Origin of the sequence: Candidatus Methanoperedens nitratireducens (genome assembly GCF_000685155.1) — an archaeon.
Classification (GTDB): domain Archaea; phylum Halobacteriota; class Methanosarcinia; order Methanosarcinales; family Methanoperedenaceae; genus Methanoperedens; species Methanoperedens nitratireducens.
Window position 1 is genome coordinate 11,131 of sequence record NZ_JMIY01000002.1, and the last position, 46,387, is coordinate 57,517.

Annotated in this window: 50 protein-coding genes; 28 read left to right on the top strand and 22 right to left on the bottom strand. The window is 42.9% G+C overall.

What is annotated here, in order from left to right:
- Window positions 1–106: 106 nt before the first annotated feature.
- Both ANME2D_RS03825 and ANME2D_RS03830 read right to left on the bottom strand, forming a co-directional pair.
- Window positions 107–1,078: a hypothetical protein gene (locus ANME2D_RS03825; protein WP_048089293.1), complete on the bottom strand. Its 972-nt coding sequence runs from the start codon at window positions 1,076–1,078 to the stop codon at window positions 107–109.
- Window positions 1,041–1,646, bottom strand: coding sequence for a C39 family peptidase (locus ANME2D_RS03830; RefSeq protein WP_048089294.1), 606 nt, complete (start codon window positions 1,644–1,646; stop codon window positions 1,041–1,043). The genes ANME2D_RS03825 and ANME2D_RS03830 overlap by 38 nt, the downstream gene beginning before the upstream one ends.
- Before the next feature lie 180 nt (window positions 1,647–1,826).
- Here ANME2D_RS03830 and hisH point away from each other — a divergent pair, with 180 nt between their 5' ends.
- From hisH to ANME2D_RS03845, 3 genes are read left to right on the top strand one after another with little or no spacing between them, the layout of a single operon-like run.
- Window positions 1,827–2,438: an imidazole glycerol phosphate synthase subunit HisH gene (hisH, locus tag ANME2D_RS03835; protein ID WP_048089295.1), complete on the top strand. Its 612-nt coding sequence runs from the start codon at window positions 1,827–1,829 to the stop codon at window positions 2,436–2,438.
- Window positions 2,428–3,750, top strand: a complete 1,323-nt coding sequence (locus ANME2D_RS03840) for an AIR synthase-related protein (protein WP_048089296.1) — start codon at window positions 2,428–2,430, stop codon at window positions 3,748–3,750. Before hisH ends, ANME2D_RS03840 begins: the two co-directional genes overlap by 11 nt.
- Window positions 3,751–3,808: 58 nt before the next feature.
- Window positions 3,809–4,567, top strand: coding sequence for a coenzyme F420-0:L-glutamate ligase (locus ANME2D_RS03845; protein ID WP_048089297.1), 759 nt, complete (start codon window positions 3,809–3,811; stop codon window positions 4,565–4,567).
- Here ANME2D_RS03845 and ANME2D_RS03850 read toward each other — a convergent pair.
- Window positions 4,548–5,735 carry an HD domain-containing protein gene (locus ANME2D_RS03850; RefSeq protein ID WP_048089298.1) on the bottom strand — a complete coding sequence of 396 codons (1,188 nt, stop codon included), beginning with the start codon at window positions 5,733–5,735 and terminating at the stop codon, window positions 4,548–4,550. The two genes, ANME2D_RS03845 and ANME2D_RS03850, sit on opposite strands and share 20 nt — an antisense overlap.
- Before the next feature lie 58 nt (window positions 5,736–5,793).
- Here ANME2D_RS03850 and ANME2D_RS03855 point away from each other — a divergent pair, with 58 nt between their 5' ends.
- The 8 genes from ANME2D_RS03855 (at window position 5,794) to ANME2D_RS03890 (ending at window position 12,433) form a co-directional block, all read left to right on the top strand.
- On the top strand, window positions 5,794–6,231 hold the full coding sequence (locus ANME2D_RS03855) for an NfeD family protein (protein ID WP_048089299.1): 438 nt from the start codon (window positions 5,794–5,796) through the stop codon (window positions 6,229–6,231).
- A 3-nt stretch (window positions 6,232–6,234) separates the two neighbouring features.
- Window positions 6,235–7,335: an SPFH domain-containing protein gene (locus ANME2D_RS03860; RefSeq protein ID WP_048089300.1), complete on the top strand. Its 1,101-nt coding sequence runs from the start codon at window positions 6,235–6,237 to the stop codon at window positions 7,333–7,335.
- 7 nt (window positions 7,336–7,342) lie between these two features.
- A complete protein-coding gene (locus ANME2D_RS03865; protein WP_048089301.1) occupies window positions 7,343–7,762 on the top strand; it encodes a GNAT family N-acetyltransferase in 420 nt (139 codons plus the stop codon).
- A 59-nt stretch (window positions 7,763–7,821) separates the two neighbouring features.
- Window positions 7,822–8,931, top strand: a complete 1,110-nt coding sequence (locus ANME2D_RS03870; protein ID WP_048089302.1) for a Glu/Leu/Phe/Val family dehydrogenase — start codon at window positions 7,822–7,824, stop codon at window positions 8,929–8,931.
- Window positions 8,922–10,319: an acetate--CoA ligase family protein gene (locus ANME2D_RS03875; protein WP_052368551.1), complete on the top strand. Its 1,398-nt coding sequence runs from the start codon at window positions 8,922–8,924 to the stop codon at window positions 10,317–10,319. Before ANME2D_RS03870 ends, ANME2D_RS03875 begins: the two co-directional genes overlap by 10 nt.
- Complete coding sequence (locus tag ANME2D_RS03880; RefSeq protein ID WP_048089304.1) at window positions 10,316–10,972, top strand: acetate--CoA ligase family protein; 657 nt, start codon at window positions 10,316–10,318, stop codon at window positions 10,970–10,972. Before ANME2D_RS03875 ends, ANME2D_RS03880 begins: the two co-directional genes overlap by 4 nt.
- 89 nt (window positions 10,973–11,061) lie before the next feature.
- The gene (gene trxA, locus ANME2D_RS03885) at window positions 11,062–11,436 is read left to right on the top strand and encodes a thioredoxin (protein ID WP_320408801.1); all 375 of its coding nucleotides are present in this window, start codon (window positions 11,062–11,064) and stop codon (window positions 11,434–11,436) included.
- Between the two features lie 10 nt (window positions 11,437–11,446).
- Entirely contained in the window at window positions 11,447–12,433 is a 987-nt protein-coding gene (locus ANME2D_RS03890; protein WP_048089306.1) for an MBL fold metallo-hydrolase, read from the top strand.
- Here ANME2D_RS03890 and ANME2D_RS03895 read toward each other — a convergent pair.
- The 5 genes from ANME2D_RS03895 to ANME2D_RS03915 form a co-directional block, all read right to left on the bottom strand.
- Entirely contained in the window at window positions 12,420–12,653 is a 234-nt protein-coding gene (locus ANME2D_RS03895; protein WP_048089307.1) for a KEOPS complex subunit Pcc1, read from the bottom strand. The two genes, ANME2D_RS03890 and ANME2D_RS03895, sit on opposite strands and share 14 nt — an antisense overlap.
- On the bottom strand, window positions 12,650–13,966 hold the full coding sequence (locus ANME2D_RS03900; protein WP_048089308.1) for a single-stranded-DNA-specific exonuclease RecJ: 1,317 nt from the start codon (window positions 13,964–13,966) through the stop codon (window positions 12,650–12,652). The genes ANME2D_RS03895 and ANME2D_RS03900 overlap by 4 nt, the downstream gene beginning before the upstream one ends.
- A 6-nt stretch (window positions 13,967–13,972) precedes the next feature.
- Window positions 13,973–14,431: a 30S ribosomal protein S15 gene (locus ANME2D_RS03905; RefSeq protein WP_048089309.1), complete on the bottom strand. Its 459-nt coding sequence runs from the start codon at window positions 14,429–14,431 to the stop codon at window positions 13,973–13,975.
- 92 nt (window positions 14,432–14,523) lie between these two features.
- Window positions 14,524–15,243, bottom strand: coding sequence for a 2,5-diamino-6-(ribosylamino)-4(3H)-pyrimidinone 5'-phosphate reductase (locus ANME2D_RS03910; RefSeq protein WP_048089310.1), 720 nt, complete (start codon window positions 15,241–15,243; stop codon window positions 14,524–14,526).
- The gene (locus ANME2D_RS03915) at window positions 15,224–15,613 is read right to left on the bottom strand and encodes a response regulator transcription factor (RefSeq protein WP_157833952.1); all 390 of its coding nucleotides are present in this window, start codon (window positions 15,611–15,613) and stop codon (window positions 15,224–15,226) included. The genes ANME2D_RS03910 and ANME2D_RS03915 overlap by 20 nt, the downstream gene beginning before the upstream one ends.
- A 166-nt stretch (window positions 15,614–15,779) precedes the next feature.
- On the opposite strand from ANME2D_RS03915, the gene ANME2D_RS03920 reads away from it, so the two are divergent.
- On the top strand, window positions 15,780–16,679 hold the full coding sequence (locus ANME2D_RS03920) for a helix-turn-helix transcriptional regulator (protein ID WP_052368553.1): 900 nt from the start codon (window positions 15,780–15,782) through the stop codon (window positions 16,677–16,679).
- Here ANME2D_RS03920 and ANME2D_RS18975 read toward each other — a convergent pair.
- The 9 genes from ANME2D_RS18975 to ANME2D_RS03965 all read right to left on the bottom strand — a co-directional run bounded on the left by ANME2D_RS18975 (window position 16,665) and on the right by ANME2D_RS03965 (window position 26,517).
- Window positions 16,665–17,525 carry a UbiA family prenyltransferase gene (locus ANME2D_RS18975; protein ID WP_394295691.1) on the bottom strand — a complete coding sequence of 287 codons (861 nt, stop codon included), beginning with the start codon at window positions 17,523–17,525 and terminating at the stop codon, window positions 16,665–16,667. The genes ANME2D_RS03920 and ANME2D_RS18975 overlap by 15 nt on opposite strands.
- A gap of 580 nt (window positions 17,526–18,105) precedes the next feature.
- Window positions 18,106–18,630 carry a hypothetical protein gene (locus ANME2D_RS03930; protein ID WP_048089311.1) on the bottom strand — a complete coding sequence of 175 codons (525 nt, stop codon included), beginning with the start codon at window positions 18,628–18,630 and terminating at the stop codon, window positions 18,106–18,108.
- Window positions 18,631–18,784: 154 nt separating this feature from the next.
- Window positions 18,785–19,708, bottom strand: coding sequence for a cobalamin biosynthesis protein (locus ANME2D_RS03935; protein ID WP_048089312.1), 924 nt, complete (start codon window positions 19,706–19,708; stop codon window positions 18,785–18,787).
- Window positions 19,705–21,081, bottom strand: a complete 1,377-nt coding sequence (gene cobD, locus ANME2D_RS03940; protein ID WP_048089313.1) for a threonine-phosphate decarboxylase CobD — start codon at window positions 21,079–21,081, stop codon at window positions 19,705–19,707. Before cobD ends, ANME2D_RS03935 begins: the two co-directional genes overlap by 4 nt.
- 56 nt (window positions 21,082–21,137) lie before the next feature.
- Entirely contained in the window at window positions 21,138–22,085 is a 948-nt protein-coding gene (locus tag ANME2D_RS03945) for an ADP-ribosylglycohydrolase family protein (RefSeq protein WP_048089314.1), read from the bottom strand.
- An 86-nt stretch (window positions 22,086–22,171) separates the two neighbouring features.
- Window positions 22,172–22,501 (bottom strand): hypothetical protein, encoded by a 330-nt coding sequence (locus ANME2D_RS17850; RefSeq protein WP_157833954.1) that lies wholly within the window; start codon window positions 22,499–22,501, stop codon window positions 22,172–22,174.
- A gap of 367 nt (window positions 22,502–22,868) precedes the next feature.
- Entirely contained in the window at window positions 22,869–23,621 is a 753-nt protein-coding gene (locus tag ANME2D_RS03955; RefSeq protein ID WP_157833955.1) for a hypothetical protein, read from the bottom strand.
- Window positions 23,622–23,988: 367 nt separating this feature from the next.
- On the bottom strand, window positions 23,989–25,038 hold the full coding sequence (locus ANME2D_RS03960; protein ID WP_157833956.1) for a coiled-coil domain-containing protein: 1,050 nt from the start codon (window positions 25,036–25,038) through the stop codon (window positions 23,989–23,991).
- 558 nt (window positions 25,039–25,596) lie between these two features.
- Window positions 25,597–26,517: a hypothetical protein gene (locus tag ANME2D_RS03965; RefSeq protein ID WP_048089318.1), complete on the bottom strand. Its 921-nt coding sequence runs from the start codon at window positions 26,515–26,517 to the stop codon at window positions 25,597–25,599.
- A 471-nt stretch (window positions 26,518–26,988) separates the two neighbouring features.
- Between ANME2D_RS03965 and ANME2D_RS03970 the strand changes: the two genes are divergently transcribed.
- From ANME2D_RS03970 to twy1, 13 genes are all read left to right on the top strand, one after another.
- Window positions 26,989–27,396: a cytochrome c maturation protein CcmE gene (locus ANME2D_RS03970; protein WP_052368556.1), complete on the top strand. Its 408-nt coding sequence runs from the start codon at window positions 26,989–26,991 to the stop codon at window positions 27,394–27,396.
- Between the two features lie 12 nt (window positions 27,397–27,408).
- A complete protein-coding gene (locus ANME2D_RS03975) occupies window positions 27,409–29,415 on the top strand; it encodes a heme lyase CcmF/NrfE family subunit (protein ID WP_052368557.1) in 2,007 nt (668 codons plus the stop codon).
- Window positions 29,405–29,821: a cytochrome c-type biogenesis protein gene (locus ANME2D_RS03980; protein ID WP_048089319.1), complete on the top strand. Its 417-nt coding sequence runs from the start codon at window positions 29,405–29,407 to the stop codon at window positions 29,819–29,821. Before ANME2D_RS03975 ends, ANME2D_RS03980 begins: the two co-directional genes overlap by 11 nt.
- Entirely contained in the window at window positions 29,821–31,470 is a 1,650-nt protein-coding gene (locus ANME2D_RS03985; RefSeq protein WP_048089320.1) for an MSCRAMM family protein, read from the top strand. Before ANME2D_RS03980 ends, ANME2D_RS03985 begins: the two co-directional genes overlap by 1 nt.
- 46 nt (window positions 31,471–31,516) lie before the next feature.
- A complete protein-coding gene (locus ANME2D_RS03990; protein WP_048089321.1) occupies window positions 31,517–31,966 on the top strand; it encodes a cytochrome c-type biogenesis protein in 450 nt (149 codons plus the stop codon).
- Window positions 31,963–32,886 (top strand): hypothetical protein, encoded by a 924-nt coding sequence (locus ANME2D_RS03995; RefSeq protein ID WP_048089322.1) that lies wholly within the window; start codon window positions 31,963–31,965, stop codon window positions 32,884–32,886. Before ANME2D_RS03990 ends, ANME2D_RS03995 begins: the two co-directional genes overlap by 4 nt.
- Before the next feature lie 87 nt (window positions 32,887–32,973).
- Window positions 32,974–33,447 (top strand): PCYCGC motif-containing (lipo)protein, encoded by a 474-nt coding sequence (locus tag ANME2D_RS04000; RefSeq protein ID WP_048089323.1) that lies wholly within the window; start codon window positions 32,974–32,976, stop codon window positions 33,445–33,447.
- A 78-nt stretch (window positions 33,448–33,525) separates the two neighbouring features.
- The gene (locus tag ANME2D_RS04005) at window positions 33,526–33,933 is read left to right on the top strand and encodes a hypothetical protein (protein WP_048089324.1); all 408 of its coding nucleotides are present in this window, start codon (window positions 33,526–33,528) and stop codon (window positions 33,931–33,933) included.
- Window positions 33,934–33,939: 6 nt separating this feature from the next.
- Window positions 33,940–34,422 carry a hypothetical protein gene (locus ANME2D_RS04010; protein WP_048089325.1) on the top strand — a complete coding sequence of 161 codons (483 nt, stop codon included), beginning with the start codon at window positions 33,940–33,942 and terminating at the stop codon, window positions 34,420–34,422.
- Window positions 34,419–35,012 carry a hypothetical protein gene (locus ANME2D_RS04015; RefSeq protein ID WP_048089326.1) on the top strand — a complete coding sequence of 198 codons (594 nt, stop codon included), beginning with the start codon at window positions 34,419–34,421 and terminating at the stop codon, window positions 35,010–35,012. Before ANME2D_RS04010 ends, ANME2D_RS04015 begins: the two co-directional genes overlap by 4 nt.
- A gap of 9 nt (window positions 35,013–35,021) precedes the next feature.
- Window positions 35,022–35,552: a hypothetical protein gene (locus ANME2D_RS04020; RefSeq protein WP_048089327.1), complete on the top strand. Its 531-nt coding sequence runs from the start codon at window positions 35,022–35,024 to the stop codon at window positions 35,550–35,552.
- A 6-nt stretch (window positions 35,553–35,558) separates the two neighbouring features.
- Window positions 35,559–35,831 carry a DUF504 domain-containing protein gene (locus ANME2D_RS04025; protein WP_048089328.1) on the top strand — a complete coding sequence of 91 codons (273 nt, stop codon included), beginning with the start codon at window positions 35,559–35,561 and terminating at the stop codon, window positions 35,829–35,831.
- Between the two features lie 223 nt (window positions 35,832–36,054).
- Complete coding sequence (gene twy1 / locus ANME2D_RS04030; RefSeq protein WP_048089329.1) at window positions 36,055–36,975, top strand: 4-demethylwyosine synthase TYW1; 921 nt, start codon at window positions 36,055–36,057, stop codon at window positions 36,973–36,975.
- Here the strand turns inward: twy1 and ANME2D_RS04035 are convergent.
- The 4 genes from ANME2D_RS04035 to ANME2D_RS04050 all read right to left on the bottom strand — a co-directional run bounded on the left by ANME2D_RS04035 (window position 36,949) and on the right by ANME2D_RS04050 (window position 39,905).
- Window positions 36,949–37,821: a DUF63 family protein gene (locus ANME2D_RS04035; protein WP_048089330.1), complete on the bottom strand. Its 873-nt coding sequence runs from the start codon at window positions 37,819–37,821 to the stop codon at window positions 36,949–36,951. The genes twy1 and ANME2D_RS04035 overlap by 27 nt on opposite strands.
- Before the next feature lie 51 nt (window positions 37,822–37,872).
- Complete coding sequence (gene artA, locus ANME2D_RS04040; RefSeq protein WP_048089331.1) at window positions 37,873–38,661, bottom strand: archaeosortase A; 789 nt, start codon at window positions 38,659–38,661, stop codon at window positions 37,873–37,875.
- A 120-nt stretch (window positions 38,662–38,781) separates the two neighbouring features.
- The gene (locus tag ANME2D_RS04045; RefSeq protein WP_241763303.1) at window positions 38,782–39,018 is read right to left on the bottom strand and encodes an SHOCT domain-containing protein; all 237 of its coding nucleotides are present in this window, start codon (window positions 39,016–39,018) and stop codon (window positions 38,782–38,784) included.
- A gap of 68 nt (window positions 39,019–39,086) precedes the next feature.
- Window positions 39,087–39,905, bottom strand: coding sequence for a sulfide-dependent adenosine diphosphate thiazole synthase (locus ANME2D_RS04050; protein WP_048089333.1), 819 nt, complete (start codon window positions 39,903–39,905; stop codon window positions 39,087–39,089).
- Between the two features lie 197 nt (window positions 39,906–40,102).
- Between ANME2D_RS04050 and ANME2D_RS04055 the strand changes: the two genes are divergently transcribed.
- The gene (locus ANME2D_RS04055; RefSeq protein WP_048089334.1) at window positions 40,103–40,441 is read left to right on the top strand and encodes a hypothetical protein; all 339 of its coding nucleotides are present in this window, start codon (window positions 40,103–40,105) and stop codon (window positions 40,439–40,441) included.
- A gap of 9 nt (window positions 40,442–40,450) precedes the next feature.
- On the opposite strand, the gene ANME2D_RS04060 is transcribed toward ANME2D_RS04055, so the two are convergent.
- Window positions 40,451–43,018, bottom strand: coding sequence for a valine--tRNA ligase (locus ANME2D_RS04060; protein WP_048089335.1), 2,568 nt, complete (start codon window positions 43,016–43,018; stop codon window positions 40,451–40,453).
- A gap of 109 nt (window positions 43,019–43,127) precedes the next feature.
- Between ANME2D_RS04060 and ANME2D_RS04065 the strand changes: the two genes are divergently transcribed.
- Window positions 43,128–44,060 (top strand): AAA family ATPase, encoded by a 933-nt coding sequence (locus ANME2D_RS04065; protein WP_048089336.1) that lies wholly within the window; start codon window positions 43,128–43,130, stop codon window positions 44,058–44,060.
- Window positions 44,057–46,294, top strand: a complete 2,238-nt coding sequence (locus ANME2D_RS04070) for an ATP-binding protein (protein ID WP_048089337.1) — start codon at window positions 44,057–44,059, stop codon at window positions 46,292–46,294. The genes ANME2D_RS04065 and ANME2D_RS04070 overlap by 4 nt, the downstream gene beginning before the upstream one ends.
- Window positions 46,295–46,387 lie beyond the last annotated feature (93 nt).

Here is a 46,387-nt window from a genome sequence, read left to right on the forward strand (position 1 = left end):
TTTCCTGCTAAAATAGTAGACTTTCTCGACAACTAAGATTTTTAAACTGTCAAATTAAGGTTTTATGATCTCTCTGAATTTATCATAATCAGAAGCCTGTATTTCTTTATCCCTCAATCAAGCCTGCAATAGGTTCAAGAACTTCCCTTTCAGAGCACATTTTGTTGAATAAATTTTCATTCGCTGACCAGGAAACTGTTCCGCCTATGGTTTTACTTTCAAGTATATTCACAGCTTCCAGTTGAACTAAGTATCTGGGAAGTTTAATCCTTTTTATCTCGGTTCTGTAGGTCTCCATAAAAACAGACTCAATCTCGGAATAATTTTGGGGTAGAACACCACCGTATTCGAAAGATCGTTCATAGCAGATGCTGGATAGTGTAAGATATGGACCAATCACTTGATAGATGCTTTCTATTTCTTCATAGCCTTTCTCAAAAAAGAATGAAAGAGCCTTTGACAATTTTTCATGATAATTTTTTCCTTTGGATTCTATTTCAATCAAATAATTCCCTGGAGTAATTATTTTTCCTTCTGCTTCAACTAATCCATACTTTATTAAAATGTCTATATTTTGTTGATACCTTTTTCGCTCTTCTTCATTTATTTGCTCAAAATCAACTGATATATCTATTTTGTCATTAACCAGAAGCCAGGATAAAACATCTAGCAGCGGTGTATGCATATGCGAAGGAAAAGGAAGTTCTGCAAAATAATTTGCTCCAACTTTCACAAGAGCCTTTTGCACGGTTTTCTGGACAAGGGTAAGATTCTCACTGATCTTATGTTGAACCTGATAGAAGGTTGGTTTATCTACAATCAGACCTTTAATAGCATCTATTTTGACTTCCCCGATATTCTTGAAACTCATGAACCTGAGCTTCTGTGGTCTTTCTGTAGCTATGTCTTTAAATATTCTCGGGTAATTGACATGAATGGGCACGCTCCATATATCATCCTTTTTAACAGGAGTTCCAACATGCGGTATATTTCCAATCGTACTTCTAATCCAGTTGTAAGCGATTTTCTCAGCGCTTCTTTCATCTACAGGTAGATCTACCAGTTGGTTTTGAATCATTTACCTCACTTCCTAATTTTAATTGAGGATTTGGCTCAAGGAGTATTGCTTGATTATACTCTAACTCCCATGCCGGCTCAAAAACTTCATGAGGTATGAAATACTCTGAGCCTAGCCAGGGATTATTGATTATAATATCATTGTATGTAGCACCTATTATAACTCCTGCATGCCCGGCACCGCGAATTCCATAAGTTAAAAATTGACAGTTGTATAAAACAATGCTTGGAATCCCCTTTTCGAGTTTGGAGCTGAGTTTATGCATATTAACACCTTCTTCTAATGAGAATATAATCCCTTCGATGTTCGAGTTCAGGCTTTTGGTGAGATGCGAATCGACGACTGTCCCTGTAAACCTTCTTGTGTTAGTGACTTTCATAATCTCGTCGATGCTCTTGTTGGGCACAATATTTCTTATAATCCGATTATCATAGGTATTTTTCATATATTCCAGACACATTTTTATCGAGTTTACTACACACATCCATTCAATGTCTTGCTGTGGATACCATGGTACTTTAAGAACCTCAATTTGGTTATTCATGGGGTCCAATATTTTTCGTCTCATCGAATCTCCTTTGAACTTAAGGATAAAACCGAGATATTTCAGATTCTGATAGCATAAGGGCACCACAATTAGATTATTGTATTATGTCAATTAGCATATATATAATGTTCTAAATATGAGCCTGTTGAATAACAGTTTATACTTGAGGGTTTAAGTATTTAAAGAGCTAATTAGTGCCAGATGAAAATCGTAATCATCGACTACGGTCTTGGAAACCTTCGCAGCATAGAAAAAGCACTTGAATACGTAGGTGCGGATGTTGAGATCTCAAAGGATATATCCGTAATCGACTGCGCTGATGCCCTGGTACTGCCTGGCGTTGGGGCTTTTCGCGATGCTATGATGCATTTTGCCACTCTTGAGCGCGTGGTTAAAGATGCAGTAGATGAGGGCAAACCACTTCTTGGGATATGCCTCGGGATGCAGATGCTGGCTTCACAGAGCGAGGAAGGAGGACTGCACAGGGGCATTGATATAATCCCCGGTAGAGTGATACGGTTCCCGGCGTCTGAATTAAAGGTTCCTCACATGGGCTGGAACTCGCTCATCATTAAAAAGAACATCCCCCTGTTAAAAGGCATAGATAACGGCTCATTCGTATATTTTGTGCACTCCTACCATATCAGTACCGATGCTGAGTATGGAGCTGCACTATGCGATTATGGGATCAGGTTCCCTGCGGTCATCACCAATGAAGCGGGGAATGTTGCAGGCACTCAGTTCCATCCTGAGAAAAGCGGAGCTGTGGGACTGAAGATGCTTTTGAATTTTGTGGAGAGTTATGGACATTGAAGGCTATGCCAGACGCGGTATTCTCAGAAACGATAGCAATCTCAAGGAGAAGTTAGCTGAAAGGATACTTGAGATAAAGAATATCTCGCAAAAGCATGCCCTTGAGATAGCCAGTGCGGTTATCGTGGAAGCAAGAGCTACCATGGATCTTAAAGGCGATGTACTGCTTCCAATAAACTCTGGTGTAACAATGGGAGCGTTCGGCGTCGGCTCGCGCGGCGTCGGCGATTTTTATACCCATGAGAAGATTGCAGAGGTAATCGGTAGAACCTCTGCTGTTGTGGATTCATCCCATCTTGATGATTCTGGTGTGGTCAGGGCAGGCGGGCAGTACCTTGTGGTCACTATCGATGGTATGCATTCACGGTTATCGGATTTCCCATTCCTTGCTGGTTTTCATGTCGCCCGCGCTGCCCTGCGCGATGTGTATGTCATGGGCGCACGTCCTGTTGCTTTGTTATCAGATATCCATGTTGCAGATGATGGGGACGTGGCAAGGATATTCGATCATATAGCAGGCATAACGACAGTATCAGATCTGACAGGCATACCTCTTGTAACTGGTAGCACGCTTCGGATCGGAGGGGATATGGTGATTGGAGAGAGGATGACAGGTGGCGTAGGAGCTGTAGGCGTGACAGATGCACTCACAGCACGCATACAGGCAGAGCCAGGGGATGTTATACTGATGACAGAAGGTGCAGGCGGGGGAACGGTCTCAACCACCGCGCTTTATTACGGCATGCACGATATCGTGGATGAGACGATAAACCTGAAATTCATTGATGCATGCGAGGCTCTGTTAGAGGCTGGTTTAATTGAGAACATCCATGCAATGACCGATGTAACAAACGGCGGGGTGCGCGGAGACGCAAAGGAGATATCAAGGACAGCAGGAGTTAAGCTGATTTTTGAGGAAGAGAAGATGCGCTCACTTGTGAATGAAAAAGTGCTTGCTATGCTAAATCGTCTTGAGATCGATTACCTTGGAGTCTCGCTGGATGCCCTTTTAGTGATCGCGCCGCCTGAATATGCAGGGGAGATCATCAGGTGTGTACGTAATAGGGGCGTGGCTGTGGATACTGTTGGAGAAGTAAAAGAGGGAAAAGGGGCTGAACTGATCATCAATGGGAAAAACCATGACTTTACGCCCAGGTTCCGTGAATCTGCTTATACGCCAATCAAGAAGCTTGTGGGCGAGAGAACTCCACAAAACTTTGATGAGATGAAAAAAGCTGTGGATAGAGCAGCTAATCTTGCAGTAGAGAAAAAGAAACGGATAATCCAGAGATTAAGATCAAGTCAACTGTGATCTAACTCCAGAAAACATTATTATCACACCCACGGTTTTAAGGGGTTGAGGAATCCTATTGAAAGCTATTGCATTTACTGTTGAGAATATCCCCCTGATCGGACCAGGTGATGATATCGGGCGCCTTATAACTGAGAGAGCAAAGCTTGAGAATCATGACATCATTGCTATCTCTTCAACTGTTGTATCAAAATCCGAAAGCAGGATTCTTTCGCTGAATGATGTGAGTGTAACCGGGAGAGCCAGAATAATCGCAAAGAAAAACGGTAATGACCCCAGATTCGTGCAGGCTGTACTGAACGAAAGCAGTGAGATATTAATTGAATCGCCTTTCCTTCTTGTGCACACAAAAAACGGCAGTATCTGTGTGAATGCAGGGATTGACCGCTCCAATGTCGATGGTATAGATAATATCCTTCTATTGCCAGAGGCCCCTGATGAGAGCGCCAAAAGAATAAAGGATTCCATATTCGAGCTTACAGGAAAAAAAGTGAGCGTTATTATCACAGACACCAACGGCAGGGCATTCAGAATAGGTCAGACAGGTGCTGCTATCGGTATTGCAGGAATAAGATCTACAAAAGACTGGCGGGGGACAAAGGATCTTTTTGGCAGGGTTCTTGAAGTGAAAAATGAGGCGATCGTGGATGAGATTGCGGGATTTGCAAACATCCTGATGGGTGAAGGGGACGGGGGAACACCGATCATAATCATCCGCGGATTAAACCTCTATAATGAGCCCTGCAGCATAAAAGAACTGTACAGGCCCGGGAAAGAGGATGTAATACGCCGGGCGCTCATATCTCGGTCAGTTTAAACTGTCTTGTATCTTTCTCCACTCCAAAGAAGTCCCTTGCAATACCGCCCACTTTTTCCCTGTGTTCTGCAGGCGTGAACACTCCCAGGCGCCAGTTATCAAGCTGGGCTTTTTCAAGGGCTGTAACAAGACTTGATGCCCTATCAACAGGTATCATCTTGCCGTTTATCAAAACACGGGCTTTCATTTCAATTATCTGGGGCTTATCAGGGATATCGACAATCACGTACTCAGGTGAAATGCCTGCACTTTCGGCGATCTCATTCTCAACTCTCCTAGTGTTGTTACTGAGCTTTAATACATCCATACTCAGGGACTCAAAACCTGTATAGAGCGCTCTTTTGAACAGCCGCCTCTCATCAAGCCGCTTTCCGATCTCGGCTGCATAACCCCGAGAATTTCTCATCTCAATCATGAAAGTGATATCATCCATCCTCTGGAATGATCGTGGATTTAGCCCTTCATTCTCTATCATGTATTCTGCTGCATGTATGCACATGGACTCGGCAATCCTGCTGACATGGTGGAAATAAACAGTGGGATGCATCAGGAACCGTGAAACAAGCAGAGACTCAGCAGCCTGCAGTCCTCCTATATTCAAGACAAGCTTATTCTCATTGAGTGTCAGTTCGTGGATCAGCCTCACATGGTCGATAAGACCGAAAGCCACTCCTGTGTAATGGGCATCGCGTACAAGGTAATCCATCCTGTCCACATCTATCTCGCTGTTGATAACCGGGCCATAGGAAGTTTCACCTCTTATATGCCTGGCAATAGATGATGGTGATAGAGAGTGCTCCCTGAGCACATCAGAGATAACCCCTTTTTTTAACAAATCCTCAACATCGTCATGGCCCTTCCTTGTATATCGTTCAATGATCTGCTCTGTTGCATGGGAGAACGGGCCGTGCCCTATATCATGGAGTAATGCAGCAGCCAGGAGTTCCTTGCGCTGGTGCTCATCTGCCTGTTTAACCATATGCCCTGCAAGGTGATAGACGCCCAGCGAATGCTCAAACCGTGTATGGTTTGCCCCGGGATAAACAAGGTTTGAGAAGCCCAGTTGCTTTATCCTCCTGAGTCTCTGGACTTGCGGTGTGTCTATCAAAGAGAGGGCAAGTCCATCAAGCTCGATATAACCGTGTATTGGATCGCGTATGACTTTCATGTTTTCACTTCATAAATACGTAAACAAATATATACTATAAAGAGTTATCTTAAGCACAATGGAAATAGATATCGGCTGGCTGATGATTATCGTGGGCCTTGTGCTTCTCATCATTGAGGCATCACAGCCCGGTTTTTTTGTGGCCGTACCCGGGACTATACTTATAGTCCTTGGTGCTATAGTCCTCCTGATCCCTGAGTATGCGCAGGAATGGGCCCCGGTGATCGTCGTTATAACGGCATTGATTTCCAGTATTATAACTATCATTTTCTACAGAAGAATCGCACCAGGACACAGACCGCTTTCTACCAGCATGGATATCCTTGCAGGCAAAGAGGGGATCGTCGTTGATACCATCAGGCCTGATGCTATCTCTGGCAAGGTTAGGGTAGGTAATCAGATATGGAGCGCCACAGGTGATAGCGTTATAGAGGCAGGAAAGAAGATAGTAGTTATACGTTCGGAAGGAGTTCACCTAAAAGTAAAGGAGTTTTAAAAAATGGTAGCTGAGCTGTTACTTGCAATATTTATCGCAGTTGCAATATTGATCCTGTTTGTTTCAGGAGTTACGATCATACAGCCCTATGAGCAGGGATTATGGATAGCTCTCGGGCAGTATAAAAAACGATTGGATCCAGGTTTTAACTGGGTATATCCTCTGATAAGCGATGTTGTTAAGCTGGATCTTAGAACACAGGTCCTGGATGTTCCGCGGCAGGAGGTTATCACCAAGGATAACTCGCCAACCAATGTTGATGCGATTGTGTATATAAGGGTCATTGACCCTGAGAAAGCGTATTTTGAGGTTGTAAACTATCACGTCGCCACGGTCTCGCTGGCACAGACAACGCTTAGAAGTGTTGTTGGTGATATGGAGCTTGATGAGATTCTCTATAACCGTGATTTCATTAATACAAAGCTTCGCGACATTCTTGATAAGGCAACCGATGCATGGGGCGTCAAGGTCGAGGCTGTGGAGATCAGGGAAGTTGAACCGGTCGGCTCTGTAAAAACGGCAATGGAGGAGCAGACCTCGGCTGAGAGGAAGAGAAGAGCAGCGATACTGATTGCAGATGGGCAGAAAAAAGCCGCCATTCTTGAGGCTGAGGGTTCCAAGCAATCAAGGATATTGAATGCAGAAGGTGTGCGCCAATCAAAGATACTGGAGGCCGAAGGTGACAGGCTCTCCCAGATACTGAGAGCCCAGGGTGAAGCGCAGGGACTTCGCATCCTGTCGGTGGGTTCTGTGCCTCTGGATAAGAAGGCTATGACCGTTCTTACAATGGATATGATGAAAAAGGTTGCAGAGGGCCAGTCCACAAAGATAATCTTCCCTATGGAGATATCAAAGATGATTGATCAGGCTGCAAAATACCTTGGAGCATCTGAGAAAATACCCGAGATCGGTGAAACAACGGATACTGAGAGGATCGTTGGTAAAGCAGAGGATGTGCTTGGAAAAATACCAAAGCCAGAGGAATTGAGAAGTGAATTGGAGACCATAGAGAAGGAGATGGTACGCGAGACTGAAGAGAGCTTAAGACTTGCTGAAAAAATAAAAAGTACTGAATCAGCAGGAAAGAAGAAGGAGGATATCTAACACACGGATGGATATTGAGATAAGAGGAGCTACACCTTACGATATAAAGGATATAAAAAAGCTCCTCTCTTTTTATTATCTGGATACCGAGAGTGTAGAAAAAAACCTGCCTGAGTTCATAGTGGCTGTCCTTGATAAAAGGATTGCTGGATGCGCCTGCCTGGATATAGGTGATGTTGTGGAGCTGCGGTCGATTGCAGTACTGCCAGGTTATCGCAATAAGGGTATAGGTTCAAGACTGGTTGATTCTATATTAAATCGTGCTGCTGATTTAACAGGTACAGTATATCTTCGAACAACATCACCTGGTTTTTTTGAGAAAAAAGGGTTCCACAGACTTGTAAATGAGGAGAAAAAAGTCACATGGAAGGATTGCTCTGAGTGCGATAAGTTCAATATATGCAAACAAATAATTATGAAGATCTAAGTCACCGCAATATTAATTTACCAACCAGACAAAACTAAGCATTCATGTGAGGAGAGATAATGGACATTACAGAGGAAGTATTCAAGAACACAGATGAGATCGGCCCTGAGAAGATCGTTTACTTGTATGAGCCAAGAACAAGAATGAAGGCTATCGTAGTTATCGATAACGTGGCAGCAGGACCTGCTATCGGCGGAGTGAGAATGGCCCAGGATGTGACCACTAACGAGGTTAGAAGACTTGCCCGTGCGATGACGTACAAGAATGCCATGGCCGGACTTCCTCACGGCGGTGGAAAATCCGGGATTATAGCCGATCCAAAAACCGTACATAAGGAACAGGTTGTAAGGACTTTTGCCAGGGGAATAAAAAACCTGCAAGAATACATCCCTGGACCTGATATGGGTACCGATGAGAGCTCCATGGCGTACATCTATGATGAGACTTCGCGTGCAGTTGGCCTTCCACTGGAGCTCGGTGGAATTCCGCTTGATGAGATCGGAGCCACAGCATACGGTGTAGCGGTATGTGCGGACGTGGCAAAGGACTATATCTCTCTTGACCTGAACGGAGCGCGCATGACCATAGAAGGGTTTGGGAACGTAGGAAAGCCTGCTGCCCGTTTTCTTGCACAGAGGGGTGTTATACTCATAGCTGCGAGTGATTCAAAAGGTACGATATATAACCCCGCAGGTCTGAACATTGAGGAGCTGATAAGGGTCAAAGATACTACCGGCTCTGTGATAAATTATAAAGATGGTGAAGTCCTGAAAACTACTGATCTGATTATAATAAGTACTGATATTTTCATTCCTGCCGCACGGCCTGATGTGATAACTGAAGCCAATGCGGATGTAGTGGATGCGAAATTAATAATTGAAGGGGCGAACATACCTATTACTGAAGATGCAGAGAAGATGCTTCACGACAGAGGAATCCTGGTTATCCCGGATTTTGTGGCTAATGCAGGTGGAGTGATTACGGCATCTGTTGAATACCATGGAGGAACTGATATGCAGGCATTTGACAGGATTAAGAGCACCATTACAAGGAGCACAAAAGAGATACTGGATAAGGTGTATACTGAAAAAAGATATCCCAGAGAAACAGCAGTAGACATTGCAAAGCAAAAAGTGCTTCGTGCCATGAAATACCGGGAATGGATGTGATGCTCTCTTCAATATTCGAGCCAGAATCCATAGCCGTAATCGGTGCATCGAGCAATGAGATGAAATGGGGAGGGCGGATACTAAAAAATATACTGAGCGGTTTTAGGGGACCTGTTTATCCTGTGAACCCAAAGGAGGCGAATATACAGGGCCTGACAACATACTCATCTATCCTCGATATCCCTTATGATGTAGAGATGGCAGTGGTAACAGTACCTGCTTCATCTGTGCTGCCTGTGGTGGAGGAGTGCGGAGAAAAAGGAGTAAAAGGTCTTGTTATGATTAGCGCAGGGTTTAGCGAGACAGGAAGTGCTGGAGCAGAGCTTGAGAAAAAGCTTGTATCTATAGTAAGAAAGTACGGAATGCGCATGATCGGGCCTAACACCCTGGGAATCATCAATAAATCAGTGGATTTAAATGCAAGCATTATAGGAAGGCTTCCAAGTCCGGGTTCAATATCCTTCATAACGCAAAGCGGTACTCTTGGCCTTGCTCTTGCAGACTGGACTATAGACATGGGACTCGGGCTGTGTAAGGTGATCAGCATAGGCAACAAGGCTGATATCGATGATACGGATCTAATAGAGTACCTGAATAACGACCCATCAACCGGTGTAATAGCAATGTATGTAGAGGGGTTAAAACGGGGAAGGGATTTTATTCAAGCTGCCCGCCGCATAAAAAAACCTGTAATCGTCCTCAAGACAGGCAGATCAAAAAAAGGGGCAAGAGCTGTTTTTTCTCATACGGGCTCAATAGCAGGCTCTGATGAGATCTATTCAGCAGCATTCAGGCAGGCCGGGGTACTGCGTGTTGATACTATCGAGGAGGTGTTCGATGCTGCACTTGCGTTCTCATGCCAGCCCCTCCCGAGAAGAAACAATGTTGCTATCCTCTCAAATGGCGGCGGAGCATCTATTGTGGCATCAGATGAATGTGAGAGGCAGGGTATCAATATCGTTGATTTTACCGAAGAAACAAGAAAAAAGATAAAAGATATACTACCTGAATATGCATCAAGTTCAAATCCAATAGATACAGCAGGAACTGTTTCCTATAAGCTCTACAGGGAAATGATAAATGCACTCCTTATTGATCAGAATGTGGATGCGCTCATCGTTATTTATGTGCACTCCCCAATGACGAACGCCAGGCCTCCTGCTGATGCCGTACTTGAGATGAAACAGAGAAACCACAAACCAATTATTGCATGCTGGATGGGGGGAGCGGGTACAGAGGAAGGTATAAATATACTAAAAAGCGGCTGCCTGCCCAACTATTCGGTTCCTGAGAGGGCAGTGAGGGCACTCGCAGCGCTTATCAAACACAGGGAATTCCTTGAAAGAGTAAAGATAGGAGATGATGTACCTGCACAGAGGTGCGCATGAATACTATACTCACCGAATATGAGACAAAAAAACTACTTGCAAGATACGGGATACCTGTGACAAAAGAGAGCATTGCAAAAAGTGCTGATGAGGCTCTTGATATTGCCTTACATATAGGAACTCCTGTAGCAATGAAGATCTCCTCACCCGATATCCCGCACAAGAGCGATGTGGGCGGCGTGATTCTGAACGTAGAAAGAGAGGAAGTTAGAACAACCTACAATAAGATCATATCGCATATCAATAGAGCAGCTCCGGATGCAAGCATCGAGGGTATCCTTGTGCAGCAGATGGCACCGCCAGGCCATGAGGTTATTGTCGGGCTTAAGAAGGATGCTCAGTTCGGTCATGCCCTGATGTTCGGGCTTGGTGGTATATTCGTTGAAGTTTACAGGGATGTTTCGTTCAGGGTTACTCCTATTGATAGAAAAGACGCGCTTGATATGATATCAGAGATTAAAGGTTATCCCGTACTCAGAGGCATTCGCGGAAGAAAACCTGCTAATATAGATTCAATCGTTGATGTGTTGGTCTCGGTCTCGGATATGGCTGAGAAAGAGAATATAATTGAGCTTGATATAAATCCGTTGATCGTAAATGAGAGTGCCGTGGCTGTAGATGCAAGGGCGATGGTGGAGATGTTATCCTCATAATATTCCCAATCGCCCTGGGCATAAAGGTAACTATTTTAAACTAAGGCAACTATTTTAAACTATAACATTCTACTTAGGTGAGATAGCAGGTGAGTACATGCCAGAGGGAAGATGCAATAAAAATGAGACAGAAAAGCGCGTTAAAGAGAAATGCAAATCATGCGGAATCTGCTATCCGAGGAGGAAAAGAGATGAGTAAGGTTGTTCTAATGGATTTTTTTGCAGAATGGTGCGGGCCCTGCAAGATGCAGGACCCTATCATCGATGAAATGAAGAAGAAATTCGGGGATAAGGTAGAGTTCAGGAAAGTGGATGTTGATACGAATTATGATCTTGCAGCTAAATATACTATTCATGCTGTACCTACATTGATCCTTGAAAAGGATGGAGCCGTGTTCAAGCGGTACGTAGGCGTAACCAATGCAAAGACACTGGAAGCAGATCTAAACGCAGCTTTAAAATAAAGGGATCTAATTGAAACCTTTATTTGATCTTGGTGTACTGCCTATCAGGCACAGGACAGGTAGGGGGTTCAAACCTCATGTATCGCTGATCTTTAAAGCAGGCAGAAGGCTTGCTTTTGCTGTAGATACTACTAATTCACGCTCACAGCAGCCTGATGCCTATCTGATAACCCATGCACACTCGGATCATCACGGCAGATCTGCCATGCTCTCGGAAAAAGCTGTATGCTCAGAAGAGACAGCACGTGCCCTTGAGATTCTCTATGGCAAGAAGTATGCAGGCAGGACTTTTAAGGTCGGGGACACAATTGACATCTGCGGTGTTGATGTAAAGACGTACCCGACCCATCATACGATTGGATCTACGGCTTTTTGCTGGCAAAACGAGGTGGGGACAAGAATTCTGGTCACAGGAGATGTAAAAGATGCAAAAGACCTGCCCGGGTGCGATATCCTGATTACAGAGGCAAACTACGGGGACCCGGCTGATCCTAACTGCCATTTTAAGGACGATATCGATGCCTTCAGGGAAGCAGTCGAGGGATCATTAGAGAAAAATACTATTTTTGGGGCTTACTCGTTCGGGAAAGCCCAGCGTGCAGTGAGCCTCCTTCGGGAATCGGGTTATTCCGGAGAGATAGGGATGGATCCTGTATCGCTTGCATTGACCTCAGGATTAATGGAGAATGCAGGTTCCCTTGCTGGTCTGGAGAGCGATTGCGGTATTCGAATCGCGACACCTGCACAAATTCCAGGGCTCAAGGCTGCAAGGAGATTCATATTAACAGGCAGGCGGGATTACAGGTTCCCCATAATCAATATCAGCGACCATATGGATGTGGGGGGCCTTATTGATATGGCGCATCAGTGCTCACCCGAAGCTGTCATTACCTATCATCCAGGTGGCAACCGGCCTCTTAAACTCGCGGAGTACTTAAATAAGACAGGAATGTATGCGCTGGCGCTTGAGCAGATAAATAATGTCATCGAGATTTAAGTTTTAACATATCGCTTGCTATCTTTGCATTCATAAGGTAATCATCAACCGAGGAGAGTACCGTACCGATCTTATCTGCTGTAAATGTGACTGTGGCAGAGTTCTTATCAGTGATGGTCTTGATCTCGGATAGATTATCAGGCGCCAGTGATAGGGCAATAATATCGATCATCTCATTGGCTTTTTCACCTTTAAAAACCAATCTTCCTCTTATCTTCATGTTCCTTTTAACTGTTTTCCAATTATGGAATCCACAATATCTATAAATTCAACTGCCTTTCCCTTCGGAATCGTCGCGCCTGAGGCGACATTATGGCCACCGCCCATACCCCCTACCTGTGCTGATGCCTCACGCATCGCATCTGCAAGGTCAAGCCCGGCCGTTACTAATTTTCTTGTACCCCTGGCTGAAACTTTAATCTTATCCTCTACCACGTTCAGTGTAATGAACGGTTTGTCGGGATAGAGGTAGCGGATCATGGTTCCTGCAACTATACCAGCCCCCCTTGAATCATCCATAATGATATACCTGATATTCTGTTTTGATTTAACCTGCGTTTGTGCACTCTTTAATATCTCAATTAAAGTACGCTGATACTCCCGGGCAGTTAATAGTGCCTCATCAACAACTGAATCATCCCGCATACAAACAGCAAGACCAAGACCTGCTTTTTCAACCTTTCCGCAGGCGTTCAGTACACTTACAAAATCATAGATATCAGGTACAACCTCACTATTCAGGGTGTAAATATCGCCAATTAAAGGGTCGATTGCTGGTAAGCTTCCCTGCTTTGCCAGTTTCAGGGCAATTACAGATATAAATCTTATCAGATCTTCTTCACTCAGGTCTCTTAATCTGCCTTTTATTCCCATTGAATCGACGAGCGCTTTGATCTTATCTCTATCACCCGTGATATCAAGGTAAGGATCAGTGTTGTATTCAAGCAGTTCCTCAACAGTGTAATCCCCTACCCTGAGCCCTTTTCTGATAGATACTACCTTATTTTCCAGAGCCTCATCAAGAATGAATCTATTTCCGCCCTTCATAGGCTGTTTATCACCTATCGCCCCGACAAGCGCCAGTCCGGCAAGATCTGTATTATCACCCATCTGTCTGGCCACCATATAAGTGCAGCATGAAGCGCACAGTTCAGATGAACCATCGATCCCCACAAGATGTGGATTAAAATGAGCGTGTTCTAATTTCCCTGTCGGTTTATGATGGTCTATGACTATGGCATCCTTTAGCTTTGAAGTCAGTTCTGATTGACCGCTGCCCATATCGCAAAGAATGACCGTGTCCTGAGATGTCCTCTCAATCAATTCAATAGTTGACTGGTCGAACTGGCCTACAATTGTGGCATGGAAGAGTATCTGCCGTCTGTACAGAGCATTGCACATGATCCCGGCAGCAGATAATCCATCCGCATCATTATGAGATATGAGTCGAACTGCATCGTGCTCTATTATGGCACCAGCTACCTGCTTACTCAAAGCCTCAAGTTCAACAAGGCTATTATCCCTATCAGTCATCGTGACTTATCTTGAGATAAGCATCTCTGCTCTCTGTATAGAGTATTTCCAATCTGCAGGAAGTACGCCCTCACGTCTATAATATTTTCCAAGCCGCCTTATCTTTGATTCCATGTTATTAAAAGATCGCTTGTTATGTACGTCCTTCGGGTTCCTGTCAAGATGTTTCTTTAGCTCAAGGGCTTTTGACATCAGGTTGCGGATGTCCTCAGGTATCTTTGGAGCCGCATTCTTCTCCTTCAGTGTTGTTAGTATCTTCTTACCGGTCACAAGGGTGACATCGGGAACACCATGGCGGTCTCTTAAGATCATACCAATCTCGCTTGTTGATTTTTCCTGGTTTGCGAGCTGGAGTATTAATGTCTCAATCTCTTCTTTATTTGTATTTGACCAGCCGGGCGGCTCTGCCCGATAAGGCTTCTTTGAGCCTGACTGTCCTTTTCTGCGTGTGTGCATTCTTGCCAATTAAATTTCCTCCAATAATCATTATTTTATTTATATTTAAATTTGATTCTTATTCTATAAAAGCGAAGGCAAATCTTAATGGAGCATGTATATTAAATAGCTTGTGATGATGGAGAGACTCTCCATTTGATAATGATCCCATCCTCTAATTTTTCACATGAAATGAGCCTGAGCCTGCAGAATTCGCTGATACACCCATTCCCATCCACCAGTGTCGGCGCACTCCTGCCTCCTATTATGATATTCCCGATAAAGGTATAGATCTCATCCACAAGCCCTTCTGATATAAGTCCCCAGTTCAATGTTGCCCCACCCTCTACCATCAGGCGATTGATTCCGCGGTTCTTTAATTCGATAAGGAGTTCTTCAAGATCCACGCTTTCTTCACCCGTGGTGATGATCTCAGCATACTTCGCAAGATGCGCTGCCTTTTCCTGCGGCGCGCTCTCAGAGACTGCTACTATTCTCCTGCCTTCGCCTTTTTTGAAGATATCTGCATCAACGGGGGTTCTTGCCAGGCTGTCAACCACGATCCTGACAGGGTTCGGAGGAAGTCCGCTTGCCAGTCGCTTTTCCCTGCGCTCTTTTGATTTTACAGTAAGGCTCGGGTTGTCTGAGAGCATGGTGCCTATGCCTACCATGATCGCATCAGAGGTCGCCCTGAGTTCATCCATGCGGTCAAAATCAAGACTGCCTGAGATCCTTGTCTGCTTTCGCTCTATTGTTGCTATTTTCCCGTCCGCGCTCATGGCAGCGTTGATGAATACGAAGGGTCTTGCTGGTTTGTTAGTGTTATTTTGGGTGTCTGGCATGGCTTTCTTTTTGCAATAATATTTTAACCATGTCTAATAGCTCTTTCGTATCGAAGGGCTTTTTTATATGTGCGTCTGCGTGCGCATATTCCAGACTTCTTTTAATATCCTCTTCGCCATTTCGTGCCGATAACATTAATACCGCAGGAATCGCTGACTTCCTTTCCTTTATCTGCCTGCATACCTCCCAGCCGTTAATACCAGCCATGGTTATATCGAGAAGTATTAAATCCGGTCGCACAGTATTAAACTTCTCAAGACACTCCTCTCCACTTCCTGCCTCAACAACACTGTATCCTTCCATTTCCAATATCATCCTTACAATGAACCTGATATTCTCATCATCGTCCACTAGCATTATTTTAGTCAATTGTCAAACCCCTTCATTTCTATTATATCCAAATATATTCTACGCCTCAATCTTAATAAAGCTATTCATTTTCAGCAATATTGCCTAAATTGAGCAATAATTTAGTGATTTAACTATATATACAAGATATAAGTAAGTCGATAATCATAAATAAGTGGGAGAGACTATGAAAATGCACAATAAAATAAGGAAGGATGAGGATATGCTTGCCACCCTTCGCATTGCTATCTGCTCTGATCTGAGAAGAAATATCCTTGTCAGCCTGTATGATGGGGGAAAATCGCTAAGCAATTTGCGAAGTGAATTACAGATAAGCTCATCAACAGCTATACACGCATTGAGAGAGCTCCAAAAGAACACTCTTGTTTTTCAAGATAAGAATAGAAATTATTTGCTCACAAGTATCGGCAGAATTATAGCCCTGAAACTGCTGGATTTTAGCGATGCAGCTGAGGTTTTGAAAGAGCATAGGAGATTCTGGATTGAGCATGATCTTACAGGCATTCCAGACTATCTGCTTGAGAAGATAGGATGGTTAAAGGATTCTAAATTAATACAAATAGATCCATTGGACATCGTTAAAACACATAGCTCTTATATTAATTTTATCAAGAAGGCAAAATGGGTCAAAGGGGTTTCTCCTATATTTTCTCCTGATTATCCATCTGCATTTAAAGAATTAGTTAATAAAAATATTTATGTTAAGGTTATATTGACAAATGCTGTTTTAAAGAAATTGATCGAAGCTGTAGGTTGGAGAAATCTTAAGAATTCAATTAGTAACCACTGTTTGGATATATTAATAACTGATGAGGATTTAAAAGTAGCTTTTACTGCTACGAACGGTTTTATTTCACTTGGATTATTTACAACCAACGGAGTATATGATGTTAAATATGATTTGATCAGCACAAGTGAAAGAGCAGTCCATTGGGGCGTTGAACTATTTGAATACTACAGGGAAAAAGCGACACCGTTAGAACTTGATGCATTTAAAGATCTACTAGAGCCAGTTAATACCCTCACAAAAAACATTGAAAAAAATTATCCTCTAAACAAATATTAATACTAAAATTATAATAGGTATCCACTCACCGTCCACAAGCAAATCCAGTGATCTGCTTCTCTTTATTCCTTCTTTGTAAAAATGTAGGATGTACCAGTATCCGTAGGTAATACTAAAGGCTAGAATAAAGACGTATCGATGGAAAATGCCTACATAATAGGATAAAATGAGCCAGGGGATGAAGGTTGAATTTAAGATGAGTAGAAGTTTCTTTGTTTTGCTTTTTCCTAAAAGTATAGGTATTGTTCTCATCCCATGCATGCTATCGCCCTCAATATCACAGGCATCAAATAAAATAGAGTTTATATAACTTTTGAAAAAAAAGAAATAAAATATTAATAAGGTATATATATCTATTCTTCCGGAAGAATAAATTATTGGTAATAAAGTCGAGGAAACTGCCCATGTGAGAGCTATAATTATATTTTTTACACCTGTAATATCTTTTAATCTAGGAAGATTTTTGGAGAGCCTGATGCTATACAGGATACCAGAAAATAAAGGAAAAAGAAGAACAGGGAGTATAAGAATATTTACTAAAAACCCTAATATTAAAGCAAGTATAAAAGAGAGAGCTACTGAAAATTTGAAGATATGCCCTAATTTTTTAATAGTGCCTACCCTTTCAGGATTATTGACTGTATCTTCTTTTAAATCTGTTAATTTATTTAATCCGTATGTGCTAAATATTACTAAAAAAGTTAGTATTGCCGTATCTATTATAAACGTTTTTGATAACAAACCTGAGAAGATTACCTTAAAAGAGCCACTTATTGCTAAAAAAAGCGATGTTGATATCAGGAACAATAGGAGCTTATCGAATAATAAGTATAACTTCGATAACACAAATGATAGCTCTTGGAGCCTGATATGATTTTCATGTGCTATTGCATTGATTGTCGTTTTTACTGCAATATTTACATTTTTAATTATGAAAAAGTTTGTTTTTGTAAACCATCTCTATCCCTACTCGGTACAGACTTTTTACCAAGTCTTTCATTCCTAGTGTATATAAACTTTTCTGAAATGTAAAGTAAACCTCTAAACGTTACACTTATTAACTCCTTTCTTATTGAGAAGCTCAGGGGCGAAATTTATACCAAGAACTACCCCTGAGCTGCAAAGGTCTTTCGCAGCATTACATAGGGTACAATAACAATAGGCGATAGAAAACCTCATGCACTCACGCCGAGATTGCAAAGCGATAGGGGTTGTGTGCATACATCAGAGATTCAGGAGCGGTCTGGCAAGGCGTGCATCCGAGCATACGCGGAATGAACGGATAAGCCGGTTCAGCAAGGTACATGAAACTGCGTCAGCATTATGAAAAAACACTATCTACAGGCATCAGCATAAAGTTAGAGGTTCGTGATTGAAGACGATAGGAGCCTTTCATAATATATACCTTCTGAAATACATAATGCTCCTACTCCTTTCTCTTTCTAATAGCGGAGAAATACACAAATGCAAACATAACAAGCGTAAAAAAACCATTCATAATTGTATTGGTTGATTTTGGTTCTGTTTCTATTGGAGTGATTGTTGGAGTTTGTATTTGAGTTTGAATAGGTGTAACTGTGGAAGATGGTGTTACTGATGACGTTGATATTATTGGAAAATCACTTTCGTCGCCTGGGAAAGTAGAATTATGGATTTCATCAATGTTTATAAATTTGTCTCCATCGGAATCTAAAGGCTCAATATTTTTCATAGCTTGAATTGAATTACTACGATTAAAGGCAGTATTGCTTCTCAGATCTAAACCATATTTATTCCAGCTTACTGGGGGAGTGGTAGAAGCCATGCATGTTTTGCATGTATTTAGCTTCGTATCTGAGGCATTATAAAGTGTTGTAAAATCATTTAAAATAATTTTGTTTGCCTGAGCCTGTGGAACCCCTATCAAAGATACTATTGTTATCAACAATATTACCGATATTTTTCTATTCATAATATTATTACCTCCCATTATACCCACTGAGAGTTTCCTTTCTTTTTACGAGAGTTCATAATATAAACTTAATGGTCTAATTCATAACTTACACTTGCGCCTGAATTAAAATATGTAAATCAAGTAACCTTCTATCCTTAACAGAAGCTAAGTCTCAAAACCAGACTAACGGCACCTTCCCTGCAACATACACTCCTGCAATCACCAGAAACGATGAGAAACCCACGATATTAACCGCCCTTTTAATCTGAAAAGGCTCTGGATTACTATATCCATCCCCCAATACATGATAGCCCATCTTCTCAAGCCTTACCCTGAGTGCGCCTGAGACTGCTGACATAGGCCAGCCTGAATTGGGCGATGCGGTCTTATTATGATCGCGGATGCAGGTTCTGATAGCATCAAGAGGTTTTCCGAAGAAAACGGATGCAATGAAGATAAACACCAGGGATAACCTCGAAGGCAGCCAGTTCGCCAGGTCATCGAGCCGCGCAGAGGCATAACCAAGATCAATAAAAGGTTCTTTTTTGTAACCAACCATGGAATCAAGCGTATTGATCATGCGGCAGGCAAGCGCACCTGGAAGACCGAATAAGAGAAAATAGAATAGTGGTGAGAGAATTCCATCAACAAAGCTCTCAGCAGTTGATTCTATGACCGCTGAAGCGGACTGGTGTTCATTAAGATCCGATGTATCCCTGCCCACAAAGGTCTTAAGATCGCCTCTTACTTTCTCAATCCTTCCCTCATCAAGGTCTCTTTTTATCACAAGAGCCGATGCCAGAAGCATGCGTATGGAAAAACTGGATTTTAAAAAAAAGGCTGCAACGATCAGACCCATAAGTCCTGTTCCCGCTGAGGTTATTACCAGTCCGACGAGCACGGCTATTCCGATGCAAAAGATCACCATAAACAATCCATACAGCCTTCTATGATGCACAGGCGCACGGCGTACAAGCAGATTCACCAGTTTTCCCATCCATACGACAGGATGGATCGACGCATGCGGCTCACCGAATACGATATCAAACAGCACTGCGAGGAGTAAAACCTGCATCCAGAAATCCATACTAATCATAGATCAGGCTCTATTACAATCTCCCATACTTCTTTTATCTTCCTGCCTCTCATCAATTCTTTTAGCACTCTATCTGCGATCTCGCCCTTATGGATAAGATTGCATCTGGCACAGCTCCACACGATCCCGCCTGTGGATCTCTGCACAAATTCCCCGCCTGTTTTTTTATTCTCACACGGGTAGAACGGACAGAAACAGAAGGTACAGTCCTGCCCCTCAAAATGGCAGGGATAATACTCGCAATTCAGCCTGCTTCTTGCAGCAGCCCCTCTCTCTAAAGCCATACCGATCTCTTTTTCCGCAAGTTCACTGCCCCATTCTGATATGACATTGGTGAATGCCCTGATTAACCTCTGGTTCTCACTTCTTTTCCTTACAGCCACCCTTATATGATTTTCAAGAGCAAAAGAGGTGCAGTCACGGATAATGATGCCTTGCCTTAACATTCTATTGGCTAATTCAGTGGAATTCATCAAGAAATCCCTGGCATCAATAAGAATAAAGTTAGTATCACTTGGATATAGCTTAAAACCGCGTACTGCACTGAGCCTTGAGATCAGCCACTCCCGCTCTTTTCTGATCAGCTCAAGTGATCTCTCGATATAATCCTGGCTACATCCAAGAAGATGCTCCCCGACCGCAAGACCGATGGAGTTAAGGTTCCAGGGAAGGCGGATGCTCTCAAGGAGCTTTGCAAAATCAGGAGAAGCCACTGCAAAACCGATCCTGAGTCCAGGTACGGCATACATTTTTGTAAGTGAGCGTAATACGATAACAAAATCATCCAATGCTGCAAGCCTGGTGATACTCTCTTCTGGATCTGATAGCTCAATAAACGCCTCATCTACGAATAAGAAAGCACCTGATCTGCTGCATCTTTGAGCAAGCTGCACCACTTCATCTCGTCTTATGAGATTGCCTGTCGGGTTGTTTGGATTGCAGAGAAAGACAGCCTTATAATTATCAGGTTCGATATTTGTTATATCGCTGTAATCCACATGATCGATCCCTGCCCCGAACAGCCTGCACTGGAATTCATATTCACTGAACGTGGGAGAGGGGATAACCACTTTATCCCCTGGCTCAATAACAGCCTCAGCAAACAGGCGGATCAGTTCTGATGAGCCGTTTCCCGGGACTATGTTCTCAGGCGCAGCACCAAGAGACTTTGCTGCTGCTTTCTTAAAGCCCGGATACCTATTGTCAGGATAATTGTTAATAGTTCTATATGCATCTGAAAGAATTTTATTTAGCTCTGGAGGCCCAAGCGGGTTAAGATTGACGCTGAAGTCGAGCAGTTCATCAATACTTTTGCCTGAGGTTTCTGCACTTTCTGATACTCTTGCGCCGTGAATACAGGGGGTAAGTTCCATGACAGTTTTTCTTACTCTGTTATATAACACATGCCCTGTTTTGTTGGAATGCAATATTAAGTTGCTGTCTTGAGGATCACCTCAGCAAGACGCTCAATCATATCCTTATTCTCAAGCCCGTTAATCCATCTCTCTGGAAACGAGCTGATACCGCAAAGCGCCCCACACAGCGCACCTGTTATGCATGCAATAGAGTCGGTATCTCCGCCTGCATTTACTGCCTCGATTACTGCTCTTTCTGGATTCTCAAAATGTCTTGAAAAACAGTAAAAGGCGCATGGAACTGTCTCATATACCAGGTATGATGTTCCCAGTTCAGCAAATACTTCATCCGGCTCACTATCCCTTTTGTCGAATGAGAATTCAATCTTTTTTGCAAGACCGGTATCATATTTAGATGCTCTTGAGCAGGTCTCTTTTATGAGATCATAACATGACATATCAAGAAGTGCGCACCTTACCCCGATCGCTACAGCCACTGCGCCTGCGATTGCAGCTTTACTGTTATGCGTCGGGATTGATGAGAGAGCGGCATTTGATTCGACTTCATCCAGGCTGTTATAAAAAAGCCCGATCGGTGCTACTCTCATGGCCGAGCCGCATGTGGGGATATCGCTTCCTGAATCCCTCCAGCTCACTCCTGAATTTAATCGGAATATAGCAATAGAGCTTGAAGGCCCGATAAGGAATTTCTTCACCGTATCAGCTAAAGCATCAGCACCCCATTGTGCTATCCTGCCAGAGAAATCCAGTACATCAAACCCGTTGCATTCGATCAGGGATTGTGCCAGGACGATCATCTGCTCTGTATCATCTGTGTATTGACCTCTTTTAAGTTTATAACCCGGACATCCCACCTGAGCCTTACCGTAGTCTGTAATATATCCCGGCTTGAGGATATCACCCCTGCTCAACCCCTCATTCTGCTTTCCAAGTGCATCACCGATAGCAGCGCCGAGCATACAGCCTGTGTATTTACCTCTTAATTCCTCAATCGGTCTCATGTTGTGCTTTCAATAAAAAAGAGCAGAGGAAGATAAACCTTCCTCTAAACCTTTGCTTTATTTTTATCCAGATGGTACCTTATGTTTTATGGTACCTTTTTCTTTGGATTTCCAGGCGGGAATTTCCCAGGTGGCTTTGGATTTCCAGGCGGGAATTTCCCAGGTGGGTTATGCGACGGCTTGTGGGAACTTATACTTGCACCACCACTCTTGTGTCCAGGTTTTGGCCCTTGTGGCTTACCTATCTGCCCGGGTGGCAGCCCATGTGGTTTACCACCTTTGTGCGACGGATGGTGTGAAGTTATTTTTATATCACCGTCACCACCGCCTTTCGTACCAACATCGGCCATCACTGTAGGTACTGTCATTCCCAGCACAGTAGATACCATTAATGTCAGTATTAGGATTTTTCTCACTATTTTCACCCCCTTTTTATGTTGTTTATAAAATTTTACACGGCATTTTGAACCCGGTCATAGGGCCTCTCTATTCCCGAGAGACGTCTTGGAGTTCATCTATTAATGCCGTTAATTAAGAATCTTGCCCCATACCATATATAACTTACTATATTTTTATAGTTATTAAAAATTAATTTTATGAAATATATTCCCGTACAAAACTGTCCCTTGTACAGGATACTTAAGAACGAAAATATCGTATCTGCTTTTGAAACAAAGGCCAATAAAAGAATAGAGGAAGGCGAACCTTCCTCTAAAATCCACATGTACAAGCTATACGGACAGTTCCTATAATCAGACTAATCAAGGTTGCGCTCATGCACTTCTAACGTCTGACCAGGCGACGCTCGGATATGCGACGCTCTAACAAGTCCTGACGATCAATCAGGTCCAGACGATCGACCAGGTCCGTACGTTCGACAAGGCTTATACGCTCTCGCCCGACCAGATCGATCTGGTCGAACAGGTCATCAAGTTCCCGCACGTTCAGGGTTACAAGCCTATCCAGGCGATCACGTTGCCGCACGTCCAGCCTCTCACGCTGTTCCAGGCGTTCTAACAGTCTCTCACGTTCCCTCAAGTTCAGCCTAAAGCGATCGGATAGTACTCCACGCTCACGCTCTAACAGGTCAGCACGCCGCCCAAGGAAACCGCGTTCCAGCCCGAACAGTCCTACACGCTCCTCTATGTCCAGTTCCCTGATATCACGCTCTAGTACGCTTGTACGCTCACGCTCGAACACGTCCACATGTTCGTCCAGAAGACTGCGCTGTTGATCGATCAATCTCCGACGCTCTCTCAGGAACCCACGTGTCCCTACGTCCAGAGACAACTCTTCGAACTCGGACAGTCTGGCAAAATCACGCCCGAATCGATCCACACGTGCGCTCAGGAAACTACGTTCCTGCTCAAACGTTCTCGCACGCGCCTGTGCTATATCACCAAATCTATCACTCACACGCACACGCACGGTCGGGTTGTTATTATCGTTATCGTCGTTGTTTATGTCAGCCATTGCAGGCAGTGTTATTCCTGATACAGCAGATACCAGTAACGCCAATATTAATATTTTTTTCACTATTTTCACCCCCTCTCATGTTATTTATGTTCTACCCGGGATTTTAACTTAACCGGGTAAATACGCCCCCGGGTTCGAACCCGGTCATCGGCCCACAGATCCCGACAGGCGTATTGGAGATAATATTTCTCCTACAAATATGATTTTCTATCCACTTGATACATTTAGTTTTCGGTGAGTGCTAGAACTCACTTAGAATAATCCAGGTCTATGTAAAATAAAAGCCCGGGTATTCAGATTATTTTTGCTGCGGAACATGGGAAGTTACTAAAATAGCAGAGGAAGATTCATCTTCCTCCAAACCTTTGTTGTTCTATCCTGAAGCATGCCACCTCATACATCGTTCTCAGATAATCATTTCTTATGATCATTTAAGATCATCCAGGAGATCATGCTCCCGATCGAATAGTCTCTCACGATGTCTCAGGAAATCACGTTCTCTATCGCTCAGGTCTTCAATCTGCTCTATCATATCCTCAAGCTGCTCGATCAGATCATCATGCTGTTTCAGGATATCACGTTCCCTATCGACCAGATCATCACGCAGTCTTAGGAAATCACGCCTGCTATCGATCAGATCATCACGATCAAGATCAACCAGGAGATTACCCAGGAGACCACGTTCCTGTCTGATCAGTCTTCCACGCTGTCTCAGGATATCACGTTCCTTATCGATCAGGTCATCAAGTTCCTGCTCTCTCAGGATATCACGATCCAGATCATCAAGGATATCACGCTCCAGCTCGAACAGTCTATCACGCTCTCTCAGGGTATCACGTACCTTCTCGATCCGCTCTCTCTGTCTCTCACGTACCCTGTCATCCAGGTCATCACGGTCCAGATCAAGCTGCTCGATGAATCTCTCGCGCTCTATCAGGATATCAAGTTCCTGCTCTCTCAGGGTCTCACGCTCCCTCAGGATCTCACGTACCCTGTCGTCCAGATCATCACGTTCCAGATCAAGATCATCCAGGACATCACGCTCCAGATCGATCAGGATATCGCGTTCACGCTGGACACGCCCTCTCAGGGTCTCACGTTCGAACTCATCCACGTTTGAACTCCCACGATCATCAACATGTGAACTCCCACGTTCATCCACGTTTGAGTTCTCACGCTCTTCTACGTTTGAATTCTCAACTTCACCTACATCTGAACTCTCACTCGTTTCTACGTTTGAGTCCTCACGTTCGTTTACATTTGAATTCCCACTCGCTCCTACGTTTGAATTCTCACTCGTTTCTACATTTGAACTCTCAGTATTGTCTATGTCTGAATTCTCAAGTTCGTCTACGTTTCTATGCTCGTCCACGTTCTCGTTCCCATTGGCGTTACCATTATCTACTTCAGCCATTGCAGGCAGTGTTATTCCCACCATGGCAGATACTAGCAATGCCAATATCAGTAATTTTCGCACTATGTTCGCCCCCTTGTATGTTGTTTATATTGTTCTATCTGTTTATACTGTTCTACTTGCTTGTACTGTTCTACCCGGCATTAAAACCGGGCCAATGCGCCCCCGGGGCTCGAACCCGGCCATTCGGCTCACAGATTCCGATAGGCGTATAGAAGGTAATATTCCATGATATATACCCGGGGCCTTTCATGAGTTCATTCAATCAAAGCCATCAAGATTTAACTGAAGATACCCCCATATCCGTTAACTTGACCTTGTTAACTAGGTAATTTCCTCATGGTATATATACATTACTATATTTTATACTATTTAAAAATTAATTTTATGAGATATATCTTCCTCTACTTGAATAGCAGAGGAAGATTTACCTTTCTCTAAATTTTTGCTCTTTTTTCTATAGTAATGAGGCTACACCTATAATGATCTCACATGGGTGTTCGTTCCATATGGATCATCCACATGCTCAATCTCATGCAGGCAGTTTCTATATCACGCTCATCTATGTTCTCATGATAAACTCTGGTGCTTTGAATTAATATATCGATATTCTTCGTATTATCAAAAGATTTTATCTAAAGATTTAATTTTATCTAAAATTTTCGTCAAAATACCATAGTCTACGTCTGAATTTTCATATTTGTATACGCTTGAATTCTCACTCTTGTCTACGTTCGAATTTACAAATTTGTCTACTTTTGGATTCTCACGCTTATCTATGCTTGAATTCCCAGGTTTGTCCACACTATTTGGATTTTCAGATTTTTCTGAGCTTGAATTTCCAGGTTCGTCCACATTATTTGGATTTTCAGATTTTCCTGAGCTTGAATTCCCAGGCTCATCTACATCTGAACTCTCACTCGTTTCTACGTTTGAATTCTCACTTGTTTCTACGTTTGAATTCTCACGTTCACCTACATCTGAACTCTCACTCGTTTCTACGTTTGAATTTTCACGCTCATTTACGTTTGAATTCCCATTCTCCTTCACGTTTGAACTCTCACGTTCACCTACATCTGAACTCTCACTCGTTTCTACATTTGAGTCCTCACGTTTGTTTACGTTTGAATTCCCATTCTCCTTCACGTTTGAACTCTCACTCGTTTCTACGTTTGAATTTTCATGATCATTTACGTTTGAATTTTCACGTTCACCTACATCTGAACTCTCACTCGTTTCTACGTTTGAACTCTCACGCTCATTTACGTTTGAATTCCCATTCTCCTTCACGTTTGAATTCTCATGTTCACCTACATCTGAACTCTCACTCGTTTCTACATTTGAACTCTCACGCTCTTCTACGTTTGAGTCCTCTCGTTCGTTTACGTTTGAATTTCCAATCTCCTTCACGTTTGGACTCTCAACCCTGTCTATGTCTGAATTCTTAAGTTCATCTACGTTTCCATACTTATCCACGTTCTTGTATTCATCGACATTATTCTTGACCACTCCAGCCATTGCAGGCAATGTTATTCCCACCATGGCAGATACTAGCAATGTCAATATTAGTAATTTTCGCACTATGTTCGCCCCCTCGTGTGTTGTTTATACTGTTATACTTGCTTGTACTGTTCAGTCAAAGTTTAACTAAGATACCCCGGCCGTTTGACCTTGTTAACTAGGTAATCTCTTATGATATATAAACATTACTATATTTTATACCTATTAAAAATTAATTTCTTCTATATATAGTATTCTCTATCCACTTTATACATCTAGTTTTCGGTGAACGAGCCCATCGCAGCGACAAGCCCATTCCCTGCTGGCTCTTGCATATTAGGCCAGGTTTAAAAGTTTTAAGTAATCATTGCTTTAATTTGTATTTTATAAACCACAACCTAAATAATCAAGGAGCTTCTAATCAACCATTACTTTACACTTAACGTAAACATATATACTTTACATCGATTGTAACGGTAATAACGTGTATGAAGTGTAAATGAGGTGGCATAAGTGAACAGAAAGCAAAAAAACATGCTTGGTATCGGGGTTGTAGCAGTATCGATAATCTATCTGAGCGCGCTGAGTTTCAGCAACGCCCTCTCATTCTACTATGAAGTAGGTGAATTTGTCGAGCTGGCAGATTCACTGGATGGAAAAGTTGTCAATGTAAATGGTACCATATTAAAAAATTCGACTATATGGGAACCTGAGAAGGCAAGACTCACATTCAAACTGGGGGACGACAGCGCCACTATCACAGTGGTATCGAATGAGGGAATGCCGGGCAATTATAAAGAGGAAATCCCGGCAGTGGTGACCGGCTATTTTATAAACGGCACTTTCCAGGCAAACCAGGTTATCACAAAATGCCCTTCAAAATACGGGGAACTCGATCACGGTGACCATGATGAAACATAAAGAGGAATTCTAATGGAACTAGGAGAAACAACGTTAGTAATCGCATTGATATTGAGCGTATATGCGATTGCTGCACACATCTTTGGGATATGGAAAAAGAAAAATGAACTTTTCGATAGTGCCAGGATCGCAATCATCGCAATTGCAGTGCTTCTCACCATCGCATCTATCTGGCTTTTTAACCTGTTCATCACCCGCAATTTCCAGTATGAATATGTTGCTCTATACAGCAGTCTTGATCTACCAATGGTCTATACTATCTCCGCATTCTGGGCCGGGGCCGATGGTTCATTACTGCTCTGGGCATGGCTGATAGCCATCTATATTGCCATGATCGCAGTGAGAGGGAAATCCTATGATAACCTGATAAAACATGCAATGCCTGTCATCCTTGTCACTCTTGCCTATTTCCTCTACATGATGCTGACAGTGTCCCGTCCTTTCAGGATGCTTGATTTTATTCCTGTGGATGGAAACGGCTTAAACCCGCTTCTTCAGGATCCGGGCATGCTCTTCCATCCCACTACGCTTTTCTGGGGTTATGCCGGGGCAATAATCCCATTTGCACTCATGATCGCAGGGATCTATCTTGCAGATGATACATGGACATACCGTGCAAGACGCTGGGCACTGTGGGCATGGCTTGGATTAACCCTGGGCAATATGTTCGGGAGCTACTGGGCATACACTGTGCTCAACTGGGGCGGGTTCTGGGGATGGGACCCTGTTGAGAACGCCTCCTTCCTTCCATGGCTCACCCTGACAGCATTCTATCACAGCACTATGATACAGGAGCGCAAAGGAGGTATGAAGTTCTGGAATATCCTGCTTATACTGCTCACATGGGAACTCGTGGTATACGGAACCCTGCTCACGCGAAGCGGGATAATCAGCTCGGTCCATACATTCGGAGAATCCACTACCGCCCCTTATTATATCAACTATATGATTGTGGTGCTGGCAGCTACACTCATACTTGTGGCGTGGAAATACAACTCGATACAGAGCAAGAAAGTCTTTGAATCCTTCGTTTCACGGGAAGCAAGTTTCCTATACAATAACTGGATATTTATGGCATCCACAGCCTCGGTTCTCTGGGGAACGACGTATCCTCTGCTCTCAGAGGCCTTCCGCGGCTACAAGGTGATGGTCGGCCCGAGCTTCTACAACCAGGTGAACGTGCCGCTTGGTATAGCACTTCTTTTCCTCATGGGCATATGTCCTCTTATAGCCTGGAGGAGGGCATCAGTATCGCACCTCCAGAGGAACTTCACCATGCCCCTTGCGACAGCAGTAGGTGTAACGGCTATTGCATTTGTCTTCGGGATACGTGATTTTTATGCCCAGATTGTAGTCGCAGGCAGTGTACTTGTAATAGCCACCCATCTTGTAGATGTATCCAAGATCGTGAACAGGCAGAAAAAGCTTGAGGATAGAGGATACCTGAAGAATTTCTCAAAAGCGTTCTGGAATAACCGCAGGACGTTCGGCGGTTACCTGTGCCATATTGCGATCCTGATGATAATAGTCAGCGCTGCAGGAGCTGTAGTATATGAGAAAGAAGGGACCTTTAATATGAGAATCGGCGACACATCCAGCGTCGGTAGCTATGAGTTCCAGCTTACCAGGGTAGACCAGTATATGAAAAGTAACAGACAGGTAACTGCGGCTCTATTTGATGTTTATAAGAATGGTGAGCTGATTCTGACCGATGCTAATGCGCTCATGTATTATTATGCGAGGCAGGATAATACTAATGTCAAACCCATGGCCTATCGCATTGGTCTGGATGACCTGTATTTCTCAGCCCAGGCTATTACACCTGACCACGCTACACTTAAAATCAAGGTAATGCCTGTTATGTTCCTTATGTGGCTCGGTGGATTCTATGTACTCATCCTTGGGATCCTGATATGCGTATCAACTGTTATACCCATAAGACAGAGAAGATTATCTGCTGATATAAATGTAAAGGAAAGTATGAAAAAAATGACAACGGAGAGTGTACATGATATATAAAATAATTGCAATACTGTTCTTCATGACTGTACTGGCAATGCCGGTAATAGCCGTAACTGAAGAGGAGATTACATCAAACCTGAACTGTCCTGATGTGGGAGGGTGCACTATGATCGCCGCCGATTGCTCATGTGAGAGCGCTCTTGAACTGAAAGGTAAAGTCAGGGCGATGCTTGATCAGGGACTATCGCAGAAACAAATATACGATAGGCTCACTGCAGAATACGGGAGAGAGATCCTGGCCACACCGCCCAAGGAAGGATTTGACTGGATAGTATGGCTTGCCCTGCCTGCCGGGATCATTGTGGGCGGGGTTGTTGTTTATAAGATAAGCAGGAAAAAAATGGATGAGGATGAGATCTTTGAATATGAGTACCAAAAATTCTTGCAGGAGCGTGAAAAATAATGAATAAATTATTGCTGTTATTTGTTATACTGGCTGTACTGGGCGGCTCTGCTTCAGCAGCACAGATCAGCGGAAACGTTACTTCTGGAGGAGAAAAACTGGCCGGACAGACAGTAACGCTGAGCAGGATAAACGGTACAGTACAGAGCGAAGAGAGCATGACCGGGATCATCTATAACTTTGTGCCATTAGCCGACACAGCAACAGATAAAGACGGGAATTATGTGTTCAGTGACCTTAAAGATGATGAATATAGAGTCAATGTAACTTATAATGGCTCTATATTCGGGGAACATGTGATCTTAAGAGATAAGGCTGTTATGGATTTCAATCTCTCAGAGAAAATAGAGGGATCTGTCATGAAGGCAAATAATACACTTGAAGGAATACCGCTTCGCCTTCTCGATATAAAAGGCATTGAGGTAATGAACACTTTTACTAATGAGAGCGGGAAATACTTGTTTAATAATGTTAACGCAGGCAGGACCTACATTGTCGAGGCCACGTATGAGGATGTCCCGTACACAGAGCTTGTAAATGCCTCAGAGAGCGTTGATTTTACAGTTTATGACACTACAGAAGAAAGGGATATAATCAGCGTAAAGATAGACCACATAGTCCTCTCCCGTGTACCAACTGGAATAAAAGTTGATGAGTACGTTGAATTCATGAATACCGGGGATAAGGTTTTCTTCAGTAAAGACCGTACATGGCTTGGCATTTCAACACCAGAGGGCATAACAAGGTTCCAGACAGATGTCATGGAATGCTGTCTTGTAAGGGAGAAGAATGCAGCATGGATAGATCCTATGAAGCCGCTTTTGCCTGGTGAGACATACGGTGCTGAGATCTCATACATCCTGAGCCCGGATTCATCCGAGGCAGTATTTACCAAAGAGATGATATACAACACATCATATTTCACCCTGCTTTCTGAAAGAAATAACGGTTTCGGGATTGAAAGCACATATGCTAAAAAGCAAATAGTTCCAAGTGAAGGGAGAGAGTTCGAAGTCCTGACCTCACAGAATATACCAAGAAACCAGATAGTAGATACACAGATAACAGGTTATGTTCCCTCAAGAACAGAAGGGGATTTTAACTACCTTATCCCTCTTGTAGCAGTAGCACTGGTCGGAGCTGTCTCGTATCCATTCCTCAAAAACAGGATGACCCAAAAAACAAGAAGACGTTCGATCAAGCCATCACCTTCAGCACAGGTACCTGTGAATGTGCCTCAAGAAGCACCTGAAAGCAAGCCGCAGCTCAATGCTGCTCCAGAGGATGCATCAGGAAAAGATATAATAGAGATGTCATTCGATGAGTTGCTTGCTGAGAAAAATGCTGCTTTTGAGTCAATCCTTAATCTTGAGAACAGATTCAACGACGGTGAGATTCCAGAAAAAGAGTACAAAGAGCTTAAAAAACAATACAAAGAAAAAGCGATGCTTATTATAAAACAATTGAAAGAGAGAGCATTAAACCTTGACCTCGAGCAGCCTGTGCCAGTACTTGAGAAAATAATCGAACGTGTAGATGATATAGATATTCTCGAGGAACTGCTGGACAGGGAAAAAGAAGGAGAGAACAGGGATGAACTGAAGAGCATAATCGAACAGAGGATAGAGAATATAGAACAAAATGAGTAAGTAGATAGGTGATCATGCCTATCTATACCTCTGTTCAACCCTGTAAATGAAGAGAATGGAGCAATCAAAATTAATGCTGAGGATGGTTTTACTGTTTATTCTTTTAATACCAGCAATTCTTCCGGTTCATGCTACAGATGAAGATATAACCTCTGGTCTTATATGCCCGTGCGAATGCGCTATGGTTATATCAACGTGCGACTGCCCCACTGCAATACAGATCAAAAAAGAGATCATTCAGATGAAGAATGACGGCTTTTCAGAGAAGCAGGTATTCTCAGCTCTTCAAGCAGAATACGGAAGGGGAATCCTGGCGCATCCTGAGAAACCAGTACCACTGTGGATAGCGGGTATACCATTAACCCTTATATTAATGTTTATAGGGTATATGATGACAAGAAAACCAAATCCGGATATTATACCTGATAAAAAGAGATACGAACAGCGGTTTGAGGAAGAATACAGGAAATTTGTTTCCGAGATGGAGGAACCGTGAGGATCGCTATCAGTGAAGCCATTGCGCTATTCGTAGCGCTGTTTTATCTCATAGGGATTGCTTCTGCTCAGATCAGTGAGAGTATTACGAGTGGAAAGAACAGTACTGGAAATAACCCGATCGATGGGCATAGCCTGGGCAATCAGAGTTACAATATACGGGTCGTTGTTGATCACATATTTATTTCAAAGAAGAACGGTTCTATTGAGATCTCTGAGGTCATTATATTCAGGAATGATGGCCCTGAGATTTACTACAGCGAGGGTGACCATATGTTCTTTGCCATATCAACGCCTCCGGGTGTGAGAAACCTAAAAACCCAGGTCATGGAGTGCTGTCTTGTTGAACTTGAAGGGGTTGTGCTTATGGACCCGATGCAACCCATTGCGCCCGGGGATAACTTTGAGATGCAGATATCGTATACACTTCCTCCTCAGGGCTCAGAGTACATATTTAATAAAACTGCAATGTACAATACGACCTCTTTGTCAGTATTTGTTGATAGGAAAGGTGGACTGGATCTTGAGGGGCCTTATAGTACTTTAAAGCTTCAAGGAAATGAGTATAACGTAATTGCTTTTAATGACATAAAAGCCAATGAGACAGTTGATGTTCCAATTAAGATCACTGAAGGGGCAGGCTATCTATATGCCGGGGTCATTTTTATCTTTTTATTTTCTATAGGTTTTGTTTATCTTTTCAAAGAAAGGATCTTTGTAAAAAGGAAAAAAGAATACACCCTGGAGGAGCTTGAGCTTGAGAAAAGGAGGATCTTCCAGGCGATCCGGGGATTTGAAAAACATGCAGGAGCTGAGAAATCCGAGGAGTACAGAAGATTAATGGAGGAATACAGGCAAAAAGCAATCCAGATATTTATTAAGATGGATAAAATAAAAAACAAAGATCAACCTGCAAAGTGATGCTTGACTCATCAAACCGGTTCGTGACTGATAAAACAACGGCATTATGGGCTTCGTAATACTGGTGATTATATAGGAGAGGTAAATATGAAACTTAAATATATGTTCAGTGTCATTGCGGCTGTCGCAGTCCTGGTATTCGTGTACACAGTGCTGGTCAGCGGATTTAATGGTTTTAATGCGATAGATGAGATACCTCAGGAGAATATCACAAATAAAATTGGACTTCCCGAATTCACTCAAAAAACTGTGCGTGTTGAAGAAGCTTACATTTATGCGATGATGAATCAGGATAAGGTCATGTACCTTGCCTGCTACTGTGGCTGTGCCGGAATGCAGCACTCAGATAAGCTTCTTAAACACGGGAGCCTGAAGGACTGCTATATACGGCCGGATGGAAGCTTCGAGCCCCATGCCTCAGAATGCAAGTTATGCAATGATATAACACTTGAGGCAAAGGAACTCATTGATAAAGGGTATTCACTAAAAGATGTCAGAAAAATCATTGATGATGAATACTCAGGCAGGGGTGTTGGAACAGATACGTCACTTCCGCCATAGGTATATACTTTACGCTTACCGTAAAGTACAAGTAGATTACATGCATTAAAAAAATAAAGAAGATAAAGAGGTATATAAATGAGGATATCAGGAATTATAATAGCATTGCTGGTTCTGATTACAGCAGCGGTCAGCGGATGTTTATCAGGTGATGAGCCACCTGATGAAAAACAGGTTACAGGAGGTACAGCAGAGCAGAGAGAGAACTCAGAGGCTGGAGTAACAATCGTAGCAGTGTATCTTGGAGATAATGCCTTTAATATTAACCTGGATACCCACTCTGGCTCTCTGGATTATGAGATGGATAAGGTAGCTTTTATACGCGACAGTAAAGGGAATATCATCAAACCAGAGGTATGGGACGGAGGAATAGGAGGGCATCATTTTAGCGGTACTCTGAGATTCCCTGAATTTGATGACAGCGCTGGCTTTGAGCTTGTGATCCAGGACGTTGCAGATGTGAAAGAGAGGATCTTCAGGTGGTAAGATAAAATGTCAGAAAAACTGGGTATCAAAAAGCTTTTTAAAAATCCTTTTGTTTTTGGAGCGAGCATCGGGATACTTGTAATACTTTTCAATATCTCGATTGCTTCACTGGCAGAGGGCTCTTTAAGGAGCGGATACTCAGTATTACTCAGCAACGGTATATTCACATACCTTATTCCCCTGGCAGTTGGCGTGCAGATGGGGCTTTTCAGACATCACAGAAATATAACAGCCGAGAAAAGATTATGCGGCTCTGAAAAAGTAGGCATAACAGGCTCGGCTACCTCTTCACTAACAATGGTAGCATGCTGTCTGCACCATGTGAGTGATCTATTGCCTGCAGTTGGCTTTATTCTTGCAGCATCATCATTCCTCACTGAATATAAAAACGTGATCTTCATTATCGGATTATCAGCCAATATGGCAGGGAGTGCCTATATTGCAAGAGCAATCTTAAAAGACAGATCAATTCAACAGGTGGTTAAATGAGAAAGGAAATCTATGCAGTTTTAATCGTGGCCGCTTTATTGATACTATATTTTTCATTTCTGTCAGAGACCAGAAAAGGCATATTCACCGAAAGACTGGGCGACATGACCCTGACGGCGTATGAGACAGAGAGTGCTGCTATACAAGAGATCTCCAATATATACGCTTTAAGAGACATACCTCTTGCACAGGGGTACTATGCGGTGTACAGCGGCAGTAAGGGTACCATGCGTATGTGGGTTGCCGAGCCGACTGACCATAACATTGCAAATGACGCATTCAATTCTATGAACTCAATGCTGGGAGGCTCTACAGGTCATGAGGAACATGAATATTCCGGCGATGTGGGTCAGACAGAATCGCATGGCAGGCACAGCGACGCGGACATGGCGAATAGCACAATACCTGTGAAGTTAGATTTTATGGAATTCGTTAAGCCTGAAGTGTACATGATAAAAATAAACGATGTATACAACTATTATTATTTCAAAATGAATTACAGGATGGGACGGATCTACTGGATATCTTTTGATTCACCTGATACAGATTATCAGTTATCTATCGTGAAGCAGGCAGTGATGGACATATAGGAGGAATACATGAGAAAAAACAAATCCGAACTGTATCTTGCACTGTTCATAATCGCTGTATTAGCAGGAACCGTGCTTCTTTATACTCAAATGCAGGAGAAAAATGCTTACGGCATGTTCCCTGAGAAACTTGGCGATATGAGCCTTTCTCTCTACAAAGAAGGGGATGTTGCCATGACAGAGGTAAAAAGATTGCACGGCAACAGTCCGAATGTAAAAGTTGAGAGCGCCTACATTGCAGATTACAGAGGCAGTATGGGCAGCAAAGCCAAATTCTGGGTATCAGAATCTAAAAACAGCGAGGAAGCAGCATCGCTTCTTGAATTGATGAACAGCAGTGTGGGAAAAACCGGTATGTTCAGCGAATCCACAAACAGCACCATAGAAGGTATTAAAGTTTATTTTGTTTCAGGGCTGCCGGAGCTTGGTCTGTATCATTACTTCTATGCTAAGGACAAAAGGGTATTCTGGATTCAGATAGACAACCCGGATGAAGCTTACAGGAAAAATATAGTGAGAGAATCTATAAAACTGATCTAAAACCACATGCTCAGATCAAAATACCCAAGGCTTATACTCAACGAGATCAAGTGGAGATTCGACTTGAGCAGGTGCAGGGTGTACTATATCCACCGGGGAGCGCCTAGCAACGTAAAAGTAGTGGAAGGAAGCGCAATTAAAGCTATAGACAGGGCGTTTCTGGTTATTGAAGGCCACCCGTATGAGGTATATATCCCATACCACAGGATCATCAGGATAGATTATGATAACGAGATAGTATTTGAGCGCCCAAAGAAAGAAAAGGGTGACCTAAAATAGGATTAATGAACCCAGGCGCGACACCTACTGAAATGCAGCACCTGGGAGCAGCCAGCTTCACGGAGTAAACGAGGTGAATAACTTCCAGATAGCCAGCTATGATTATTAATGAATTATAATCTAAAAAAACCTTTGCATATTAGATAGGAAGCTCAGGGTATTTAAATAATAAATATAATGAATGAAGAGAAAATAAGTGTAGTAGAGGATAAAACACAGAATAATGACCTTAAGATACGAATCCACAAGAGAACTCCTGAAAAAACACGGCTATCATCTTGCAGGCACACACAGTGCGGTAAAAACATGCCTGTGGCTGAACAAAAGCCTGAGAAATGAAGGATCCTGCTACAAATCCAGGTTCTACGGTATAGCATCACATCGCTGCATACAGATGACCCCGACTCTTTTATGCAACCACAGGTGCCTCCACTGCTGGCGTGCTATCGAGGTGCAGGCAGAAGCGCCAGAATCATGGGATTCCCCGGAGGATATAGTGGACAGCATTCTTATCGAACAGCGCAGACTGGTATCGGGTTACGGCGGATCTGAGATTATGGATAAAGCAAAATGGAAAGAAGCCTTTGCGCCAAAACATGTTGCAATTTCGCTCTCAGGTGAGCCAACCCTGTACCCTTATCTTCCAGGGCTTATAGATGAGTTCCATAAGAAGGAGATGACCACCTTTGTAGTCACCAACGGAACAAACCCGGAAGTGATAGGGGATATCAGGCCAACACAGCTTTATATAAGCCTGAATGCGCCTGACAAAGAGATCTATAAGAGAGCATGCGGGCCGCTTGATGATACCTGGGAGAGAATAAATCAGTCTCTTGAGGTCATGAGGGATTCCAGAGCCAGGACAGCGATCAGGATTACCCTGATAAGGGGTGTAAATATGGTAGATCCTGATGGTTTTGCGCATCTTATAGAGACTGCAGAGCCTGATTATGTCGAGTTAAAGGCCTACATGCACCTTGGTTTTTCAAGAAAGCGCCTGTCTTTGGATAGCATGCCTTCACATCAGGAGGTAATGGATTTTTCGCAAAAGGTCGCAGAAGCCCTGGATTATCGCATCACAGACGATTCAGAGGCAAGCCGGGTTGTCCTGCTATCATTAAATCCCGAATGCTATGACAAGTAGATTCCTTGCCCCCATGGAGAGACCAAGGACAATCAATGTCAGTATCAGCATATACTTCTCATCCATTGTTTTATCCCCCCTGGATTCTCTCTCAAGCATCATAATAATCAATACTACGAGGATTAAGGATAGAGGTACCAGTATAATCCCTGTTCCGAAGATGGATGCCAGGAAAGAACTGAAAGGATGCTTGTTAGTATAGCCTTGCACCGTACCGATATATGTTGTTAGCGAATCAAGTAAGAATGAAAAAATCACAAATGAATACACCCTGCTGCGCAGATAGAACATACCAATAGCCGGCGATATTCTTTTAATAAACTCTGTCAATGCAAGCGCTGGCAGTAAGATATATAACAGAATATCCGGCTCAGGAAATCCGATATCTGAGTTATAGATAAGGATAATAACACCTGCAAGAGATAGTATTATCCCTGCACCTGCGTACATGTGAATGTAACTTTTTATCCTCCCTGTTCTCTCAAGATACAGCGTTAGAAGAAGAATGCTAAAGCATATTGCAAATATTACAAAATAAATAAGCGGCGTGATAAAAAAATATTTAACAGGAGGATTCAGGATATCAGCATCCTCTATTACCCTGAACACCGATCCCATGATGATATAAGGAATCGTGGCAATGACAAACGTTTCATTAATCTCTATCTTCAATCTATTTAATAATTTTAAAACAGCATAGACCCCTGCAAATAAAATAATGAAATACGTCAGCATGTCAAAGTGGTTATAACTCGTATCATTGATGATACCTTCAATATAATTCTTGTTTATGAAATCAATCAGATTCTGCATCATCCTGAACCGCTCATCCTCCGCAGAACCCATAGACGAACTCAATCTTATCTTGCTGGGTAAAGTCATAGTGTACTATTATTTTCAATTAAATCCCACCAGCCTGTTAAATTTTACTTTCATGATCTTCCAGGTATCATCGATCATATCCGAGATCTCAGGCAGGGTTTTAAGAACCATATAGGAGACCAGTATCAATGCCATTACCGAGCCGATTTTAGTGATGATATGCTCTGAGATATGGAAACTCTCCTCAGCAGTGCCAAACCATGCAAACCCGTAGGCTGAGGCAGTAAAAAGCAACCTCTGCAGATTGAGGATATAAATAACCGGCACTGAGATCATGAACGCCTTGAACTTTCGCACTGATGGCGCCTCTGCGGCTGAGATAACGCCTGTGAACAAGGCTATGCTCTCAATAGCAGTACATGCAAGGATTATCTCAACTGCAAGACCATTAACTGCAAGCTGGTTCCATGCTACCTTATCAACAGGAAATCCAACCCTCTCAATAACCCAGACAGTCTGGTCTGTAACCACGGATATTATCCCTGTGTTTAAGAAATCCACCTCTGCGAACAGGAAATAGATCAAACCTCCAACAGAGGCTGCCCTGGATAGCGGAATAATTATATCTTTATTATCATCTCTTGCCTGAAATGCAATATATGCAATGAAAAGGCATACTGCCGCAGCTACAATAACTAAAAAGGCATTAAAATAATCCTGAATCCCGATATAATCCAGAGGCTTCGAGAACCAGTGGATTGACAGGAAGAGCCAGCCAAGACCCGCAAGTATGAACCTGTAGGGTGTTGAGCGTAAGGATGCTATAACCAGAAGTCCAAGGGCAACCCAGAGTACTGCGATCATTGATTTTTATCCTCTATTGATGGATGTAATAAATACTTTACGCCCTTTGTAAAGATATAATTAATTGATATTAAGCTTCTTGGAAAAGCCTTATTATAACTTTGAGGTAACAGGGAGTTCTCATATAAGATCTCTCTTTCTCTCTTCGAATTCTTCTTTACTTATCTCTCCCCTTGCATACCTCTTCTTCAGGATCTCAAGCGCAGATTCATGTTCTCTTCTGGTTGTGCTGCCTTCCCATAGATATCTGATGAGCAGCACAAGCCCGATGATAACAAGTATCCAGAATATCAGCGCAAGAATCATCCCAAATATCCAAAACCCGCCCATCATGTCATGCATTGGCCAAATTTGCATATCTGATCTCCTCTAATTACAATTAATCTCACTGATATAAAAAGATAGGGTTTTAAAAAATAGAAAGATCAGGCTTTTACAGCCACCTTTATCACACTCTCGACTTTAACCCTGGCGATCTTCTCATGCGCAAGCTCTGCTGCTTTCTTTCCAGCAAGGAGCATTCCACCGAAGGTCGGCCCCATGCGCGGTGCACCGTATGTTGATGTAGCAGCCATGCCTGCCACTATAAGCCCGGGGTATATCTCATGCGTGAGTTCCACGGTCTGTTTCTCTGCCTCATCTACCCAGAGGGAGCCGCAGCCTTTAGGTTCAGGTATTTTTTGCCTTTGCTCGCTCAGTCGTTTGACAAGGATCGAGTCGTGGCCTGTAGCATCTATTACCACTTTTGATCTGATCGCAATAGGGTCCATGCATGTCATGAATGTGGGCATGTGCTTTGCTGGGAACCACTGAATGACCACACCTTCAACATGATCTTCCTTGAGTACCAGATCATCCACGTTGGTGGAGTTGAGTAGCTTTACGCCTGCACTGCACGCGCTTGCCAGCATCTTTGAGACCATATCAAAAGAATCACAGACATACAGTCCGTCCCCGGCCTCTTTAAGAGTTACTCCACATTCTTCAAGTATCTTATTTGCAGGCGCTCTAACCGTGTTCTTGGGCATAAGATAGCCTCCCTGCCACATCCCGCCGCCGGCATAGAGATTCCTCTCGATCATCACGGTCTTATGTCCCAGTTCTGCAGCGTATTTTGCTGCCGCTACACCGCACGGTCCTGAGCCGACAACGACAACATCGCTATCAAGAATGTTCTGTATAAAATCATCCAGGAATTCATTTACTATTGTTTTTGTGACCTGTATCTCGCTAATATCTGTCATAGTTTCACCATACGTTAAGAATAATTGGTTTTCCAGGGCAATATGAGCCTGAAAGTAAACACACAGAAGGGAAAATTGTCCTGAAAACATATATATCTAACGCAAAAGCACAATTCATCCTGGTACCTTTTGCCTGCCATTAACGCATACATTACTAACAAAAAATTTATTTATATGGAAAAACATCTCACCCCGAAATGGAAAAAACGATAATTACGGGTGCTTCGGTTATATTCTCACTTACAGGGCTCTATTTTGTGGTACGTATCTGGCAAAAATGGAAAAACACTGATATTGATGTTCTTAAAGCCAGGGTTTTCCTTAATAAAAAATTTCTGGAAAAGAACTGGAAATATGTCTTTCTCTCAGGTGCGTCACTGGCAGCTCACCAGTCCATAGATTTCCTGCTATCCATAAATTACATCACAAGTACAGGCTGGATAGATAAACTATCCGGGTTTCTGGAATTAATGGCGCTTGTTTTCCTTGTTATTCTGGCTTACGGATGGTTCAGGGTTATCTATCCACAAAAATAATCCTGATAATTAACGCATAATTACGATTATAGCGTTTCCCACTTCAAGAACATCGACTGCCTTTCCTTTTAAGAGCCTCTCCTTTTCAATAATAAGATACGATGGGTCAAGGGTAATACTCTCACCTTCAACAGAGAGAGTAATGCTGCCTGATCCAGCCTGTTCCATTACTCTTATCGGATCTTCACTCATCAGGGCAGAAGCTATGGATTTTGCTTTATCCCTGTATTTCTTGCCAAGAACTTTCATGTTGGGCTTAACCTCTGTGGGCACGATCTCAAAATCCGGTGCTCCAGTTCTGAGCAAAACCCGGGTATTAGCAGCACCGGCAATATCAGATGCATTCGTGATAGATGAGTAAAGCTCTATGCCCCGAAGTGGCGCATTCAGTGCAATACCGTGCTCTGATTTATAGCGCCTGATAGCGCCTGTTATATCCTTTATCAGTTCACCTGTGGCTTCAGCATCCTCGTCTATGAGGGACTCATCTGCTTCTGGCCACGTCTGGAGATGGATACTGTCCTGCTTTATGTGCGAGTATACCTCTTCTGAGAAGTAGGGTATAAATGGCGCAAGAAGCCGCGAGAGCGTATCAAGCGTAATAAATAGCGTATGCTGTGCAGCCTGTTTTCCTTCGCCCTCTCCATACAGCCTCCATTTTACAAGTTCTATATAATTATCTGCCAGGGTATCCCAGGCAAATCCACGGATTGCTTTGAAGGTCTCATCAAACTGATAGGCATCCATCTTCTCTGTTGTTTCTTTTACAAGCCTGTTCAACCTGCTCAGGAGCCATCTGTCTATGGGAGTGAATTCTGCTTGCTGGTCTGAGATATGGGGAAGGGAGAACCGCACAATGCTCCAGAGCTTCTGCAGGAACCTTGAGCCTGCAACCACATCCTTCCAGCTGAATATGATATCCGAACCTGTACTGCCCCCTATAGCAGCCCACTGTCTGAAGGCATCTGCGCCGTACTTCCTGATAACCTCCTCAGGTACAACGAAGTTATTGCGCGATTTGCTCATCTTGTGCCCGTCTTCGCCAAGTACCATTCCATTGAGCAGGATGGTATTCCAGGGCTTTATGTCAAGAAGGGCTTTTGACCGCAATATCGTGTAAAAAGCCCATGTTCGGATGATATCATAACCCTGCGGCCGAAGCTGTGTGGGCAGAAGAAGAGGCCGGTCACTCAGCCAGCCTGCAACATGGAGTACAGAGATGGATGAATCCATCCAGGTATCGAGCACATCATCCTCTCCCTTAAGCTCAGTAGAGCCGCATTCACAGGGCTCTGGCGGCGCTTTCTGTGCAGGGTCAATCGGCAGCCATTCTTCTTTTGCCACCTTCACAGTACCGCAGCGGGTGCAGTACCATGCAGGAATAGGAGTGGCAAAGATCCTCTGCCTTGAGATGCACCAGTCCCATTCCATAGTCCCTGTCCAGTTCTCAAGCCTGACTTTCATATAATCAGGAACCCAGGTGATATCATTCGCTGTATCCATGATCTCTTCAGAGATGATCTTGACAAACCACTGTCTCTCAGAGAGGATCTCGATCGGTGTCTTGCACCGCCAGCACATGCCCACGTTCTGGGTGATCTCTTCCTGCCTGTAGAGGATTCCCTCTTTCTTCATGTCCTCGATTATCGCTCTCTTGCACTCTTCTGTGGTCATGCCTGCGTACCTGCCCGCAAGCTCTGTCATCCTCCCTGTCTTATCGATGGCTTTGCGCAGGGGAAGATTATGTTCAACCCACCATCTCACGTCCTGCTTATCTCCAAAGGTACATATCATCACAGCACCTGTACCGAATGAGGGATCGACATTCTTATCAGCGATCACCCTGACCCTGTGGCCAAATATCGGTACTCTGATCTCTGTACCAGCATACTCATGGTATCTCTCATCATCCGGATGAATAGCGACTGCAACGCAGGCTGCAAGAAGTTCGGGTCTTGTTGTGGCTATCTTGATATGATCAAAGTTGAGGTAATTAAGAGTAGTAGAGCGGGTATCGTATTCTACCTCTGCGAATGCAATAGCGGTCTCGCATCTAGGGCACCAGTTCACAGGATGGTTCTGCTGGTAGACCCTGCCGCTGTTATACATCCTGACAAAGGATGTCTGGGTCTTGCCATAATAGGAAGGCTCCATGGTTATGTACTCGTTGCTCCAGTCGATGGAGAATCCCAGGCGCCGCAGGGTCTTTCTCATGCGCTCGATGTTCTTTGTTGTAAGCTCAACGCACATGCGCCGAAACTCCTCGCGCGAGACCTGGCTCTTGGTGATGCCGTACAGCTCCTCCACTTTCACCTCAGTTGGCAGGCCGTGGCAGTCCCAGCCCTCAGGGAACATCACGTTGTAACCGCGCATCCTCTTATAGCGCGCCACAAAATCGATATAGCACCAGTTAAGCGCATTGCCGATATGGAAGTTCCCTGTCGGGTACGGCGGCGGCGTGTCTATGACGAACCTGGGTTCCTGTGAGTTCCAGTCGAAATAGAACATGGAGTCCTGCCATGTGTTCATCCATTTTTCTTCAATAACGTTATAATTATATTCTTTCGGAAGTTCCATACTCACGGTCAAATAACCTGCATTATAAATAGAATTATCGGTTCTTGGATTTACCGATCTAATAAACCTCCAAAATATTTAATACCTTGAAAGTTGAGTACAATCCTGCATGGTGGTAGAAAATCCATTTCTGAATAGAGTGATGATCAAGAACCCTGATGAGTTCTTCGGACGCAAAAATGAGCTTCGGGCAATCTTCAGCAGGCTCTCGAATCTTCAAAGTTCTGATGTTTATGGAGAACGGAAAATTGGAAAATCTTCTTTACTATACTACATTTTCTTAAAAATACCTGAGAAATTAGGCAATGATTATAAGATCGCGTATATTGATCTGCAAGGTGCTGAGTGCCAAACAGTTGAGGGGTTTCTAAGATACTGCCTTAGAGAAGTAGGTCTTAATCCAGAAGTTATCAATCCATCAAATAGTCATAATAAAAATTTGATGGTCTTTTCAGAATCAGTAAGAGAATTAAGGAAGAAAAATAAGCCTGTGCTTCTAATAGACGAATTTGAACGGATTATTAAAAGACCCGAATTTGATAATGATTTCTTTGATACAATGAGAAGTCTTGGAAATAATGGTGATATTGCATATGTTACCGCTTCTTTACACTCTTTAAAAACGCTATGTATAGAAGGGCATTTTACTTCACCTTTATATAATATTTTCTCCGAAGTTCCTCTGGGGCTGCTCTCTCCTGAAGAGACTATCGAATTTTTATCAGCAAAAAGAGAAGGTATTGAGTTTACAGAAAAAGAGATCGAGTTCATCAAAGAGATTGCCAATAATAATCCACTCCACCTGCAAATCGCCTGTTATCATGTTTTTGAGAATAAGAGACATAAATGGGATGAGAAGAAATTAAGAAAAAAAATTGAAAAAGAGTTTAAAAATTTTGATGATAAATGGGCGAGAAAAGAACGGGGCATTATAAAAGGGGGCAAGTCGCTTTTTAATTGGATCAAAGAGCGTACAAGTATAGAGATCGGCAGCAAAGGCGTAACTTTAAATAGCAGTGAAAAGGCGAATAGACCAAAATGAGCATAACTAAAAATGAAATAAAGGTTTCTTTTCACCAGATATATCAGTGCGTATTCAAACCCATTACTTTTACTGAGTCCATAGAGAATCTGGATAAAAAAAGTAAAATAAAATTGTTATTTAAACTATCTTTTTATAGTCTTATAATTTCAATTGTAATTGATACACTTATTGGAACTATAATCTCTTATTTAGGATACAAGTTTGACTGGATAGGATTGTTATTATTCATTTCATTTGGCATTGCATTGGGCATTGCATGGGGCATTGGGTGGGGCATTGGGTGGGGCATTGCAGTGGGCATTGGATGGGGCATTGCAGGGGGCATTGCAGGAGGCATTGCATTGGGCATTACAGGGGGCATTGCAGTGGACGTTGCATTGGGCATTGCAGGGGGCATTATAGGGGGCATTACAGTGGGCGTTGCAGTGGGCATTGCAGGGATCATTGCAGGAGGCATTGGATGGGGCATTGCAGTGGGCATTGCATTAGGCATTACAGTGGGCATTGCAGGAGGCATTGCAGGGAGTATTGCGTTTATAGCTTCATATTTTAGAGTTTTTTATATTTTTCCTCAGTTGGTACAATACTGGCGTTTTAAAATTTTTGGACATGAACCATTTAGCCTGTTTAGGAATTCACCCATTTACTGGGATGAAGTTATCGTAATGCCTCTTCCATTTTTGACCAATTTTCTTGTTTCGTTGGTAAATATAAATAGAAATGAAGGATTAAAAGAGGTTGAATTTGTATCATCTAAAAGACCAACACAAAGAAAAGCAGCATTTTCTGCTCTTTTAGAAATAACAATTCAGGATTTGAGTAGATTCAAAACTATAGAAGAAATAGCAGAAGTCTCAAATAACCTCTCTTTTATATCTGCTTTCAGAAGTTCTTTATCTGAAGAATTTAGCAGTGCTGTTAGGAATATAGAAGAGATATCTATCGATGCTAAAAGCTATCTAGATTCTACAAGCGACTATAATAAACTTAAAAATTTAAATGTTCTGGCAGATGACATAGATAAACTCAAGAAAACGTTAATCGCTACAAAGGGTCCTGTAGGATACAAGTTCCATTCAGTTGCAGAAAAATGGTTACAAATAATAAAAGAAGAAAATAACAAATTTATATGTCTTAAAAAAGATACATTCCAAGAAATCTCAAACCCCTATATCTTTGGAAATCCTGTGAGACCTGAGGATAAATCAAGATTATTTGTTGGTAGGAAGGACATTATCAGAGAGATCGAATCAAATCTATCAAATATTTCTCAGAAGCCGACACTATTCTTATACGGACGAAGGAGAGTCGGCAAATCATCTGTACTGATCAATCTTCCAGGACATTTAGGCAAGCAGTATGCTTCCGCATATATCGACTGTCAGGATGCCAGAGCGAGAGAAAGCCCTGCTTCTTTCTGCTACAGCCTTTCAAGATCGATATATAATTCACTGGGAGACAGGAGCGTTTCCTCAAAGCACCTGCCTTTTGAGTCGTTCCAAAAAAATCCTTTTACGGTACTCGGCGGCTGGTTTGACGAGATTGAAAAAACGCTCGGCGCAGAGAATATGTTAGTGTTAATTACCTTCGATGAATATGAAAAATTAGAAGAATCAATACTCACAGGCGCTTTGTCTGTTGAAGTGCTCGATCAACTGCGTAATATTATACAGCATAGAAGGCATTTTGTTGTGTTAATCGCAGGGAGTAGAGAATTAAACGAGCTTAAATTAAACTGGTCGGATTATCTGATAAGCGCCAAAACGATAAAACTGGGCTATTTATCAGAGGATGATGCAAGAATACTGATCACCAATCCCATTGATGATTTCAGCTTAAATTACGAGGGCGGGGAAAAAGGAGAGGTCGTTAATAAGATAATAAATGTCACAAGCTGCCAGCCTTATCTGGTGCAGGCTTTATGCTTTGAGCTTGTTAACTATTTAAATTCACAGTGCAGGAGGGTAGCAGGGCTGGAGGATGTTGATATCGCCATAGAAAAGGTACTGGTTTCAGCAGAGAATTATTTCTATTATATCTGGAACTCGGAATGCTCGGAGAACGAGAAAAAGTATCTTAAACGGCTTATAAATAATCTGCCGATAGATGGGGATGAAAAAGAGATTAATTCGCTTGTAAAGAAAGAGATTATTGAGAAAGCAGATGAAGGTTATAAGTTCAAAGTTGAATTAATGAAAAAGTGGATTGAAAAAAATAATTCAGGCTTTTGATTGTTCCCTTAAGGGTGAAGATAAAATCAAAGGTATCTACTCAGGTTTTTTTAGAGCTGTTTAGCTCCTAATATTTTGCCTCATTACTAAGTT

Excerpts from the sequence above, each read along its gene's own strand:
- ANME2D_RS03825 (WP_048089293.1), bottom strand. The coding sequence starts at position 1,078 with ATGATTCAAAACCAACTGGTAGATCTACCTGTAGATGAAAGAAGCGCT.
- ANME2D_RS03830 (WP_048089294.1), bottom strand. The coding sequence starts at position 1,646 with ATGAGACGAAAAATATTGGACCCCATGAATAACCAAATTGAGGTTCTT.
- hisH (WP_048089295.1), top strand. The coding sequence starts at position 1,827 with ATGAAAATCGTAATCATCGACTACGGTCTTGGAAACCTTCGCAGCATA.
- ANME2D_RS03840 (WP_048089296.1), top strand. The coding sequence starts at position 2,428 with ATGGACATTGAAGGCTATGCCAGACGCGGTATTCTCAGAAACGATAGC.
- ANME2D_RS03850 (WP_048089298.1), bottom strand. The coding sequence starts at position 5,735 with ATGAAAGTCATACGCGATCCAATACACGGTTATATCGAGCTTGATGGA.
- ANME2D_RS03855 (WP_048089299.1), top strand. The coding sequence starts at position 5,794 with ATGGAAATAGATATCGGCTGGCTGATGATTATCGTGGGCCTTGTGCTT.
- ANME2D_RS03860 (WP_048089300.1), top strand. The coding sequence starts at position 6,235 with ATGGTAGCTGAGCTGTTACTTGCAATATTTATCGCAGTTGCAATATTG.
- ANME2D_RS03865 (WP_048089301.1), top strand. The coding sequence starts at position 7,343 with ATGGATATTGAGATAAGAGGAGCTACACCTTACGATATAAAGGATATA.
- ANME2D_RS03870 (WP_048089302.1), top strand. The coding sequence starts at position 7,822 with ATGGACATTACAGAGGAAGTATTCAAGAACACAGATGAGATCGGCCCT.
- ANME2D_RS03875 (WP_052368551.1), top strand. The coding sequence starts at position 8,922 with ATGGATGTGATGCTCTCTTCAATATTCGAGCCAGAATCCATAGCCGTA.
- ANME2D_RS03880 (WP_048089304.1), top strand. The coding sequence starts at position 10,316 with ATGAATACTATACTCACCGAATATGAGACAAAAAAACTACTTGCAAGA.
- ANME2D_RS03895 (WP_048089307.1), bottom strand. The coding sequence starts at position 12,653 with ATGAAGATAAGAGGAAGATTGGTTTTTAAAGGTGAAAAAGCCAATGAG.
- ANME2D_RS03900 (WP_048089308.1), bottom strand. The coding sequence starts at position 13,966 with ATGACTGATAGGGATAATAGCCTTGTTGAACTTGAGGCTTTGAGTAAG.
- ANME2D_RS03910 (WP_048089310.1), bottom strand. The coding sequence starts at position 15,243 with ATGCCAGACACCCAAAATAACACTAACAAACCAGCAAGACCCTTCGTA.
- ANME2D_RS03920 (WP_052368553.1), top strand. The coding sequence starts at position 15,780 with ATGAAAATGCACAATAAAATAAGGAAGGATGAGGATATGCTTGCCACC.
- ANME2D_RS03930 (WP_048089311.1), bottom strand. The coding sequence starts at position 18,630 with ATGAATAGAAAAATATCGGTAATATTGTTGATAACAATAGTATCTTTG.
- ANME2D_RS03935 (WP_048089312.1), bottom strand. The coding sequence starts at position 19,708 with ATGATTAGTATGGATTTCTGGATGCAGGTTTTACTCCTCGCAGTGCTG.
- cobD (WP_048089313.1), bottom strand. The coding sequence starts at position 21,081 with ATGGAACTTACCCCCTGTATTCACGGCGCAAGAGTATCAGAAAGTGCA.
- ANME2D_RS03945 (WP_048089314.1), bottom strand. The coding sequence starts at position 22,085 with ATGAGACCGATTGAGGAATTAAGAGGTAAATACACAGGCTGTATGCTC.
- ANME2D_RS03965 (WP_048089318.1), bottom strand. The coding sequence starts at position 26,517 with ATGGTGGGAATAACATTGCCTGCAATGGCTGGAGTGGTCAAGAATAAT.
- ANME2D_RS03975 (WP_052368557.1), top strand. The coding sequence starts at position 27,409 with ATGGAACTAGGAGAAACAACGTTAGTAATCGCATTGATATTGAGCGTA.
- ANME2D_RS03980 (WP_048089319.1), top strand. The coding sequence starts at position 29,405 with ATGATATATAAAATAATTGCAATACTGTTCTTCATGACTGTACTGGCA.
- ANME2D_RS03985 (WP_048089320.1), top strand. The coding sequence starts at position 29,821 with ATGAATAAATTATTGCTGTTATTTGTTATACTGGCTGTACTGGGCGGC.
- ANME2D_RS03990 (WP_048089321.1), top strand. The coding sequence starts at position 31,517 with ATGAAGAGAATGGAGCAATCAAAATTAATGCTGAGGATGGTTTTACTG.
- ANME2D_RS04000 (WP_048089323.1), top strand. The coding sequence starts at position 32,974 with ATGAAACTTAAATATATGTTCAGTGTCATTGCGGCTGTCGCAGTCCTG.
- ANME2D_RS04005 (WP_048089324.1), top strand. The coding sequence starts at position 33,526 with ATGAGGATATCAGGAATTATAATAGCATTGCTGGTTCTGATTACAGCA.
- ANME2D_RS04010 (WP_048089325.1), top strand. The coding sequence starts at position 33,940 with ATGTCAGAAAAACTGGGTATCAAAAAGCTTTTTAAAAATCCTTTTGTT.
- ANME2D_RS04015 (WP_048089326.1), top strand. The coding sequence starts at position 34,419 with ATGAGAAAGGAAATCTATGCAGTTTTAATCGTGGCCGCTTTATTGATA.
- ANME2D_RS04020 (WP_048089327.1), top strand. The coding sequence starts at position 35,022 with ATGAGAAAAAACAAATCCGAACTGTATCTTGCACTGTTCATAATCGCT.
- ANME2D_RS04025 (WP_048089328.1), top strand. The coding sequence starts at position 35,559 with ATGCTCAGATCAAAATACCCAAGGCTTATACTCAACGAGATCAAGTGG.
- twy1 (WP_048089329.1), top strand. The coding sequence starts at position 36,055 with ATGACCTTAAGATACGAATCCACAAGAGAACTCCTGAAAAAACACGGC.
- ANME2D_RS04035 (WP_048089330.1), bottom strand. The coding sequence starts at position 37,821 with ATGGGTTCTGCGGAGGATGAGCGGTTCAGGATGATGCAGAATCTGATT.
- artA (WP_048089331.1), bottom strand. The coding sequence starts at position 38,661 with ATGATCGCAGTACTCTGGGTTGCCCTTGGACTTCTGGTTATAGCATCC.
- ANME2D_RS04045 (WP_241763303.1), bottom strand. The coding sequence starts at position 39,018 with ATGCAAATTTGGCCAATGCATGACATGATGGGCGGGTTTTGGATATTT.
- ANME2D_RS04050 (WP_048089333.1), bottom strand. The coding sequence starts at position 39,905 with ATGACAGATATTAGCGAGATACAGGTCACAAAAACAATAGTAAATGAA.
- ANME2D_RS04055 (WP_048089334.1), top strand. The coding sequence starts at position 40,103 with ATGGAAAAAACGATAATTACGGGTGCTTCGGTTATATTCTCACTTACA.
- ANME2D_RS04060 (WP_048089335.1), bottom strand. The coding sequence starts at position 43,018 with ATGGAACTTCCGAAAGAATATAATTATAACGTTATTGAAGAAAAATGG.
- ANME2D_RS04065 (WP_048089336.1), top strand. The coding sequence starts at position 43,128 with ATGGTGGTAGAAAATCCATTTCTGAATAGAGTGATGATCAAGAACCCT.
- ANME2D_RS04070 (WP_048089337.1), top strand. The coding sequence starts at position 44,057 with ATGAGCATAACTAAAAATGAAATAAAGGTTTCTTTTCACCAGATATAT.